The organism is Paraburkholderia domus (assembly GCF_905220705.1).
In the GTDB taxonomy this organism is placed as follows: Bacteria; Pseudomonadota; Gammaproteobacteria; order Burkholderiales; family Burkholderiaceae; genus Paraburkholderia; species Paraburkholderia domus.
On record NZ_CAJNAT010000007.1, the window covers coordinates 57,672 to 113,539 of the forward strand.

53 protein-coding genes, 1 tRNA gene and 2 pseudogenes (1 of these 56 only partly in view) are annotated in these 55,868 nt (G+C 63.2%); 25 read left to right on the forward strand and 31 right to left on the reverse strand.

All coding sequences use genetic code 11. The annotated features are described in order from the left end of the window. Positions 1 to 111: 111 nt before the first annotated feature. A complete protein-coding gene (locus KHO31_RS15035) occupies positions 112 to 789 on the forward strand; it encodes a TetR family transcriptional regulator (RefSeq protein ID WP_201071028.1) in 678 nt (225 codons plus the stop codon). A gap of 4 nt (positions 790 to 793) precedes the next feature. Here the strand turns inward: KHO31_RS15035 and KHO31_RS15040 are convergent, their stop codons facing one another. Further along, positions 794 to 1,426 carry a cysteine hydrolase family protein gene (locus tag KHO31_RS15040; RefSeq protein ID WP_201071031.1) on the reverse strand — a complete coding sequence of 211 codons (633 nt, stop codon included), beginning with the start codon at positions 1,424 to 1,426 and terminating at the stop codon, positions 794 to 796. 181 nt (positions 1,427 to 1,607) lie between these two features. Between KHO31_RS15040 and KHO31_RS15045 the strand changes: the two genes are divergently transcribed. Beyond that, positions 1,608 to 2,603 carry a helix-turn-helix domain-containing protein gene (locus KHO31_RS15045; protein ID WP_201071033.1) on the forward strand — a complete coding sequence of 332 codons (996 nt, stop codon included), beginning with the start codon at positions 1,608 to 1,610 and terminating at the stop codon, positions 2,601 to 2,603. Between the two features lie 133 nt (positions 2,604 to 2,736). On the opposite strand, the gene KHO31_RS15050 is transcribed toward KHO31_RS15045, so the two are convergent. The 6 genes from KHO31_RS15050 to KHO31_RS15075 all read right to left on the reverse strand — a co-directional run bounded on the left by KHO31_RS15050 (position 2,737) and on the right by KHO31_RS15075 (position 8,451). Further along, complete coding sequence (locus tag KHO31_RS15050) at positions 2,737 to 3,486, reverse strand: CoxG family protein (protein WP_201071035.1); 750 nt, start codon at positions 3,484 to 3,486, stop codon at positions 2,737 to 2,739. Between the two features lie 32 nt (positions 3,487 to 3,518). Beyond that, positions 3,519 to 3,911: a DUF427 domain-containing protein gene (locus KHO31_RS15055; RefSeq protein ID WP_201071038.1), complete on the reverse strand. Its 393-nt coding sequence runs from the start codon at positions 3,909 to 3,911 to the stop codon at positions 3,519 to 3,521. A gap of 164 nt (positions 3,912 to 4,075) precedes the next feature. After that, positions 4,076 to 4,573 carry a carboxypeptidase-like regulatory domain-containing protein gene (locus KHO31_RS15060; RefSeq protein WP_201071041.1) on the reverse strand — a complete coding sequence of 166 codons (498 nt, stop codon included), beginning with the start codon at positions 4,571 to 4,573 and terminating at the stop codon, positions 4,076 to 4,078. Positions 4,574 to 4,807: 234 nt separating this feature from the next. Beyond that, positions 4,808 to 6,325: a DegQ family serine endoprotease gene (locus tag KHO31_RS15065; RefSeq protein WP_201071043.1), complete on the reverse strand. Its 1,518-nt coding sequence runs from the start codon at positions 6,323 to 6,325 to the stop codon at positions 4,808 to 4,810. Between the two features lie 157 nt (positions 6,326 to 6,482). Beyond that, positions 6,483 to 7,784 (reverse strand): ATP-binding protein, encoded by a 1,302-nt coding sequence (locus KHO31_RS15070; RefSeq protein ID WP_201071045.1) that lies wholly within the window; start codon positions 7,782 to 7,784, stop codon positions 6,483 to 6,485. A gap of 4 nt (positions 7,785 to 7,788) precedes the next feature. Next, on the reverse strand, positions 7,789 to 8,451 hold the full coding sequence (locus KHO31_RS15075; protein ID WP_201071047.1) for a response regulator: 663 nt from the start codon (positions 8,449 to 8,451) through the stop codon (positions 7,789 to 7,791). A 180-nt stretch (positions 8,452 to 8,631) separates the two neighbouring features. Between KHO31_RS15075 and dacB the strand changes: the two genes are divergently transcribed. From dacB to KHO31_RS15090, 3 genes are all read left to right on the forward strand, one after another. Further along, entirely contained in the window at positions 8,632 to 10,281 is a 1,650-nt protein-coding gene (gene dacB, locus KHO31_RS15080) for a D-alanyl-D-alanine carboxypeptidase/D-alanyl-D-alanine endopeptidase (protein ID WP_201071049.1), read from the forward strand. Positions 10,282 to 10,531: 250 nt separating this feature from the next. Then, positions 10,532 to 11,482, forward strand: a complete 951-nt coding sequence (locus tag KHO31_RS15085) for a sterol desaturase family protein (protein ID WP_201071051.1) — start codon at positions 10,532 to 10,534, stop codon at positions 11,480 to 11,482. A gap of 94 nt (positions 11,483 to 11,576) precedes the next feature. Further along, complete coding sequence (locus tag KHO31_RS15090) at positions 11,577 to 12,824, forward strand: SGNH/GDSL hydrolase family protein (RefSeq protein WP_201071054.1); 1,248 nt, start codon at positions 11,577 to 11,579, stop codon at positions 12,822 to 12,824. An 841-nt stretch (positions 12,825 to 13,665) separates the two neighbouring features. Here KHO31_RS15090 and KHO31_RS15095 read toward each other — a convergent pair. From KHO31_RS15095 to KHO31_RS15135, 9 genes are all read right to left on the reverse strand, one after another. Beyond that, a complete protein-coding gene (locus KHO31_RS15095) occupies positions 13,666 to 14,715 on the reverse strand; it encodes an L-threonylcarbamoyladenylate synthase (RefSeq protein ID WP_201076475.1) in 1,050 nt (349 codons plus the stop codon). A 10-nt stretch (positions 14,716 to 14,725) separates the two neighbouring features. Continuing rightward, positions 14,726 to 15,922 carry a 5-(carboxyamino)imidazole ribonucleotide synthase gene (locus KHO31_RS15100; RefSeq protein ID WP_201076476.1) on the reverse strand — a complete coding sequence of 399 codons (1,197 nt, stop codon included), beginning with the start codon at positions 15,920 to 15,922 and terminating at the stop codon, positions 14,726 to 14,728. Positions 15,923 to 16,026: 104 nt separating this feature from the next. Beyond that, positions 16,027 to 16,545, reverse strand: coding sequence for a 5-(carboxyamino)imidazole ribonucleotide mutase (purE, locus tag KHO31_RS15105; RefSeq protein WP_074282303.1), 519 nt, complete (start codon positions 16,543 to 16,545; stop codon positions 16,027 to 16,029). A 284-nt stretch (positions 16,546 to 16,829) separates the two neighbouring features. Next, a complete protein-coding gene (locus tag KHO31_RS15110; protein WP_074282302.1) occupies positions 16,830 to 17,720 on the reverse strand; it encodes a phosphoribosylaminoimidazolesuccinocarboxamide synthase in 891 nt (296 codons plus the stop codon). A 132-nt stretch (positions 17,721 to 17,852) separates the two neighbouring features. Continuing rightward, positions 17,853 to 18,917: a class II fructose-bisphosphate aldolase gene (gene fba, locus KHO31_RS15115; protein WP_201139212.1), complete on the reverse strand. Its 1,065-nt coding sequence runs from the start codon at positions 18,915 to 18,917 to the stop codon at positions 17,853 to 17,855. 207 nt (positions 18,918 to 19,124) lie between these two features. After that, complete coding sequence (pyk, locus tag KHO31_RS15120; RefSeq protein ID WP_074282300.1) at positions 19,125 to 20,561, reverse strand: pyruvate kinase; 1,437 nt, start codon at positions 20,559 to 20,561, stop codon at positions 19,125 to 19,127. Between the two features lie 439 nt (positions 20,562 to 21,000). After that, a complete protein-coding gene (locus tag KHO31_RS15125) occupies positions 21,001 to 22,194 on the reverse strand; it encodes a phosphoglycerate kinase (RefSeq protein ID WP_201076478.1) in 1,194 nt (397 codons plus the stop codon). Between the two features lie 274 nt (positions 22,195 to 22,468). Further along, positions 22,469 to 22,792, reverse strand: a complete 324-nt coding sequence (locus KHO31_RS15130) for an AzlD domain-containing protein (RefSeq protein WP_201076479.1) — start codon at positions 22,790 to 22,792, stop codon at positions 22,469 to 22,471. After that, positions 22,789 to 23,535: an AzlC family ABC transporter permease gene (locus KHO31_RS15135; RefSeq protein WP_201076480.1), complete on the reverse strand. Its 747-nt coding sequence runs from the start codon at positions 23,533 to 23,535 to the stop codon at positions 22,789 to 22,791. Before KHO31_RS15135 ends, KHO31_RS15130 begins: the two co-directional genes overlap by 4 nt. A 194-nt stretch (positions 23,536 to 23,729) precedes the next feature. Here KHO31_RS15135 and KHO31_RS15140 point away from each other — a divergent pair, with 194 nt between their 5' ends. The 6 genes from KHO31_RS15140 (at position 23,730) to KHO31_RS15165 (ending at position 28,556) form a co-directional block, all read left to right on the forward strand. Continuing rightward, complete coding sequence (locus KHO31_RS15140; protein WP_097390330.1) at positions 23,730 to 24,653, forward strand: branched-chain amino acid transaminase; 924 nt, start codon at positions 23,730 to 23,732, stop codon at positions 24,651 to 24,653. A 78-nt stretch (positions 24,654 to 24,731) separates the two neighbouring features. Next, positions 24,732 to 24,926: a zinc-finger domain-containing protein gene (locus tag KHO31_RS15145; protein WP_007180502.1), complete on the forward strand. Its 195-nt coding sequence runs from the start codon at positions 24,732 to 24,734 to the stop codon at positions 24,924 to 24,926. Between the two features lie 257 nt (positions 24,927 to 25,183). After that, complete coding sequence (gene waaF / locus KHO31_RS15150) at positions 25,184 to 26,209, forward strand: lipopolysaccharide heptosyltransferase II (RefSeq protein ID WP_211623657.1); 1,026 nt, start codon at positions 25,184 to 25,186, stop codon at positions 26,207 to 26,209. 192 nt (positions 26,210 to 26,401) lie between these two features. Beyond that, on the forward strand, positions 26,402 to 26,848 hold the full coding sequence (locus KHO31_RS15155; protein ID WP_012434243.1) for a nuclear transport factor 2 family protein: 447 nt from the start codon (positions 26,402 to 26,404) through the stop codon (positions 26,846 to 26,848). Positions 26,849 to 26,905: 57 nt separating this feature from the next. Next, positions 26,906 to 27,991, forward strand: a complete 1,086-nt coding sequence (locus KHO31_RS15160) for a YheT family hydrolase (protein WP_201076482.1) — start codon at positions 26,906 to 26,908, stop codon at positions 27,989 to 27,991. Further along, a complete protein-coding gene (locus KHO31_RS15165; protein ID WP_201076483.1) occupies positions 27,984 to 28,556 on the forward strand; it encodes a DUF2946 family protein in 573 nt (190 codons plus the stop codon). The genes KHO31_RS15160 and KHO31_RS15165 overlap by 8 nt, the downstream gene beginning before the upstream one ends. Positions 28,557 to 28,629: 73 nt before the next feature. Here KHO31_RS15165 and KHO31_RS15170 read toward each other — a convergent pair whose 3' ends face one another. Further along, the gene (locus tag KHO31_RS15170; protein WP_211623658.1) at positions 28,630 to 30,345 is read right to left on the reverse strand and encodes a M48 family metalloprotease; all 1,716 of its coding nucleotides are present in this window, start codon (positions 30,343 to 30,345) and stop codon (positions 28,630 to 28,632) included. Positions 30,346 to 30,479: 134 nt separating this feature from the next. On the opposite strand from KHO31_RS15170, the gene moaC reads away from it, so the two are divergent. Beyond that, positions 30,480 to 30,956, forward strand: coding sequence for a cyclic pyranopterin monophosphate synthase MoaC (gene moaC, locus KHO31_RS15175; protein ID WP_211623660.1), 477 nt, complete (start codon positions 30,480 to 30,482; stop codon positions 30,954 to 30,956). 63 nt (positions 30,957 to 31,019) lie between these two features. Here moaC and KHO31_RS15180 read toward each other — a convergent pair whose 3' ends face one another. The 8 genes from KHO31_RS15180 to recA all read right to left on the reverse strand — a co-directional run bounded on the left by KHO31_RS15180 (position 31,020) and on the right by recA (position 39,683). Next, positions 31,020 to 32,804, reverse strand: a complete 1,785-nt coding sequence (locus tag KHO31_RS15180; protein ID WP_201076489.1) for a PglL family O-oligosaccharyltransferase — start codon at positions 32,802 to 32,804, stop codon at positions 31,020 to 31,022. Positions 32,805 to 32,940: 136 nt separating this feature from the next. After that, complete coding sequence (locus KHO31_RS15185; RefSeq protein WP_201076491.1) at positions 32,941 to 33,564, reverse strand: pilin; 624 nt, start codon at positions 33,562 to 33,564, stop codon at positions 32,941 to 32,943. 192 nt (positions 33,565 to 33,756) lie between these two features. Further along, positions 33,757 to 34,461: a TerC family protein gene (locus KHO31_RS15190; protein ID WP_201076493.1), complete on the reverse strand. Its 705-nt coding sequence runs from the start codon at positions 34,459 to 34,461 to the stop codon at positions 33,757 to 33,759. Positions 34,462 to 34,605: 144 nt separating this feature from the next. Further along, positions 34,606 to 35,487 (reverse strand): succinate--CoA ligase subunit alpha, encoded by an 882-nt coding sequence (gene sucD, locus KHO31_RS15195; RefSeq protein ID WP_030101039.1) that lies wholly within the window; start codon positions 35,485 to 35,487, stop codon positions 34,606 to 34,608. A gap of 127 nt (positions 35,488 to 35,614) precedes the next feature. Then, positions 35,615 to 36,784, reverse strand: a complete 1,170-nt coding sequence (gene sucC, locus KHO31_RS15200; protein WP_120303042.1) for an ADP-forming succinate--CoA ligase subunit beta — start codon at positions 36,782 to 36,784, stop codon at positions 35,615 to 35,617. Then, a complete protein-coding gene (locus KHO31_RS15205; RefSeq protein WP_201076495.1) occupies positions 36,781 to 37,521 on the reverse strand; it encodes a DUF2889 domain-containing protein in 741 nt (246 codons plus the stop codon). The genes sucC and KHO31_RS15205 overlap by 4 nt, the downstream gene beginning before the upstream one ends. A gap of 139 nt (positions 37,522 to 37,660) precedes the next feature. Next, the gene (recX, locus tag KHO31_RS15210; RefSeq protein WP_236071263.1) at positions 37,661 to 38,596 is read right to left on the reverse strand and encodes a recombination regulator RecX; all 936 of its coding nucleotides are present in this window, start codon (positions 38,594 to 38,596) and stop codon (positions 37,661 to 37,663) included. Positions 38,597 to 38,603: 7 nt separating this feature from the next. Beyond that, entirely contained in the window at positions 38,604 to 39,683 is a 1,080-nt protein-coding gene (gene recA, locus KHO31_RS15215) for a recombinase RecA (protein ID WP_211623662.1), read from the reverse strand. 244 nt (positions 39,684 to 39,927) lie between these two features. Between recA and KHO31_RS15220 the strand changes: the two genes are divergently transcribed. The 5 genes from KHO31_RS15220 (at position 39,928) to KHO31_RS15240 (ending at position 44,746) form a co-directional block, all read left to right on the forward strand. Beyond that, complete coding sequence (locus tag KHO31_RS15220; RefSeq protein ID WP_201076499.1) at positions 39,928 to 40,710, forward strand: response regulator transcription factor; 783 nt, start codon at positions 39,928 to 39,930, stop codon at positions 40,708 to 40,710. 9 nt (positions 40,711 to 40,719) lie between these two features. After that, a complete protein-coding gene (locus KHO31_RS15225) occupies positions 40,720 to 42,258 on the forward strand; it encodes a sensor histidine kinase (RefSeq protein WP_201076501.1) in 1,539 nt (512 codons plus the stop codon). A 230-nt stretch (positions 42,259 to 42,488) separates the two neighbouring features. Beyond that, entirely contained in the window at positions 42,489 to 44,147 is a 1,659-nt protein-coding gene (locus KHO31_RS15230) for an MFS transporter (protein ID WP_201076503.1), read from the forward strand. An 86-nt stretch (positions 44,148 to 44,233) separates the two neighbouring features. Then, positions 44,234 to 44,310 (forward strand) — tRNA-Met (locus KHO31_RS15235). 85 nt (positions 44,311 to 44,395) lie between these two features. After that, on the forward strand, positions 44,396 to 44,746 hold the full coding sequence (locus tag KHO31_RS15240) for a hypothetical protein (RefSeq protein WP_201076913.1): 351 nt from the start codon (positions 44,396 to 44,398) through the stop codon (positions 44,744 to 44,746). Positions 44,747 to 44,932: 186 nt separating this feature from the next. Here KHO31_RS15240 and KHO31_RS39295 read toward each other — a convergent pair. The 3 genes and pseudogenes from KHO31_RS39295 to KHO31_RS15250 all read right to left on the reverse strand — a co-directional run. Further along, positions 44,933 to 45,040: pseudogene (locus KHO31_RS39295) on the reverse strand (phospholipase domain-containing protein); the annotation flags it as partial. 56 nt (positions 45,041 to 45,096) lie between these two features. After that, positions 45,097 to 45,348 (reverse strand): annotated as a pseudogene (locus KHO31_RS15245) (LysR substrate-binding domain-containing protein); the annotation flags it as partial. Then, entirely contained in the window at positions 45,345 to 45,788 is a 444-nt protein-coding gene (locus KHO31_RS15250) for a MarR family winged helix-turn-helix transcriptional regulator (RefSeq protein ID WP_201076505.1), read from the reverse strand. The gene KHO31_RS15250 and the pseudogene KHO31_RS15245, both read right to left, overlap by 4 nt. Positions 45,789 to 45,925: 137 nt before the next feature. Here KHO31_RS15250 and KHO31_RS15255 point away from each other — a divergent pair, with 137 nt between their 5' ends. Together KHO31_RS15255 and KHO31_RS15260 are read left to right on the forward strand one after the other, a co-directional pair. Continuing rightward, entirely contained in the window at positions 45,926 to 47,464 is a 1,539-nt protein-coding gene (locus tag KHO31_RS15255; protein ID WP_201076507.1) for a DHA2 family efflux MFS transporter permease subunit, read from the forward strand. Positions 47,465 to 47,563: 99 nt separating this feature from the next. Beyond that, complete coding sequence (locus KHO31_RS15260; protein ID WP_201084748.1) at positions 47,564 to 48,814, forward strand: NADH:flavin oxidoreductase; 1,251 nt, start codon at positions 47,564 to 47,566, stop codon at positions 48,812 to 48,814. 28 nt (positions 48,815 to 48,842) lie between these two features. Here KHO31_RS15260 and KHO31_RS15265 read toward each other — a convergent pair whose 3' ends face one another. After that, positions 48,843 to 49,550 (reverse strand): FadR/GntR family transcriptional regulator, encoded by a 708-nt coding sequence (locus KHO31_RS15265; RefSeq protein ID WP_201076914.1) that lies wholly within the window; start codon positions 49,548 to 49,550, stop codon positions 48,843 to 48,845. A gap of 219 nt (positions 49,551 to 49,769) precedes the next feature. On the opposite strand from KHO31_RS15265, the gene dgoD reads away from it, so the two are divergent. From dgoD to KHO31_RS15280, 3 genes are all read left to right on the forward strand, one after another. Next, positions 49,770 to 50,918 carry a galactonate dehydratase gene (gene dgoD, locus KHO31_RS15270; protein WP_201084749.1) on the forward strand — a complete coding sequence of 383 codons (1,149 nt, stop codon included), beginning with the start codon at positions 49,770 to 49,772 and terminating at the stop codon, positions 50,916 to 50,918. A 365-nt stretch (positions 50,919 to 51,283) separates the two neighbouring features. Then, the gene (locus KHO31_RS15275) at positions 51,284 to 51,586 is read left to right on the forward strand and encodes a hypothetical protein (protein ID WP_201076513.1); all 303 of its coding nucleotides are present in this window, start codon (positions 51,284 to 51,286) and stop codon (positions 51,584 to 51,586) included. A gap of 26 nt (positions 51,587 to 51,612) precedes the next feature. Further along, positions 51,613 to 51,840, forward strand: a complete 228-nt coding sequence (locus KHO31_RS15280; protein ID WP_201076515.1) for a YodC family protein — start codon at positions 51,613 to 51,615, stop codon at positions 51,838 to 51,840. 85 nt (positions 51,841 to 51,925) lie between these two features. On the opposite strand, the gene KHO31_RS15285 is transcribed toward KHO31_RS15280, so the two are convergent. Continuing rightward, the gene (locus tag KHO31_RS15285) at positions 51,926 to 52,855 is read right to left on the reverse strand and encodes a CopD family protein (RefSeq protein ID WP_211623664.1); all 930 of its coding nucleotides are present in this window, start codon (positions 52,853 to 52,855) and stop codon (positions 51,926 to 51,928) included. Then, the gene (copC, locus tag KHO31_RS15290; RefSeq protein WP_211623666.1) at positions 52,852 to 53,229 is read right to left on the reverse strand and encodes a copper homeostasis periplasmic binding protein CopC; all 378 of its coding nucleotides are present in this window, start codon (positions 53,227 to 53,229) and stop codon (positions 52,852 to 52,854) included. Before copC ends, KHO31_RS15285 begins: the two co-directional genes overlap by 4 nt. Before the next feature lie 370 nt (positions 53,230 to 53,599). Between copC and KHO31_RS15295 the strand changes: the two genes are divergently transcribed. The 3 genes from KHO31_RS15295 to trhA all read left to right on the forward strand — a co-directional run. After that, on the forward strand, positions 53,600 to 54,331 hold the full coding sequence (locus KHO31_RS15295) for a c-type cytochrome (protein WP_201076518.1): 732 nt from the start codon (positions 53,600 to 53,602) through the stop codon (positions 54,329 to 54,331). Positions 54,332 to 54,352: 21 nt separating this feature from the next. Beyond that, positions 54,353 to 55,651, forward strand: a complete 1,299-nt coding sequence (locus KHO31_RS15300; protein WP_201076519.1) for a c-type cytochrome — start codon at positions 54,353 to 54,355, stop codon at positions 55,649 to 55,651. Between the two features lie 122 nt (positions 55,652 to 55,773). After that, positions 55,774 to 55,868 carry the 5' portion of a PAQR family membrane homeostasis protein TrhA gene (gene trhA, locus KHO31_RS15305; RefSeq protein WP_074282261.1) on the forward strand. It continues 526 nt past the right edge of the window, so 95 of the gene's 621 nt are visible here — the first part of the coding sequence; the start codon lies at positions 55,774 to 55,776; its stop codon lies off the right edge, out of view.

Here is a 55,868-nt window from a genome sequence, read left to right on the forward strand (position 1 = left end):
GGCAGGGGCCCGCAAGATCGGTTCAAAATTCGCTTAATCGTAGTCAGATTGTCATCGGGCGTCCTTAAAAACGCTCGGGAAAACCCCACAATCAGCGCAGGTCACACCAATATGGTCAGAAGAACCAAAGAAGAGGCGCAGGAGACGCGCAACAGTATTCTCGACGCGGCCGAGCGGGTTTTCTTCGAGAAGGGTGTATCGCGCACGTCGCTCGCCGACATCGCGCAGGCCGCCGGCGTCACGCGTGGCGCAATCTATTGGCATTTCGCGCACAAGAGCGATCTGTTTACCGAAATGTTCGACCGCGTGCTGCTGCCGCTGGACGAACTCAAGGCCGCCTCGCAAGACCCCAATGAACCCGATCCGCTCGGGCGTCTGGTAGAGATCTGTACGGTCTGCCTACGCGACACCGCCAACGACCCGCGTCGCCGGCGGGTGTTCGACATCCTCTTTCTGAAGTGCGAGTTGGTTGAAGAGATGGGCCCGGTGATGGTCCGCTATCAGACCAATATGCGCGAAGGGCTCAAGAAGATCGAAGGCGGTCTGCGCAATGCGATCTCCAAAGGGCAACTGCCGACCGACCTCGACACGCGGATCGCGGCAGCAATGGTGCACGCATTCGTCAGCGGCTCGCTGCGCGACATGCTGTTTCTGCCGGAGGCGACCGATTTCGGCAAGCATGCGGAGCAGATGGTCGCGGGGATGTTCGATGCGCTGCTGCTGAGCCCGGCGTTGCGCACGGGGGATCGGGCGGCGCCGGCCGCCCGATCCCCCGGTCAGACGGGCTAGATACTTACGCGGCAACCCGGCGCGCCCGCGCGTTCTGATTCGACGAGTAGATGTTGCCGAGCTCGAGCGTCGCGCCACCCTGCACCGCCGCGATCCACTGCTCTGTACTCGCCACCGCCGCGAAGTTCGACTGCAGGACCACGCTGAAAACCCGGTGAATCTCCTGCGCGCTTGCAAAGCCCGCGCTGTTCTCATAGGGCAGCGAACCGGTTGCGTCGTGCAGGAATTCGACGGCAAGCCCTGCATGCCACGCGTGGTTGATCGTCGAGGCGTCGCAGTTGTGTGTCATGTAGCCGACGACCGTCAGCGTGTCGACCTGCTGCGCGGCCAGCCAGTCGGCGAGATCAGTGCCGGCAAAGGCGCTCGCCAGCGACTTCTCTATATAGTGATCGTGCGCCCGCGCGCCCACCACCGGATGCAGCTCGGCGCCTTCGCTACCGCGCGCAAACACCGGCGAGCCGGCCGACGAGAAATGTTGCACCACCACCACCGGCACGCCGGCAGCGCGCGCGGCGTCCATCGCGCGGCCGATGTTCGCCAGCGAGGTATGCACATCCGGGTATTCGATCGGCAGATCGCCCGTCACGTATTCGTTCTGCACGTCGATAACGATCAGCGCACGGCGCGGTGTAGTCATGGCGAGACTCCTGTCAGATAAGGATCGCGCTGCTTGGCCCGGGGCGGGCGCTGCATAGGCAGCGGCGATGACTGCATTGTTGGCTCGCTGCCGTTTTCCCGACAGCGACCCGAATGACAATCTTCGCTAGAATCGGGCCATCGTTAGATCATCGTTGAATCTCATAGGGCGACCGCGGCTGATGGCTACACCCACCTCCTCCACGGCGGAGCGCGACGACGCGCCCCGCCACGTCGTCGCGGTAGTCGCGTTCGACCGCATCAACCCGTTCCATCTTTCGGTACCGTGCGTGGTGTTTGGCGAGGACCGCAGCGACGCCGGCTTGCCCGATTTCGATTTTCGCGTCTGCGCTGCCGAGAGCGGTGCCCTGACCACCACTGCCGGCTTCTCGATTGCCGTCACGCACGGACTCGAAGCACTCGCCGACGCGAACACGATCATCGTGCCGAGCTGGCGCGATCCGAACGAGACGCCACCCGCCGACCTGCTCGACGCACTGTGCGCCGCCCATGCACGCGGCGCCCAGCTGGTCGGACTATGCCTGGGCGCGTTCGTGCTGGCGGCCACCGGCATTCTCGACAACCGGCCTGCGTCGACCCACTGGGCGTGGGCGGACGACTTCGCGCGCCGCTATCCGCGCGTGCGGCTCGATCCCGACGTGCTCTATGTCGACGACGGCAACGTGCTGACCTCGGCCGGCACCGCCGCCGGCCTCGACTGCTGCCTGCATGTCCTGCGCAAGATGTGCGGCGCGCAGGCGGCGAACTATGTCGCACGCCGACTGGTGGTCCCGCCGCATCGGCAGGGGAACCAGGCGCAATACATTCAGCAACCGGTGGCGCCGAACGTACGCGGCGACCGTCTGTCGTGCCTGCTCGAATGGGTGAGCGGGAATCTGGATGAAGCGCATACGCTCGACACGCTCGCCGAGCGTGCGTTGATGAGCCGCCGCACCTTTACACGGCGCTTCCGGCTCGCCACCGGCACAACCGTCGGCGCATGGCTGCTGACGCAGCGGCTCACTCGCGCGCAGCAACTGCTGGAAAGCACGGATGAGTCCGTGGAAGTGATCGCGGGGATTGCGGGTTTCGGCTCGACCGCCTCGCTACGGCAACATTTCGCGGAGGCGTTCCGCACCTCGCCGTCCGCGTGGCGGCGGGAATTTCGCGGCGTGTGAGCGCGGGTGAGACCGGCAAAAGAGGGCAAAGCGTCTGGGAGGTGCAAACGCCGCGTGGCCAACGGCGTTTCGTAGTAACCCACCAGGATTTCGTAGTCGCGCGCGCACGACAGCGGCGCGCAAAGCCAGACCGTTAGTTTTCACTAATCCAGCGCGCCACATACAACAGCAGCGCCACCAGAAAAATCATCGCCGCCCACGCCCAGTTCGGGACCACGTGCGGACCGGACTCGTGATGCGACACCCCGTGCGATGTCCCATGCGACGCGCTCGCCGCCCGGCCGGTCAGCGCATTGCCATGATCCGTGCGGGTACGCCGAGCCATACCGCCGAGTGTGATCGGACGGAGGAACACATACTGCCGCCGCGTCGCCGAGCCGCGTGCACGGTTCGGCCCCTGCCCATGTTTGGCGCGAACGACCGCACCAAACTCCGCAAAAAAATCGTCGGCCAGTTGATGCAGCGCGTTTTCGAGCTGGCGCGTGGGCAATTCGGCGAGCGGCCCGGACGAGGTCGCCCAGATCGTGTAGTCGATTCGCGTGCCCCGCTCCCTGCCGATGCCGTGCGAGCCATCGTCTGCGCGCAATCTCACCTCGATCTGCCCGCGCAACGCGCCGATGCCCTCGGCTCGTGCCTTGAAGTTGATGGTGCGGCGCTGCGCGTCCGCCGGTCCGGAATCCTGCCCAGCCACGTGGGCGCGCGCTTCGTAACGCGCGCGCAACGGCCCGAGCGGCACCGTCATGGCGAGCGCATATTCGCCGTGGCTAAGCCGCGTGAACGACTCACAGTTGTCGAGGCTGGCACGCAACAAGGCGAGATCCTGCAACGCGTCCCAAACATCGGACGGCGCAAGCGGAATCCGTAACGCGTCGTTCACTTCCATGGCAGCCTCCCCGGTGAACGCGCGACAGCCGGTCAGGACGTCTGATCGATGCGGTCGACGCGCGATGCGTAAAACGCGAGATACCCTTTTATCCTTATCGCCGGCTCGAGCGGCGTCTCATAGCTCCATACGGCGTTTTCGATCAGGCCGTCTTCGGTACGCAGATGGAAGTAGGAAGCCTCGCCCTTGAACGGGCAGTGCGAAGTATGCGTGGAGCGTTCGAGGCGCGCCATGTTGACGTCGCCACGCGGGAAATAGAACACGTCCGCCAGACCGGTTTCCTTGAGTGTGAGTCCCGACTGGGTGTCGGCCATGGTCACGCCGCCATGAATCACCCGCACCCGGTGGTTGTTGCCGCTGATCGCGATGGTGTGCCCGCCCGTGCTCGCGCCGGGGTTTTCGTGGGGTGTCAAGGCATCGTTCATGTCTCGGCTCCGGGGTGTTGTGTAGCTCAGTGTGCAATCGTGCAAACAGTAAAGCCACGGGGGTGCCCGTGGCTTCATTATCGGCCAAACTTCTGCCGAATGCGCGCCCTTCCTGAATGCCGCCGGGAGCGTCTCGCCCGGCGCCGCTCATGAAGGCGAAAGGCTTATTGCGTGTTCCAATAGAACGCCGCCTTGGCCGTGCCCTTGGCCGGGACCGTCACCGACCTGCTCTGGTCGTGATCCTCGTATTGCGCGTGCACCGTGTAGCGGCCCGGGCGCAGATTGACCAGCATATACGGACCGCGCGAGGTGGCGGTCAGCACATCGCCATCGTGCGCGTCGACGATCCGCACGCGGACGTCGGCCAGAAAATCGGAGCCGGGGCCGGTGAAGCGCAGCGACAACGGCCACTGGCTTTGCGCGTGCTGCAGCGCCGTGGATTCGTCGAGCCCGACGCCGCCGGACACGAACGAAACGTCGCCCTTATGCTGGATTTGGGGTAGGCCACCGCCATTGGCATTGCCTGCGCTACCGTTGTCCGTGGTCGTGCCGCCTGTCACCTGGCCCGCCTGCTGCGCATACGCGCCGCCCGCCAGACCGAGCGTGAGCGCTGCGCATATCGCGGCGGCTACGATCCTTTGATGATTGCGTTGGGTTTTCATCGGTTCGCTCCTTCTTAAGGTGCTTTTCGCTCGGCGTCCCTCGCTGGGTCCCCGGATCAAAACCGACGCAACCTGCGTGCCAAGCCTCAGTTTGCGTCTGGAAACCGCTGCTGCGCCACGCCACGCGGCGCAGAGCGCCCTGTTTCACGGATTTGGAACGGGTGAAAAAATGCCGGTCCGTCGGCACTAAGTGCAAGGACCGGCAAACGTTACTTCATTTCGTTCAATTTCCCGTTAGCCGAGATCGACCGGCACAAAGATCTGCGCGTTATCGCGCTGGATCAGCAACGCGATGCTGTTGCCCGCTCCGGAGATCATCTGCTTCAACTGATCGACGCTCGTGACCGGCCGGCCGTTGACCGCCAGAATCACGTCGCCCGGCTGGATACCGGCGTTTTCGGCCGCGCCGCCCGATTGCTGCACCAGCAGACCGTGCGACACCGACGCGCTGCTCTTCTCCTCCGGCGTCAGCGGCCGCACCGCCACACCGAGACGGCCTTGCAACTGGGTCGGCTGATCGGCCTTGTCCGAGGCCACCTTCGCATCCGACAGCGAACCGATCGTCACTGTCAGGTCCTTGGTGGCCTTGTCGCGCCACACCTGCACGGTGGCCTTGCTGCCCGGCGCCAGACCCGCGACCTGCGACGGCAGATCCGACGAGTCGCTGACCGGCTCACCATTCACCGACAGAATCACGTCGCCCGGTTGCAAACCGCCCTTGGCGGCCGGGCCGCCCGGATCGACCGAGCTGACGAGCGCGCCTTGCGGCTTCTGCATGCCGAACGAATCGGCCAGCGTCTGGTTCATGCCCTGCACCGCGACGCCGAGACGTCCGCGGCTCACATGGCCGGTCTTGACGAGATCGTCCTTGACCTTGATCGCCTCATTGATCGGGATCGCGAACGAAAGGCCCTGGAAGCCGCCCGTCTGCGAATAGATCATCGAATTGATGCCGATCACTTCGCCTTGCAGATTGAACAGCGGACCGCCCGAGTTACCCGGGTTCACCGGCACGTCGGTCTGGATGAACGGCGTGTAGTTTTCGTTCGGCAGCGAGCGCGACTTCGCGCTGATGATGCCCGAGGTCACCGTGTTGTCGAAACCGTAAGGCGAGCCGATCGCGACCACCCACTGGCCGACCTTGCTCTGACGCGGATCGCCGATCTTCACGGTCGGCAGACTGCTTGCGTCGATCTTCAGCACGGCGACGTCGGACTGCTTGTCGGCGCCGACCACTTTCGCCTTGAATTCGCGCTTGTCGGTGAGCTTCACGGTGACGACGTTCGCGCCGTCCACCACATGGGCGTTGGTCAGGATATAGCCGTCACTGCTGACGATGAATCCCGAGCCGAGGCTCGCGCTCGGCTGATCGGGCGCATCGCCGCCGTCGCCGCCTTGCATGCCCGGCATGCCGCCGAAGAAGTGCTTGTAGAACTGATAGAAGGGATCGCTCGGATCGATCGGCAGTTGATTGCCGCCGTTGCCGCCATTACCACCGTTGCCGCGCAACGCAGTCTGTTTGACGACGTGCTTCGCGCTGATGTTGACGACAGCCGGGCCGTAGGTTTCGACCAGACCCGAGAAATCAGGGATACCGGTTTTCGCAGCGGCTTCAGCAGGCATCATCGCGGCCTGCGCCGGCGTGATCACCTGCGGCGCGGGCACGTCGCGATGCCCCGCCACATAGCCGGCGGAAAGCGCCACGGCGACAGCCACTGCAACAGCGCTGCGGGACAAGGTTTTCGCGTTCATCGTGTACTCCTGACTGGGAGAAAGAGGCTTTGGAATGAGATGAAGCGTACGTGGCATCGCTTAAAAGAGTCTTAAGCAGCGCCAGATCGCCTGAAGCCCGTTTTTGAAGCTTTTTTAAGTCTCGTTTAAGCCACTTTACGAACAGAAAGCCTCACACTCAGAAGCGCACTTCGACCTGCAAACCACCCGCCGGAGATTCGTCGAGCTTCACCGCCGCATGGTGTTGCGTGGCGATGCGGCGCACGATCGCGAGGCCGAGACCGCTGCCCGCCACGTCGGTGCGCGCGCGGCTCGCGCCGGCGCCGGCCCGGTAGAAGCGGTCGAACACGCGGTCACGTTCAGCCGGCTCGATGCCCGGTCCGCTGTCGGCAATCCGCACCACGGGATGCCCTTCTTCGACATGCAGACCGACATCGACGCGGCCGCCTCGCGGCGTGTATTTGGTTGCGTTATCAACGAGATTGTTGAACATGACACGCAGCGCGTCGGCGTCGCCAGTCACCGTGGCGGGTTCGCTCGCCTCGATACCGAGATCGACGCCGCGATTCTGCGCAAGCGGCGCGTAAGCCACCACGCAGTCCTGCAGCAACGCGCGCAAATCGATCGCGTTCGTCGCGGCGAGACCATCCGGTTCCGAACGGGCGAGCGCCAGCAATTGCTCCGCGAGACGCGTGGCGCGCGTGACACCCGCCTGCAGATCGGCCAGCGCTTCGCTGCGCGTGGCGTCGTCCTTCGCGCGGGCCACCAGTTGCGATTGGATCTGCACAGCGGCAAGCGGCGTACGCAATTCGTGCGCGGCATCGGCGACGAATGCTTTCTGAATATCGAGCGCGGTGGCAAGCCGTTCGAGCAGGCCGTTCAATGCGCGCACGAGCGGCTGTACTTCGAGCGGCAAACGCTGATCGGGCAAGGGGTCGAGCGCCTCGGGGTGACGCGCGTCGAGCGCGCTGGTCACGCGCCGCAACGGCCGCAGTCCGCGCCCGACGACGACCCACACCGCCAGACCCAATAGCGGCAGCAGAACGATCAACGGCCACAGGGTCCGCAACGCGACATTCGCCGCGAGGCGGTTGCGCACCGAAACCGGCTGCGCCAGCTGCACGACGTTATCGCCGACGATCGCGCCGTACACACGCCAGTCGCCGCGATCCGTATGCTCAGTCGAAAAGCCCAGTTCGGCGCGCGGCGCGAGCGGCGCACGTGGTCGCGAGTAGTACATCAGCACGCCGTTGCGATTCCAGATTTGCAGCACGATGCCTTCGTCGCCGGTGTCGCGCGAACCGAGCACCTGCGAGAACGGTTCCGACGGCAGCGCCGCGGCGATCTGCTCCAACTGGTAATCGAACAGTTCGTTGGCTTCGGCAAGCGCTTGCCGGTAGATCAGCCAACCCGCAATGCCGACGCCGAGCAACACCAGCGCCAGCAGCCAGAACAGCAATTGACGGCGAATCGAACGCATCGGCTCAGGCGTCCTTGGCGATCATGTAGCCAAGACCGCGAACGTTGCGGATCATGTCCGCGCCGAGCTTCTTGCGCAGGGCGTGAATGTAGACCTCGACGGTGTTACTGCCGATCTCCTCGCCCCAGCCGTACATTTTTTCTTCGAGCTGGCTCTTCGAGAGCACCGCGCCGGGCCGTGCGATCAACGCTTCGAGCAAGGCGAATTCGCGCGCCGACAACGCGACCGGTGCGCCGTCGAGCGTGACCTGATGCGACGCGGGATCGAGCGTCAGGTTGCCATGGCGAATCGTCGAATCGCTGCGGCCCGATTGGCGGCGGATCAACGCGCGCATGCGGGCGCCGAGTTCGTCGAGATCGAAAGGTTTGACGAGATAGTCGTCGGCGCCGGCGTCGAGGCCCTTGACGCGATCGGCGACCGCATCGCGCGCGGTGAGGATCAGCACCGGCGTGGCGTGGCCTTTCGCGCGCAACGTGCGCAGCACGTCGAGCCCATCGCGTTTAGGCAGGCCGAGATCGAGCAGCACCAGATCGTAAGGTTGGCTGGTCGCCGCGCTGAGCGCCGCTTCGCCGTCTTCCACCCAGTCGACCGCGAAGCCTTCACCGCGTAGCGCCTTGCGCACGCCTTCGGCGATCATCCGGTCGTCTTCGACTAGCAATATGCGCATGGTTGGGTCGGTCCTGAAACATTTGATGATGCCGCATTCTAGCGCCCGGCCCCGGCGTGCGCGCCATACGACGCTTTTTCACCGCAGCCTCGCGCCATGTCTCTACAATGAGCGCTTTGCGTCGCGCAGCCTGGCTTGCCGCGTGCCCCACGCCTCGAAATTTTGCTTTTTCACCCGTCCATGACGCACGTTTTCCTGTCTTCTCTCGCACGCCGTGTGGCGCTGCGTCCGCTGTCTTCTTCTGTTGCAGACTCCCAGCCTCGCCGGTTCGCGCCGCGCACGGCGGCCTTGCTGTTTGCCTGCGCCGCGCTCGGCTGCGGCGCAGCGCTGCCGCTCGTCGCAGAGGCGCGCGTCAAGGCCACGCATCCGAGCGTCAACGTCACCACGGTGTTGCCGCAGCCGGTCATGATCGGCCTGCAGCGCGCGCACGTGCCCTTGTCGTCGATCAGTGTGGTGGTCGAAAAAGTCGGCGACCGCACGCCGATCGTCGCACTGAATGCCGGCAAGCCGATGATGCCCGCCTCGACGATGAAACTCGTCACCACCTACTCGGGCCTGTCGATCCTCGGCCCGGACTATCGCTGGCGCACGAGTGCCTACGCGGACGGCACGCTCGACGCCAACGGCGTACTGCACGGCAATCTGTACATTCAGGGCACGGGCGATCCGAAACTCGTGCCCGAAGAACTGATCGACCTCGTGCAGAAGATCCACAAATCCGGCATCAATGGCATCGACGGCGCGCTGGTGCTCGACAAGCGCTACTTCGACACCTCCACGCGCGATCTGCCGCCGTTCGACGACGACGCCACCGCGCCTTACAACGTCGGCCCCGATCCGCTGCTGTACGCCTTCAAATCGCTGTCGTTCACGCTGACACCGTCCCCGGATGGCAGCGTCGCAATCGACGTGCTGCCCGCGCTCTCGCAGTTGCAGATCGACAATCAGATGCACGCCGTCAATGGTCCGTGCCGCGGCGACGCCGCCTCCGTCTCGCCCACCGTCACCCCGCAGCCCAATGGCACGGTGGTGGCATCGTTCGACGGCGACTACTCGGTACGCTGCGGCCCGCGCACGATCAACGTCGCGGTGCTCGATCACACCGCGTTCTTCGCGGGCGGCTTCCTCGCGCTGTGGCAGCAAACCGGCGGCACCTTCAGCGGCGCAACCCGCGAAGGCCCGGTGCCGGTCGGCGCGCGCCTCGTCGCTACGCACCAGGGGCCGGTGCTGTCCGACATCGTTCGCGACATCAACAAGTTCAGCAACAACACGATGGCGCGCAACCTGTTCCTGACGATCGGCGCGACGGAAGAAAAGCCGCCCGCCACGCCCGCTAAGTCGGCACGCGCCATCGAGGCGTTTCTGCGCCGCGACAGCGTCGACATGCAATACCTGACGCTCGACAACGGCTCGGGTCTGTCGCGCGACGAGCACATCACTGCGCTCTCGCTCGCCGATCTGCTGCAGCGGGCCAACACGAGCCCGGTCGCCCAGGTGTTCGTGGAGTCGCTACCGATTGCCGGCGTCGACGGCACGATGCGCAACCGCTTGACCAACCAGGGCGCGGGCGGCAATGCGCACATCAAGACCGGTACATTGCGCGATGTGCGTGCGATCGCTGGGTACGTGGCCTCGGCAGATGGCAATAGCTACGTGGTGGTGAGCCTGATCAACGACCCGCATTCGGAAGCCGCGCGCGCCGCACACGACGCGCTGCTCGAATGGGTATATCAGGGACCGTCCCAAGGATTCACGAAGGTCTCCGAACGCGTCGGCGAACCGCGCAGTAGCAAGCCCAGGAAAAACCCGCACAAGCGCGGCGCCCATTGAGGAATCCTTCTAGCAAAGCCGCGCGCCGCAACGCGCCCAAGCGTGTACGCTGTCGGGCAGTGTTTGAGGCGCGCGTAAAACGCAACACGTAGCGCACGAGCCACGCACCCGTTGCGGTCCGCCAATCCCCAGAGGGGATTTCCTTCGGGACGGGGGGGCCTCCTAGGGAGCGTCGCGTGGCCCGATCAAACGATAACGACAACGTCCGTTGCGGCAAACGCAGCGACCAGGGACCACGGAGGAAGACACCATGCAATTCGATGCTGAATTGCTGCTGCTCGCCATGGCGCCAGTCTTTCTCGCATGCATTGGCTGGGAGGCGTGGCACCTGCGGCGCACGCGCCCCGGCGCGCAGCTCTATAGCTGGCGCGACACGTTCTGCAACGCCGCGCTCGCGCTGATGCAGCAAGCCGCCGACAAGCTCGCGTGGCTCGCGATCATCCCCGTTTATGCGTTCTTCTACGATCACTATCGCGTCACCACGTGGCCGGCGACCTGGGTGTCGTTCGTCGTGTTGTTCGTCGCGCAAGATCTGCTCTATTACGTGTTTCACCGCTGCAGCCACCGCGTGCGCTGGCTGTGGGCCGCGCATGTCGTGCATCACTCGTCGGAGCGGATGAATTTTTCGACCGCGTTCCGCCAGAGCCTGATGTATCCGATTGCCGGCATGTGGCTGTTCTGGATTCCGCTCGCCGTGCTCGGCTTTCCGCCGAAGCAGATTGTGGCGATCGTGCTAATCAACCTGGGCTTCCAGTTTTTCGTGCACACCCAGGCTGTCGGCAAGCTCGGCTGGCTCGAATACGTGTTCAACACGCCGTCGATTCATCGCGTGCATCACGCGCGCAACGAGCACTATATCGACCGTAACTATGCCGGCGTGCTGGTGATCTGGGATCGCCTGTTCGGCAGCTATGTCGAAGAAGATCCGCACAACGCGCCGCTGTACGGCATCGTCGAGCCACTTCACACCTATAACCCGCTGAAGGCGACGTTTCACGAATGGGCGTCGATGGCGGCCGATTTCGTGAGCGTGCGAGGCTGGCGCAACAAGTTGCGCGCGCTGTTCGCACCGCCCGCGTGGGCCGCGGATTATCATGCGCGCCGCGCCGCCAGTGCGAGTGCCGGTGTCGCGGCATCCGGCGGCGATACGGGCATTGAAGAAAACCATACGGCCGCGTTTCAAACACCGCGCAGGCCGTAGAAGATTCTGTAAGCTGTCGTCACGCCGCCGACGCGGTGGGCGCTGCCTGCAATACATGGCATCAGGGCCACCCATACGAGGAGATGTAGTCAACATGAATCAAACAACATCGAAGAAGCGCAATTTCGTACGCGTCACGCAGATCGCCGTCGCCAGTGCCGCGTTTGCACTGCTCGCGGCTTGCGGCGGCGGCAGCGATAACAACAACTCGAGCAGCAGCACGCCTGCGGGGGGCGTGAATTTGCAGGTCGTGTCGTTCGGCGACAGCCTGTCGGACGTCGGCACGTATGCGCCGGTGATTCAGGCGAATTTCGGCGGCGGCCGCTTCACGACCAACCCGGGTGAAGTGTGGACGCAGAAGGTCGCGGAGTATTACGGCGGCACGTTGACCGCCGCGTATGTGGGCGGCTTCGGTCAACCGCTGGTTGCGACGGGCGGGTTTGGCTACGCGCAAGGCGGCTCGGACGTCGTCAACGCCCAAGGCGAAGGTTGGGCACCGAACAGCATGGCGGCTACGACGGTGCCGGTGGTGACCCAGGTGGCAAACTACCTGAGCGCGCATACCAGCTTCAACGGGAACCAACTCGTGCTGATCAACGGTGGCGCGAACGACATCTTCCAGTTCTCGACCGCCGCCAATCTGACGGCGCTCGGCACCGCGCTACAGACGCAATACCCGCTGCTGGTGCAGGCCGGCAAATTGCCGAACTCGCAAGCAGGCCAGGTCGAGTTCATCGCCGGCTACCTGCAGGGGCTGCCCAATCCCCAGATCGCGCAGGCCGCCGCCCAGCTTGCAGCGCAAGTCCAGATCATGGTCAACTCGGGTGCGACCCACGTGGTGATCTCGACGGTGCCGGACATCGGCAGTACACCGCAAGGCGTTCAAGCTAACGCAGCCGCACCTGGCACGGCTGCACTGCTGTCGGGGATTACCGCGGCGTATAACGGCATGCTGGTTCAGAGCTTGACGGCCCTCGGCCTGCTGGGTACGGGCAAGGTCATCGTGGCCGATGCGTTCACGTGGATTGATCAGCAGTTGCCGAACTACCAGGCGCTTGGCTTCACGGTGCCCAACACCGGCACGGCGTGTAACCTGACGTCGATGGTTGCCAACGCAACCGCGTACGCCACTGCCAATCCGAGCGCAACGAACGGGCTGACCCCGGCCCAGTACGGCTCCCAGTTCGGCTCGTCGCTGTTCTGCTCACCGCAGACCTACACGGTGGCCGGCGCTGACCAGACCTACATGTTCGCGGACTTGGTCCATCCGAGCACGCACTTGCACGCGTTGTTCGCGCAGTTCGTCCAGCAGCAGATCGCGGCGACAGGTTTAGGGAAATGAGGTTGGCCGCGTAGCGGTAATAGAGTGGGGTTCGAACGCTCGGTTTGCTGGTCAAGCCGGGCGTTTTTTGTTGCCTGTGCGGCGCGTGTTGGCTGTTTGCCTACGGTGTTGGCCTTTCCTTGCTTTGTTAGTGGTCTATTTGCGTCGCCCCTGTGCGGGGCGGCACCTACTTTTCTTTGCCTGCCGCAAAGAAAAGTAGGCAAAAGAAAGCGGCTCAAACCGCTAATTCTTAAGCGGGTCCCCCGCACAGTTGCAGTAGTGGTGCATCTGGAATCTGCGCCCTCGCACATTCGGCGTCAGTGACAAGGCGCTCATACTTCCCGCCTCGCACTACGCGCTCACCGGAAAGGGTCATCAGAAAACATGGGCTTCGTTTGGACTCGGTGGGGCCATCGGCTTCGCCTCGCCGAGTCGGTTCTGCGCTCATAGGCAAACCCGCGCTCCGCGCGATATGCCGCGGTGCTTTGATGTCGTCGCAGTGCCCGTGCAATGGCGGTCCCTAGCCCCAGGCTGTACACGAAAGCAAAAAACAGCGGACGGTTTTATGAAGCACTCTTCGGCGCGCGTAGCGCCGCCGGAAGAATGACTGCCTTGTCACCAGGGCCGAATGTGCGACAGCACAGATTCCAGATGCACCACTGCTCCCTCCAAGCCAGGGGACCCGCTTAAGAATTAGCGGTGTGAGCCGCTTTCTTTTGCCTACTTTTCTTTTCGGCAGGCAAAGAAAAGTAGGTGCCCGCCCCGCACAGGGGCGACGCTAATAAACCACTAACAATTCAAGGAAAGGCCAACACCGTAAGCAAACAGACACAAGCGCCGCACAGACAAAAACCCCAACCGTTCAACCCTGCGCTTCAAAGGCCGCCGCAGCACGCCCTAACCGGTCATTAACAGCAATCCACTCAATCGTATCCGGCAGCTTCTCGATCAGAATCCGCGACACGTTCGCACGATCCAGCGCCCTCAGCAACCCATACAACTCACGCGCATACACATGCGGATCTTCAGGTGCCGCGATGAAATGCACACCTTCCACGTCCGCCCAATGCCCGGCACGCGAAGCCCGCGCGACCAAGGCCACACGCTCATCCGCCTGGCGCGCGGCAAGCAAAGATTCGAGTGCGCCAAATGGCAATAACGCCAACGGCGTGCGCGGCGCATAGTGCGCCTTCAACGTTCCCGAAGCACGTGGTGCCGTCGCATCCGATCCGTCTGGCAACTTCGGTGCTTCACCGAGCACATCGGCGATATCTTGCGGCGTGACGCGTCCCGGCCTCAGCAGCGCCGGAAACCCGCGCGACAAATCGAGAATCGTCGATTCGATCCCAACGTCCGAAGCGCCCCCGTCCAGCACATGAATCGCGCTGCCGAACTCGTCGCGCACATGCTGCGCCGTTGTCGGGCTCACATGACCAAAACGATTCGCCGACGGCGCAGCCACGCCACCATGTCCGCTACGCAACGCGCTGAACGCTTCCAGCAAAGCCTGGGCAACAGGATGCGACGGACAGCGCAAACCCACCGAATCCTGTCCACCACTGACCGCTGCATCAATTCGCGCCGCGCGCTTCAGGATTAACGTGAGCGGCCCCGGCCAGAACGCATCGATCAGGCGCTGCGCCTCCGCGGGCAAATGCTCGACCCAGTAGTTCGGATCGCCCTGCGGCGCCAGATGCACGATCACCGGATGGTTCGCCGGCCTGCCCTTCGCCGCATAAATGCGCGCGACGGCGTCCGGACTCTCGGCGTCGCCGCCGAGTCCGTAGACAGTCTCCGTGGGAAACGCGACCAGACCGCCCGCATCGAGCAGCGCGGCCGCATGCTCGATCTGCGCAGCGCTCACAGACAAGGCGCTCGCGGCGCCCTCGGCGGGTTTCTGTTGATCCGGCATGGCGCTCGCGTCAGCTCGTGATGATGTGCAGGAGCCGCGCGCAATCGCGCGCCGCCGTGCGTGCTTCTTCGAGCGTCGCAGCCGTGAAGTTCACGTGACCCATCTTGCGGCCACAACGTGCCTCTTCCTTGCCGTACAGGTGCAAACGCGCCGCCGGCATCGCGGCAACTTCATGCCAGGGCGGCGTGACCGCCGCACCCTTCGGGCCGCCCGGGAACCAGACGTCGCCGAGGATGTTCAGCATCACCGCCGGCGAATGCTGGCGGGTGTCGCCGAGCGGCATACTGGTCATCGCGCGGACCTGCTGTTCGAACTGGCTGGTCGCGCAGGCGTCGACGGTGTAATGGCCGGAGTTGTGCGGACGCGGCGCCATTTCGTTGGCGACCAGGGATCCATCTTCGAGAATGAAGAACTCGACGCACAGCACACCGACATAACCGAGCTTGTCCGCGATTTGCAGCGCAGCCTGTTGCGCTTGCGCGACCAGCGTCGGGCTTGCATCCGGTGCGGGGACAATGGTGTGCGACAGCACGCCGTCGCGATGCGTGTTCTGCGCCAGCGGATACACCACCGACGCGCCGCTCGCCGCGCGCGCAATCAGCGCCGACACTTCGAACTTCAGCGGCAAGCGCTTTTCCAGCACGCACGGAACGCCCGCCAGCGACGCATGCGCCTCGCGCACTTCCTCGGCGTTGCGCACGCGGATCTGGCCTTTGCCGTCATAGCCCATGCGTGCAGTCTTGAGAATGCCGGGCAGCACAGCATCGAGCTTCGCATCGTCGAGCGCAGCCAGAGCGTCCGATGATTCGATCACCACGTGCGGCGCCACCGTCACGCCTGACGACGCGATAAAGCGCTTCTCGGCGATCCGGTCCTGCGCCACGGCGACACAACGGCCGGCCGGACTCACAAACGTGGTTTTCGCGAGGAAATCGAGACTCGCCGCCGGCACGTTCTCGAACTCAGTCGACACCGCCGCGCACAGCCGCGCGAGTTCGGTGAGCGACGCTTCGTCGTCGTAAGTCGCACGGATATGGCGGTCGGCAACCGCGCCCGCGGGACTATTTTCGTCGGGGTCGAGCACGGCGACGCGATAGCCCATCGCCTGAGCGGCAAAGCAGAACATGCGGCCGAGCTGGCCGCCACCGACCATGCCAAGCCATGCGCCGGGCAGAATCGGTGAAACCGGTGTGTTGTCTGGGTTCATCTTAGTGGTCGGTCACGGCCGGATGCGCATGCAAAACGTGCAATAGCGGCATCTGACCGGGGGTCAGACATGAGGGGACGTCTAAAAACAATCAGCCACAGCGCTTACAGCGCCGGCAGCACCATTGCGTGGGCTGCTTCGTTCTGGCGCACGCGGAACGCAGCCAGCTTTTCCGCATACTCGGGGCTCGTGCCGCTCAGAATCGACACCGCGAACAGCGCCGCATTCGCCGCGCCGGCTTCGCCGATTGCAAACGTGGCGACCGGTACGCCCTTGGGCATCTGCACGATCGAATGCAACGAATCGACGCCCTTCAGATACTTGCTCGCCACCGGCACGCCAAGCACCGGCACCGTGGTCTTGGCAGCCAGCATGCCCGGCAGATGCGCCGCGCCGCCCGCACCCGCGATAATCGCGCGAATGCCACGTTCACGCGCGCTCTCGGCATACGCGAACATCTCGTCGGGCATGCGGTGCGCCGACACGACCTTGGCTTCATACGGCACGCCGAACTCTTGCAGAATCGCAACGGCGTTCTTCATCACTTCCCAGTCGGAACTGGACCCCATCAGCACGCCGACAACCGGCGCGGCGTGCGTATGGGCAGTCTGGACTTCACTCATCTTACGGCTTCCTTGTTTCTTGAGAGCGCCCCCGGACCTGTCGCTTCGCGCCAGGCCCCTGAGGGGGTGAGAAAACTTGGGGGTGGCCCGGCGTTTTGTTCAAAGCGCCCCCTACTTGTCACTTCGCGCCAGCCCCGAGGGGGTGAGAAAACTTGGGGGCGGCCCGGCGTTTTGTTCAAAGCGCCACCTACCTGTCGCTTCGCGCCAGCCCCCCAAGGGGGTGAGAAAACTTGGGGCGGCCCGGCGTTTTCTCACGCAGCGCGGATCTAACCAGGTGCGTGCAATTAGGCGAGCTTATGTCCGGTCAGGCGTTCGAGCGCTTCCTGGTACTTCTCGCCCGTCTTCGTGACCACGTCGTCCGGCAGCTTCGGCGCGGGCGGCTCTTTCTTCCACGGCTGGGTTTCGAGCCAGTCGCGCACGAACTGCTTGTCGAACGACGGCGGATTGGTGCCGACCTGATACTGGTCCGCCGGCCAGAAGCGCGACGAATCGGCGGTCAGCGCCTCGTCCATCAGATACAGCTGGCCGTGGTTGTCCAGGCCGAATTCGAACTTCGTATCCGCGATGATGATGCCGCGCGTAGCGGCATAGTCAGCGGCTTCCTTGTACAGCTTGATCGAGATATCGCGGATCGTGGCCGACAGTTCGGTGCCGATGCGGCGTTCCATCTCGTTGTACGTGATGTTTTCGTCGTGGTGGCCCATTTCGGCCTTGGCTGCCGGCGTGAAAATCGGCTCAGGCAGCTTCTGCGCGTTTTGCAGACCAGGCGGCAGTTCAACGCCGCACACCGACCCGGTTGCCTGGTAGTCTTTCCAGCCACTGCCGGCCAGATAGCCACGCACCACCGCTTCGACGAGGATCGGCTCGAGACGCTTTACCACCACGGCACGGCCCTTCACCTGTTCCACTTCGTCCGCCGCCACCACGGATTCGGGCGCCACGCCCGTCAGGTGATTCGGCACCACATGCTTGAGTTTCTCGAACCAGAAGTTCGCCATTTCGTTGAGCACGCGGCCCTTATTCGGAATCGGCTCGCCCATGATGACGTCGAACGCCGACAGACGGTCGGTCGTGACGATCAGCAACTGGTCGTTGCCCACCGCATAGTTGTCGCGGACTTTACCGCGGCCGAGCAGCGGCAGCGAGCGGAGCGTGGATTCGTAAAGGGTAGACATCGTCGTGGTTCGCTAAAAGTGGGGCAAAAAGTGTGACCGGAACAAAAGGGAAACGCCGTTCCCCGGATGATGCGGGAACGGCGATCGAACGACAACCTGGCCTTTCGGCCAGGTGTTGAGCGTGCTTATAGCTTAGCGGACGACTTGTGCGAGCTCGCCCGACTTGTACTTCTCCGCGATTTTATCAAGCGAAACCGGCTTGATCTTGCCAGCCTGGCCTTCGCAGCCAAATTGCGTGAAGCGCTCGAGACAGATCTTCATCGCGGCTTCGCGCGCCGGCTTCAGGTAGTCGCGCGGATCGAACTTGCCCGGATTGGTCGCCATGTAGCGGCGGATCGCGCCGGTGATCGCCAAACGCAGGTCGGTGTCGATGTTGACCTTACGCACGCCGTGCTTGATGCCTTCCTGAATTTCCTCGACCGGCACACCGTAGGTTTCCTTCATGTCGCCGCCGAATTCGCGGATTTCCGCGAGCAGCTCCTGCGGCACCGACGACGAACCGTGCATCACCAGGTGCGTATTCGGAATGCGCTGGTGAATTTCCTTGATGCGCTGGATCGACAGGATGTCGCCCGTGGGCTTCTTGCTGAATTTGTACGCGCCGTGCGACGTACCGATCGCGATTGCGAGCGCGTCGCATTGCGTCAGCTTGACGAAGTCGGCAGCCTGCTCCGGGTCGGTCAGCAGTTGCTCGCGGGTCATCGTGCCTTCCGCGCCGTGGCCGTCTTCCTTGTCACCCTTCATGGTTTCCAGCGAACCGAGCACGCCCAGTTCCGCTTCCACCGTGATGCCGATCGAATGCGCCGCTTCAACGACCTTGCGCGAGACTTCGACATTGTATTCGTACGATGCGACCGTCTTGCCGTCGGCTTCGAGCGAACCGTCCATCATCACGCTGGTGAAACCGCTGCGGATCGCCGCCATACAGACCGCCGGCGACTGGCCGTGGTCCTGGTGCATCACGACCGGAATATGCGGGTACGACTCCACCGCCGCTTCGATCAGGTGGCGCAGGAACGGCTCGCCCGCGTACTTACGCGCGCCGGCCGACGCCTGCATGATGACCGGGGCGTTGACCTTGTCCGCTGCGAACATGATCGCCTGCACCTGCTCCAGGTTGTTCACGTTGAATGCCGGAATGCCATAACCGTTTTCGGCGGCATGGTCCAGCAGTTGACGCATTGATACGAGAGGCATGCTGTAACTCCTTAGATTGAAACGAATTCTGTGCCGTCGGCATCTTTTTTGGCGATTTTATCGCGAAGCAAGCTGCATACCCTTTCACACGTTCCCTAAAGCGCGTTTCCCCCACGCGCGATTGGAGTCTGTGCGCCGCCTCTCGCGGGGCATGGCAGCCTGCTTCGCTTGGGTCAAGCCTGTGTCGATCGAGCAGTCCCAGCCAAATCAATACGGCTCGCCGACGCGCACGATTTTCAGCGTGTTCGTGCCGCCTGCCTGGCCCATCGGCTCGCCGACGGTCAGCACCACCATGTCGCCGTGCGACGCGTAGCCCTTGCTGACAACGGTTTCCAGCGCCTGCTGCAACGCGGTGTCGCGGTCGCTGCTGGTGTCCAGATGCAAGGACGTGACGTTGCGGTAGATCGCCATCGCCCGTTCGCTGCCAACGCGCGGCGTGAGCGCGAAAATCGGCACGTGCGTCCAGTGACGCGACATCCACAGCGCGGTCGAACCCGATTCGGTCAACGCAACGATCGCCTTCGCGCCCAGGTGGAACGCCGTGAACAGCGCGCCCATGGCGATGGACTGGTCGATGCGCGTGAAGGTGCGGTCGAGGAAATCCTTGTCCAGCTCCGACTGCTCCGACTTCTCGGCTTCCACACAGATCGCCGCCATCGTTTCGATGGTCTGCACCGGGTACTTGCCCGCTGCGGACTCAGCCGACAGCATCACCGCATCCGTTCCGTCCAGCACCGCGTTGGCGACGTCCGACACTTCGGCGCGGGTCGGCACCGGAGCGTAGATCATCGATTCCATCATCTGGGTCGCGGTGATCACGAACTTGTTCGATTCACGCGCCATACGAATCATGCGCTTTTGCAGCGCCGGCACTGCGGCATTCCCCACTTCCACGGCCAGATCGCCACGCGCGACCATGATGCCGTCCGATGCGTCGAGGATGCCTTGCAGCGCCGGAATCGCTTCCGCACGCTCGATCTTCGCGATCATCTTCGGCTTGATGCCGTAGGGCGCACCCGCGATATTCGCGAGCTGGCGGGCCATTTCCATGTCGGTGGCGTTCTTGGGGAACGATACCGCGACGAAATCCACGCCGAGCGACATCGCCGTGCGGATGTCTTCCATGTCTTTCGCGGTCAAGGCCGGCGCCGACAGGCCGCCGCCCTGGCGGTTGATACCCTTGTTGTTCGACAGCTCGCCACCGATCTTCACGGTGGTATGGATCTCGCTGCCGATCACCCGTGTGACGTCCAGCACGATCAGGCCGTCGTTGAGCAACAGCACGTCGCCCGGTTTCAGGTCACGCGGCAGGTCTTTGTAGTCGAGACCGGCGCGTTGTTCGTTGCCGAGTTCGCACTCAGCGTCGAGCACGAACGACTCGCCGGCGACCAGCATGATCTTGCCGTTTTCGAATTTACCGACCCGGATCTTCGGGCCTTGCAGGTCGGCCATGATGGCGACTTCACGGCCAGCCTGGCGGGCCGCCTCGCGCACGAATTCGGCGCGCTGGCGGTGGTCGTCGGCAGTGCCGTGCGAGAAATTGAGCCGCACCACGTCCAACCCTGCTCGAATCATTTGCAGCAGAATTTCCGGCGTACTGGAAGCCGGTCCGATGGTAGCGACAATCTTGGTAGCGCGATGCATGAGTCTCCTCGTCTGGATGGGATCGCTGGAATGAGCGCTGCGAGTCGGATGCGGAGGCTGCGCACCGAAGGGTGCTACGGGGGGCTGCGCGCCGGTTGAAACCAGCGTCGCTTTATGGGGTGAAGCGGTGTTCGACACCGGCACGGGGGATGCCGGTGGGGGTGCGAGTGCGACCTCTTCGTCCGGGAGTTCTGCCGGCGAAAGAGCGGCTTGTCCAGTGGACAATTCCGCTGCCTCGCTGACAGTGGTCAACTCCGCGAGCGCCAGGGGCGACCCGGATTCTTCCTGCTGAGCAATAACCGATTCAACAGATTCGGCCGCGGCCGTCGTGGCGGCGGAGCGCGCTTCGCGCTCCCCTGCCGTTGCTGCTGCGGTGTTGCGCGGCGACTTGTTGCCGCGTGCTTTTGCAGACTTCGCTGAGGGGGAGCGCGTCACCACGTTAAGCCCGCGATTCCAGAACTTCAACAGCGGGCAGTTTCTTGCCCTCGAGGAACTCGAGGAAGGCGCCGCCGCCCGTCGAGATGTAGCTGACCTTGTCGTGGATGCCGTACTTGGCAATTGCCGCGAGCGTGTCGCCGCCACCTGCAATCGAGAACGCCGACGATTTGGCGATCGCGTCAGCCAACGTCTTCGTACCATTGCCGAACTGATCGAATTCGAACACGCCGACCGGGCCGTTCCACACGATCGTGCCGGCTTTTTCCAGTTGTGCTGCGAGCACCTTGGCGGTTTCCGGTCCGATGTCGAGGATCAGGTCGTCGTCTTGAACATCGGCGACGGCCTTCACTTCGGCCTTGGCAGTCGGCGAGAATTCTTTCGCCGTGACCACGTCGGTCGGGATCGGCACCGAGGCGCCGCGGGCTTTCGCTGCGTCGATGATGGCTTTGGCTTCGTTGACCAGATCGGCTTCGGCGAGCGACTTGCCGATCTTCAGGCCGGCCGCCAGCATAAACGTATTGGCGATACCGCCGCCCACGATCAGCTGATCGACCTTGTCAGCCAGCGACTTCAGAATAGTCAGCTTGGTAGACACCTTCGAACCGGCGACGATCGCCACCAGCGGGCGCCTCGGCGCGCCCAGCGCCTTGCCGAGCGCTTCGAGTTCAGCGGCGAGCAGCGGGCCGGCGCAGGCGATCGGCGCGTACTTCGCGATGCCGTGCGTGGTGGCTTCGGCGCGGTGCGCGGTGCCGAATGCATCGTTCACGTAGATATCGCAGAGCTTCGCCATTTTCTGCGCGAGCTCGTCGGAATCCTTCTTTTCGCCCTTGTTGACGCGGCAGTTTTCCAGCAGCACGACTTGGCCCGGCGCCACGTTCACGCCGTTTTCGACCCAGTTCGCAACCAGCGGCACGTCACGGCCGAGCAGCTCAGCGAGACGCTTCGCAACCGGCGCAAGCGAGTCTTCCGGCTTGAATTCACCTTCGGTCGGGCGGCCCAGGTGCGACGTGACCATCACGGCGGCGCCTGCATCCAGCGCGGCCTTGATCGCCGGCACGGAGGCGCGGACGCGGGTGTCTTCGGTGATGTTGCCTTGATCGTCCTGCGGCACGTTCAGATCGGCACGGATGAACACGCGTTTGCCGGATAGCTTGCCTTCGGCGATCAGATCGGAGAGACGCAATACCTTGTTCATGGGCTTTTGTGCATGCGAGTTGATGGGAAGGCGGTGGCGGACGACGCGCTGGCATCCAAGCGCGGCAAATTCCAGCGCTTCGGCACGGCAGCGGCTCCACTGAATCGGGCGCCGGCGGCATGGCCGCGGCTGTCGCGCCATGCAGCGGCGCGCTTATCCCGGAAACCGCCATTTTAACCGATCCACACTGCCTTCTGACCCGCAACCAGGCGAATGTCCCGTATTTGAAGAATGCGCCGCGCATGCCGCAGCGCAGCATTTTCAACCGGATCAATCACATGAAGAGCCGCAGAAGCGTGAACACAAGCATTCCCACTACAATCGTGCCAAGCATGGTGCGCCGCCACAAAAACCACCCAAGACCGCACAGCGTCGCATAAAACTCGTGGTTCGACGGCGCGAACGAGAGCCCGTCCGGCGTCGCCAGCACATCGGGCAGCACGACGGCGGCCAGTGCCGCGGCCGGCGCGTAGCGCAACATCCGCTGCACGCGCGCGGGCAAAACCGTGCGCTCGCCGCCGATTAGAAACATGGCACGTGTCACTGCGGTGACGAAGGTCATGCCAATAATGGATAGCCAGATTTGCGTGGATGTCATCGTGAATCTCCGGCGCTGTTACGGATGCGGCGCAAATCGGCGCGCTCGACCATCAGGTCGGCGGCGCTGCCCGCGACAATCGCCGCGATCACCGCGAGCGGCAGCGCGAGCCGGTACGGCAGGTCGAAAGCAAGCAACGACACCAAGCCGGCGATGCTGACCGCTACCAGCGTGGAGCGCGTGGCAATCGCCGACACCATGATGGGCAGCAGCGCCAGCGTGCCCGCCAGCGCGAGGCCCCAGTTGTCCGGAATCAGGCTCGCCAGCAGGATGCCGGCGATCGACGACACCTGCCACGACAGCCAGCTGCACACCGCCATGCCCCAGAAGTACGCCTCCTTGCCCGGCACGTAGCCAGTCTGAAAGCTTTTCTTCTGAAACAGCAGATAGATCACGTCGCCGTTGAAGTAGCCCAGCACAATGCGCCGCCACATCGGCAGATAGGAAAAATGCGGCGCGAGGCCGGCGCTGAAGATCACGAAACGCGTATTGACCATCGCGGCCGTGAGCAGCACGGTCCAGATCGGCAGCTTCGCGGCGAGCAGCGGCAGCACGGCCAGTTGCGACGAACCGGCGTAGCACAGCAGCGACATGGTGAGCGCCTGAGGCAGCGTGAGCACAGACTTGCTCATCGCGATGCCAGTGACGAGCCCCCAGGAGAAAATCGCCATCAACGTGGGCGAATAGTCGCGCGCGCCCTCACGAAAGGCACGGCGATCGGTATCTGACAGGCGAGCGAGCATGAGGCGAAACGTGGGCGCCAAGCGGCGGCGCAACGAAGGGAGGTCGGCGCCAGGTCGTCAAGCACCCGCTGGCGCATCCGGATTTGAATTATGCGTGCGCCGAATTATAGCGTCCGACATGCGGCCAAATGCCCGTTCCTTGTGCAAAAAGACGCTAAAATAACGTTCTTTCACCGCACCCGCTGGAGAATCGTATGTCAATGGCCGACCGCGACGGCAAGATCTGGATGGATGGCAAGCTCATCGACTGGCGCGACGCCAAGATCCACGTGCTCACCCACACGCTGCATTACGGCATGGGCGTTTTCGAAGGCGTACGTGCCTACAAGACGGCGGACGGCGGCACGGCGATTTTCCGCCTCCAGGAGCACACCAAGCGCCTCTTGAACTCGGCCAAGATCTTCCAGATGGACGTGCCGTTCGACCACGAAACGCTGGCTGCTGCCCAGTGCGAAGTGGTCCGCGAAAACAAGCTGGAATCCTGCTACCTGCGCCCGATCATCTGGGTCGGCTCGGAAAAGCTCGGCGTATCGGCCAAGGGCAACACGATCCACGTGGCGATCGCCGCCTGGCCGTGGGGTGCTTACCTCGGTGAAGACGGTATCGCCAAAGGCATCCGCGTGAAGACCTCGTCGTTCACGCGCCATCACGTGAACGTATCGATGGTCCGCGCCAAGGCGTCGGGCTGGTACGTGAACTCGATCCTCGCCAACCAGGAAGCGATTGCCGACGGTTACGACGAAGCGCTGCTGCTGGATGTGGACGGCTACGTGTCGGAAGGCTCGGGCGAAAACTTCTTCCTCGTGAACAACGGCAAGCTGTACACACCTGATCTGGCGTCGTGCCTCGACGGCATCACGCGCGACACGGTCATCACACTGGCGCGCGACGCGGGCATCCAGGTGATCGAAAAGCGCATCACGCGCGACGAGGTCTATACCTGCGACGAAGCGTTCTTCACCGGCACCGCCGCAGAAGTCACGCCGATCCGTGAACTCGACAACCGCACGATCGGCTCGGGCGCACGCGGCCCGATCACCGAGAAGCTGCAATCGGGCTTCTTCGATATCGTGAACGGCAAGAGCGACAAGTACGCGCACTGGCTCACCAAGATCTAACGCGCGCTGCGCAGGCCCTGGGCCCTCGGGCTTTGGGCGGCGCAACGCACGCACCCTGCATACAACGAGAAAGTCCCCATGAGCGAAATCAAGGAAATGCCGCTGGTCGAACTGTCGGCAAAGGATCTGCCGGCGTACTGTCCGAATCCGGCAATGCCGCGCTGGAGCGCGCATCCGCGCGTCTTTATCGACGTCACGCACGGCGAAGCGAAATGCCCGTACTGCAGCACGCGCTACAAGCTGCGCGACGGCGAAGTGGTCAAGGGTCACTAATCTTGAGCACTGAGCACTGAGCGCTTGCGGCGCTCGTTGCCAGAGCGCCTGCCGCCTGGTTCGTCATGTGACGGGCTGGCAGTGCTTTTGCAGCAGGTAGCGGCAACGCAAGCGCTTCGCAGCAACGCCGCAGCCGCGGCGGGACCGGCCATGCCGGATCCGCGCCGCAAGGCTCGCGACTTTTCCCCTTTTTCACAATCGAACGCCACGCGCATGGCGCGCGCGGCGCTTCGTTTCGATACCGGACACTCACTCTGATGCGTCGCGCGTTGGTTATCGCACCGAACTGGATCGGTGACGCATTGATGGCGCAGCCGTTGTTTGCGCGCCTCGTGAAATTGCATCCGCGCATCGTGATCGATGCGGTCGCGCCCTCGTGGGTCGCGCCCGTGCTCGAACGCATGCCTGAGATTCGCGACGTCTACGCAACCGACCTCGCGCACGGCAAGCTGCAGATGCTGCGCCGCTGGCAACTGGCGAGCGACTTGCGCGATGTCGGTTACGACGCGGCCTATGTCCTGCCGAATTCGCTCAAGTCGGCGCTGATTCCGTGGATGGCGGGCATTCCGCTGCGCATCGGCTACACCGGCGAAAGCCGCTACGGCTTGCTGAACGTGCGTCACGCGAATCCGCGCAAAGACGAGCGCCCGCCGATGGTCGGCCAATACGCCGCGCTCGCCTACGCACCAGGCGCCAAGGTCCCCGACGACCTGCCGATGCCGCGGCTCGACGCGGACCTGAACGAAGCCTCGCGCGTATCCGCGCGCTTCAATCTGGACACGCGCGTGCCGTTGCTGGTGTTCTGCCCGGGCGCCGAGTACGGCCCGGCCAAGCGCTGGCCACCTGAGCATTTCGCATCGCTCGCGCAGATGGTCGGCCAATCGTTCCCGTACACACAGATCGTCGCCCTCGGCTCGCCGAAAGACGCGCCGCTTGCCCAGGCCATCGCCGAGAAGGCGCCGAACGTGCGTAACCTGTGCGGCCAGACCGCGCTGGGCGAGGCTTGCGCGCTGATCTCGCGGGCCAATGCGGTCGTCACCAACGATTCCGGTCTGATGCACGTGGCCGCCGCGCTGCGCCGGCCGCTGGTGGCCGTGTACGGTTCGACCGATCCGCGCCACACGCCGCCCTTGTCCGAGCTTGCGAAGGTACAATGGCTTCATCTCGAATGCAGCCCCTGTTTCCAGCGCGAGTGTCCGCTCGGGCATCTGAACTGCCTGAAGCAGTTGAGCGCCGAGCAGGTGTTTGGCGATTTGCGCGGCATGTTGCTTGCGCAACGTTAAACCCGATTGATTCGACTGATACTTGCACGCAACACCGCACGCTCCTGAGCGCGTCGCGTCATGTTCGCGCCTTGCGGCGCGGGCATTCTCGCGCTTAGGTGCGATTGTCCGGTGCTCCGGACTGTCCCGCTGACCGCTGACCGCTGCCCCGCAACCGCGCGCCGCGCGCCGCGCACAAGAGACTGACGAGCCATGCCACGTTTTGCCCATATCTTCGAAGCCGCCGCCGATACGCTGAACGCCTACTACCAGGCCGTCGCCGAGGTGAATATCGACAGCTTGATGGGCCTGTGGATCGATGAGGAGTTCGTTAGCTGCATCTGCGCCGACGGCTCCCACCTGCACGGCCTCGACAGCATTCGCGCCGGCTTGCAAATCCAGCTCGAAACCGCGCGCGTTTCGATCGAACCGCTCGATATTCGCGTCTACGACAGCCTCGGTACAGTCGTCTACGCCATTGCCGAAGCACACCGCCCGGCTGATCCGAAGGCGACGCCCGCGATGGTGTTCACCACGTACGTCATGGTCCACGAGCGCGGCGAATGGCGGATTGCGCATATTCACGCGAGTCCGATGCCGAATGAGGCCGCCAGCCAGTTCGCCACGAAAATGCGGCATGGTCAGGGGTCGCTGCACTGACGCCTGACCGGTGTTTCCCCTGCTTCACCGGTTTTACCTTTTTGCTTCAACGCTGGCATGAGCACGACGCACGACAAATCCGCTTCTACCGGCGCAACACGCGCCGCGGCCGCTGTTGAGGCCACCGTCGAGCTGCTCTACCGCGCGCCGCTCTGGCTGCCTAACCGGCATGTTCAAACCATTGTCCCGGCGCTGTTTGCGCGCCGCCCGGCAATCGCGTTCCGGCGCGAGCGCTGGGATACGCCTGATGGCGATTTCATCGATCTCGATTGGGTAGTGCATGACGGCAAGCCTGCCTCTGCGCCCGCATCTGCCACGCCCTCCGGAATTCCCGCGGACGACGCTCCGCTGTTCGTGCTGTTTCACGGCCTCGAAGGCGGTTCGACGTCGCACTACGCCGCCACCTTGATGGCGGCCGCGCGCGAGTACGGCTGGCACGGCGTGGTGCCGCACTTTCGCAGCTGCAGCGGGCCGCTGAATCGCTTGCCGCGTTTCTATCATCTCGCCGACAGCAACGAGGTGGACTGGATCCTGCGGCGCTTGCGCGCCACGCATCGCGGGCCGATCGTGGCAGCGGGCGTGTCGCTCGGCGGCAATGTGCTGCTGCGCTGGCTCGGCGAGCGGCGCGAAGATGCGTCGCCGGTGATCTCGGCCGCCGCGGCGATTTCGACGCCGATCGACGTGCATGCCGGCGGCCGCGCGTTGTCGCAGGGCTTCGGCATGGTCTACACGCGCAGTTTCCTGAAGACGCTGAAACAGAAGGCCGAGCAGAAGCTTGGGCAATTTCCGGGGCTGTTCGACCGCGACGCGATGCTGGCGAGCCGCACGATGTACGATTTCGACAACGTGGTGACAGCGCCCCTGCATGGCTTTCGCGATACAGACGATTACTGGAGCAGCGCGACCACGCGACCTTTGCTGCCTGGGATTGCCGTGCCGACACTGGTGCTGAACGCCCGCAACGACCCGTTCTTGCCGGCCGAGGTGTTACCGGCGCAGCACGAAGTTTCGGCATTGGTCGAACTCGATCAGCCCAGGCACGGTGGCCACGCCGGCTTTATGACTGGGCCGTTTCCCGGCCGCATCGACTGGTTGTCGCGGCGCGTGCTCGGTTATCTGGAGCGGTACGTCGATCATGGATGACATCGTCAAGCAGGCATTGGCCAAATGGCCGAATGTGCCGAGTTGCACCGGATGGTTGATGCTGGACCGCCGTGGCAACTGGCGCATGCGGGATGAAGCCGCTCAGGCTAGCGGCACGCCCGGTACGCCGATTCGGCACGAGGCGTTGCTTGGGTTTATCAATCGGAATTACGACGCCGATGAACGCGGGCAGTGGTTTTTCCAGAACGGCCCGCAGCGGGTGTATATCGAGTTGGGCTATACGCCGTGGGTCGTGAGGTTGTCAGCCAATGCCGCTGGGGTGCTGTCTTTGACTGACCAGGCCGGCGGGTCTTTCGAGCCTTCGGCTGTGTTTGTCGATGATGAAGGTGGGATTCTGTTTGTCGATGGCTCGGCAACACCGAGAGTCGCCGTTTTGCATGATCATGACCTTGAGGTTTTTTCCGATCACGCAACGTTGGGCGATGACTCGATGAGCGGGGAGTTTCGCTGGAACAATGGCGTTGTCTTGCCCTTGCAGGGCGTGCAGCGAAATGAAGTTGCCGCGCGGTTTGGGTTTGTCGATAGTCCGGCTGCGTGCGCTTAGGTCTCTTGTCTAATTGCGGCCTGGGCTCTTTTCATCCGTGAGGTTCCGGTCAGATAGCAAAGACCTGAGAGCGCTAACTCTTCTCGTCAAGCCGTTCCTCTTTATAGCGGCTCTCCATCTCATGTAACCGGGCATCGACGGTAGCGAGATCGTAGTAGCCGATCGACTTCAGATCGCGAGCTTCCTTCAGTTGCCGGATGGCCGACGGCCACGCCCCCTCTAGTGCGAATTTTTCGGCCAGCGCCCGATGCTGCGTCAACGCATCGCCACTGCCTGCACTCGCCTGCGCGAGATACAACCACCAGGCAGGCTGATCGGGTTGCGCACGCGTCTCTTTCAACGCCAAAGCCTGCGCATCGGCAAATCGCTTCAAGGTCAGCAAGGTCTGGATATGCATGTCGATCGCGGCGTTCGACTGCGGCCAGCGTTTCTGCGCAAAGTCGGCCAGACGAGCCGCCTCGTCAGCACGTCCAGCGCGTCGCGCGATGTCGGCCGCCAGCACGTCGAGGCTCGGCGAACTGCGCATCGGCGCCCCTTCACCGCGCTCGCTGTCAGCAAACGCAGCACGGGTTGAAACCAGCGACGCCGCGGCATCGTCGTAACGCTCGAGCAGCATCTGCCCGTACGCTATTCCGTACCAATTCGCGGCGATGTTCACGGCCGTACGGTCCTCGATTTCCGAGCGCAGTCGCGAAATTTCATCCGCGTACTCGCTGCGCGAGCGGTCCTGCAGCAAGCGCGCCCTCGCCCGCACAAATCCGTACTCGGGCGCCTGATGCGGTTGCCGGTACGGCGCGCGGCGCGCACGGTCCTCCATGTCGGCAATCCGTTCGCCAGTCAGCGGATGCGTGCGTGCGTAGGCCGGTATGCCGGTGTCGTTCATCGCCGCGCGATCGAGGCGGCCGAAAAACGTCGTCATTGCGTAGGGGTCGTAGCCGGCGCCGGCCAGCAGCAGAAAGCCGACGCGATCCGCTTCATGCTCGGCGGAACGCGAGAAACGCAACTGGTTGTCGACCGCATAGGCCTGGCCGCCAATCGCAATCGCGCTGCCGAGGTCGCCGCTGTGCGCGAGCACGCCCGCCAGAATGCCGAACAACAGGCCGGCGAGCGCAGCATAGCCGCTACGCTCGCCGGTGGTGATCATCCGCGAAATGTGCCGCTGCAACACGTGTCCCATCTCGTGGCCGAGCACGGAGGCGAGTTCGGACTCGGTTTGCGTCGTCACGATCAATCCGGTGTTCACGCCGATAAAACCGCCCGGCAGCGAGAAGGCGTTGATCTGCGTGTCGCGGATCGCAAACAGGTCGAAGTCCGGACGATAGCCGCCGATGTATAGCGCGCTCGCCGCCGCGGCGAGTTTCGCCGCGACCGAGTTCAGGTAGTCGCGCACCAGCCAGTCGTCGAGATAGTCAGGATCGCGGCGCAACTCGCGCATCACGCGCTCGCCGAGCTTGCGTTCCGCTTGCGGTGTTAGCGAGCCAGAGCCGCCGTTGCCGAGATCGGGCAGTTGCTGCGTGACGATCGGGGCGCGCCAACCCGCCGTTCCTCCACTGGTGCCGGACAAGCGGCTCTGCGCGCCGCCATAGACGCCGAATACGCCTTTGGCAATGTCGGGCGGCAAGATGGGGTCGGCGAAAGTGTCGACCGGCCCGCTTTCCAACGGTGGTTCGGCAGACTGCATGTTGAGCGCGAGGCTCGTACTTGGAGCGGCCCGCGATTGCGCGAACGCGCCCGGCGGCGCCGCGAGCGCGACAGACAACAACACAGCGAGAATCCGTTTCGAACGCATCGCGAGGTCGGTATGACGAAGTCGAAAAGCGACGCCCGCCGCTCGGACTAAGATAGCGGGCATAGGGCAATTGTAATCATCTCGACCCGCCCAATCACGCTGCTATGATAGGCGCCCTCTGAAGGAGCCCAACCATGCCTGAACTCACTCATTTCGACGCCGCCGGCCAGGCGCATATGGTGGACGTCGGCAGCAAGCAGGAGACCAAGCGCATCGCCGTCGCGCGCGGCTCGATTCGCATGCTGCCGGAGACGTTCGCGCTGATCCGCGACGGCAACGCCAAGAAGGGCGACGTGATCGGCATCGCACGCATCGCCGCGATTCAAGGCTCAAAACGCACCGCCGATCTGATCCCGCTCTGTCATCCGCTCGCGCTGACGCGCGTGAAAGTGGACTTCGAACTCGATGACACGTTGCCCGGTGTGCATTGCACGGTGCAAGTTGAAACGCTGGGACGCACGGGCGTGGAGATGGAAGCACTAACCGCCGTGCAAGTCGGGCTGCTGACGGTGTACGACATGTGCAAGGCGGTGGATCGTGGGATGACGATCACCGATGTGAAAGTGCTGGAGAAGCACGGCGGGAAGTCGGGGGATTGGGTGGCGGGTTGATGGCGGCCCGCGTCATCGCCCCGCTCCACCTCTACAGCTGAGGCTACAAAACGACAGCGCGACTCAATCCTCGTCGCTGTCGTCGTCCTTATTGACGTCGCCTGACGGCAGCCCGTAGCGCTTGACCAGCTCCGCCTTGAAACCGGTCAGCGTCTTCTGCTCGTCGCACAGCTCATACAGATAGGCCAACTGCGACGGCCAGTCGCTCAACTCCTGAGCAAAAATCTTCAGGCGCTCGACGGTGTCGAACGCCCCTGCCGTGTCGCCGCTCAGTGCTTGCAGCACCGCATACCGGCGCAGCACGGTTTCACCGGGTAGCAGCGCAATCGCCTGCTTGTGCATCGCGAGCTTGTGTTGCAGGTTCATCGAGTTCATCGGCAGCAGCGTCGCGAGGCCGTACTCGCCCCACGCACCGAACAGGAACGACGGGGCCGCTTGATACTGCTCGGCGGGACGCGAGCCGTAATACAGCACCTCGGCGCGCGTGTAGTCGCGATACACCGGATACAGTGCGGCAAGACCTCCGAACACGACCACAGCAAACGCACCGAACGACAGGCGCCCAGGCACGAGGCGCAGCGGCCGTGTCTCGAGCAAGCCGAACACGAACATCGCCGGCAGCAGGAAGAACATGTACTGCTGCGGATACTCGACCAGCGCATGCATAACCAGCACGCCGATCAGCGCGATGCCGAACACGCGTGCGGCGCTTTGCGGCGCGCGCACCACGCGCACCAGCCACGTGATCAGGCCGAACAGCACGATCGCGAGGCCAATCAAGCCCGTCTTCGCGAGCAGGTCGATGAAGATGTCGTGCGAGTTGTTGGCGATCTCGACGCCGCCCAGCGACTTTACATACTCGAACTGGTAGCTCGGAAACTCGCCCCAGCCGACACCCAGCAGCGGATGCGCCTTGAACATCGTCCAGCCGTACTTCCACAGCGCGAGGCGCGGTGCGATCTTGCTGGCGTCCCTGAAACGGTCAGCCGCGGACTCCCCGAGTTCCAGGTGGTAGTGCACATTGGCCCAGCGGATCAACACGTTGACCACGAAGAACAGCACCGCCAATGCGATCGGAATCAGCCATTCGCGATTGCTGCGGCGGAGAAGCGGCTGACTGCGCGTCTGCGCGAAGGCCATCCAGAAACCCGCCACCACGATCACGCCCATCTGCAGCCAGGGGCCGCGCGACACGGTCAGCGCGAGTCCAATCGCGAAGATCGTCGACGCGAGCAGCCAGATGCTGACGGCAATGCGGCGCGTCTGCACGAGGAAGAGCGCGCCCGCCATCGCGAACGCGATATAAGTGGCAAGGTGGTTCGCCTGCGCCATATTGCCGAAAGGCCGGCGCCCGACGGTCACGTTATAGGCGACGACCAGCGGCGACACTCGCGCCTCGAGGTGAAACAGCTGGATCACCTGGCAGAACACCGCAAACAGGCCACCGACGATCAACGCCCCGGCCGCCCAGCGCAGCGCTGTTTCATTCAGCTTGGCGCGGGCAAAACCGTAGCCGGCGTGCGTCGCCATGAATGCGGCAAGCAGGTAACCGCCGCCGAGCCAATTCATCGACGGCTGCGAGACCGGCAGCAGCACCGATTGCGCGACCAGCACGAGCCCGAACAACAAGGGCACCAGCGCGACAACCGGCGACGCAAACGTCACGCGCGGCCTGGCCGTCCCAACCAGCAGCACGACACCCGCACCCGTCAGCAAATACAGCGCGAGCGCCGTGAATTCAGCGTAGAAGGTCGGTATCGGATACGTGTGGCCGACGACTGCATAAGGCAGCACCAACGCGAGAGCCAACAGAATGAGAGACAGGTAGCGCGCAAATGGGGTGGGCATCGAATAACCGGAGGGCGTCAGCAACCGGCGCACTATACAAAAAAATTCTCCTGCTGTGCGCCGGCTGGGCTGAAATATCCCGAAAATCAGCCTTTTACGTTCAAGCGGCTACTCATCCGGCCGCTCATACCACCATTCAGGCGCGGCACTCCGGTGGTGCAAGATTGGACGGCAAGGACGGCGCATCGGCAGGTGCGGGCCCGGCGCCTGGCGCAGGCAGCGAGGAGGCCGTTTTGCCGCCGACGAAACATTCCCAGGTCACCGCGCCCGCCTGCACGGCACCCTTGCTCAAGGCGACCCGCGCAGTTGGCGCATCGGCATTGTCCGGCACCGAGGGCACGAGCGTCAGGGTGTTCGAACCGGCAGGTGCGACGCGCGTCGTGAAAGCAACGGTAATCTGGCCGGTATCGTCGTCGACGTGAACGGATTCGACGTTGCGGGTGGCAGGCGGCGACGCATAACCGCCGCCAAGCGCATTGCCGCTAGCAGCGTTTTCGGACACCGCGAGCCGCGCGGATGCGGCCAGCGAGAGCCCCTCCCCCACGCGACTGCGGGCCAGATAGTCCTGATACGCCGGAATCGCGTAGGCCGCGATGACACCGACAATGGCCAGCACGATCATCAACTCGATCAGCGTAAAGCCGAAACCGAAGCGGCGGCAGGCACGTGCAAGAGGTGCGGTCCAGCGCGCTCGTTCGAACGGGTTCCGTGGGGAAGGCGTGGACTGTGAGAAAGGAGAGTACGGCAAAGTAACGATCATCGGCAGGCTCCTGAAACGAAAAACGCCTGCCCCTCGAATCGGGGACAGGCGTTTCAATCGTAGCCAGCGGCAATCGTTCCACACAGTCAGCCGAATGGCTAACGTTGCGTTGGTGCGGCGGGTGCGGTTCTATGTTCGGGCCAACGCACCGTTGCCGTGGCACGTCCCGCCACTGTTCAGGCTGAGTTCAGCTTAAGCCGCCGCGCGGTGGGCGTTGCGGCGCTTGAGCAGATAACCGAGGATCACGACGAACAGCGCGCCGGCAATGCTCGTGCCGTACTCGGCCACGGGCGAATCCAGGATCGGCCAACGATCGCCTGCCGGGTCATTGATGATCAGGCCGCCGGCGATCCAGCCAAGCAGCGCGGCACCGAGCGTAATGACAATCGGAAAGCGGTCGAGCAGTTTCAGCACCAACTGGCTGCCCCACACGATCAGCGGAATGCTCACCACCAGGCCGAAAATCACCAGCGCGAGGCGGTGCGCCGGATCAGCTGCCTCGGCAGCGCCAGCAATCGCGATCACATTGTCGAGGCTCATCACCGCATCCGCGATGATGATGGTCTTGATCGCCGACATCAGCTTGTCGGCCGGTTTGATGTTCTCGTGGACGTCATGCGCGGGCGCCATCAGACGCACACCGATCCACAGCAGCAGCAGGCCACCGGCGAATTTCAGCAGCGGCACGTCGAGCAGCGCCACAGCGAACGCAATCAGCGCGACGCGCAACACGATGGCGCCGGCCGTGCCCCACAGCACGCCTTTCGTACGCTGCTCAGCCGGCAGGTTGCGGCAGGCAAGCGCGATCACGACGGCATTGTCGCCACCCAGCAGGATGTCGATGACGATGATCTGAATGACGGCGCCCCAATGGAGCGTGGCGAAGAACTCGAGCATGAGCAAAAGAATAAGAAGGAATCGGACGCGCGAGCAATAAAAAAGCGGAGGAGTCTACACTCCCCCGCTTTTTAAGACTGCTCGCTCACGAAAGGGTTTCGTAAGCGTATCAAAAACGCGCCGTGACTGCGCGCGAATTTCGATTTACAGCATCGCCTTCAGAAGACGCGCCATTTCCGACGGGTTCTTCGTAACCTTGATGCCGCATGCGTCCATGATTTCCAGCTTGGCTTCAGCCGTGTCCGCACCGCCCGAGATCAGCGCGCCGGCGTGGCCCATGCGCTTGCCCGGAGGCGCCGTAACACCGGCGATAAAGCCAACCACCGGCTTCTTCATGTTGTCCTTGATCCACTCAGCGGCATTCGCTTCGTCCGGACCACCGATCTCGCCGATCATGATGACGGCGTCCGTTTCCGGATCGTCGTTGAACATCTTCATCACGTCGATGTGCTTCAGACCGTTGATCGGGTCGCCGCCAATACCCACTGCCGACGACTGGCCGAGGCCGATCGCCGTCAACTGGCCGACTGCTTCGTACGTCAGCGTGCCCGAACGCGACACGACGCCGATGCGGCCCTTGCGGTGAATGTGACCCGGCATGATGCCGATCTTCAGTTCGTCCGGCGTGATCGTGCCCGGGCAGTTCGGTCCGAGCAGCAACGTCTTGCTGTTCTTTGCGCGCATGCGTGCCTTGAGCTCGATCATGTCACGCACAGGAATGCCTTCCGTGATACAGATTGCGAGATCCAGGTCGGCTTCAACAGCTTCCCAGATGGCAGCAGCAGCGCCTGCCGGCGGAACGTAAATCACCGACACGGTCGCGCCCGTTTCGGCCTTGGCTTCAGCGACGCTAGCGTAGATAGGAATGCCTTCGAAATCTTCGCCGGCCTTCTTCGGGTTCACGCCTGCAACGTACGCTTCGCGGCCGTTTGCATATTCACGGCAAGCACGCGTGTGGAACTGACCGGTCTTGCCGGTAATGCCCTGCGTGATGACCTTGGTGTCTTTGTTAATCAGAATCGACATGTATTGACCTCTGTTCGTTTGGCGTCGCGGTGGTGCGTGGCGCGGCGGGATGTTCTTCGCCCGCGCCGCTCATGCATCACACGCGCGCCGCCATTCGTAATCCTGGTAACCGCGCTTGGGGTTTGGCTTACGCCTTGCCCGCAGCGGCCGCGACGACCTTCTGAGCCGCTTCTTCCATGCTGTCAGCCGCGATGATCGGCAGACCGGATTCAGCGAGCATCTTCTTGCCGAGGTCTTCGTTCGTGCCCTTCATGCGGACGACGAGCGGCACCTTCAGCGACACGGCCTTCGACGCCGCGATCACGCCTTCCGCGATCACGTCGCAGCGCATGATGCCGCCGAAAATGTTGACCAGAATCGCGGTCAGGTTCGGGTTCTTCAGCATGATCTTGAACGCTTCCGTGACCTTCTCGGTCGTGGCGCCACCGCCCACGTCCAGGAAGTTCGCCGGTTCGCCGCCGAACAGCTTGATGGTGTCCATCGTTGCCATTGCGAGGCCAGCGCCGTTCACGAGGCAGCCGATGTTGCCGTCGAGCGAGATGTAGGCGAGGTCGAACTTCGACGCTTCGACTTCAGCCGGATCTTCTTCGTCCAGATCGCGATACGCGACGATTTCCGGATGACGGAACAGTGCGTTCGAATCGAAGTTGAATTTCGCGTCCAACGCGATGACCTTGCCGTCGCCGGTCAGGATCAGCGGGTTGATTTCGGCCAGCGATGCATCGGTTTCCCAGAATGCCTTGTACAGGCCTTGCAGGATCGCGCGCGCTTGCGGCAGCGAAGCGGCAGGCACGCCGATCTTCGTTGCGAGCTCATCGGCTTCAGCGTCTTTCAGACCGGTCGACGGGTCGACGGCGATCTTGTGGATCAGCTCAGGCGTCTTTTCCGCGACTTCTTCGACGTCCATGCCGCCTTCGCTCGATGCCATCACGACGATCTTCTGCGAAACGCGATCGATCACGAGGCCGACATACAGTTCCTTCTTGATGTCAGCGCCTTCTTCGATCAGCAGACGATTCACCTTCTGGCCTTCCGGACCGGTCTGGTGCGTGACGAGCTGCATGCCGAGGATCTGGTTCGAGAATTCACGAACCTGTTCCAGCGACTTGGCGACCTTCACGCCGCCGCCCTTGCCACGGCCACCCGCGTGGATCTGAGCCTTCACGACCCATACCGGGCCGCCGAGCTCTTCCGCGGCCTTGACCGCATCATCCACCGAGAAGACCGGCTTGCCGCGCGGTACCGCGACGCCGAATTTCCGCAGGATTTCCTTACCCTGGTACTCGTGAATCTTCATGCGTGATTCCCTTCAGTCTGAGAGTTGGATTGAACTTCGTTTCCGCTGCCGTCGTTCATGCCGGACGCGTTGCCGCCCTCACCTGTCTGGCGGGCTGCCCCGTCGCCTGACGATGCCGCGCGATCCGCTGTATACGGAGCGCGGCCATACCAGCGCGGATAAAACTGTTGCACCGCCTCGCCGTCGAAACGCAGCGCGTGGCAGCGTCCCAGCTGGAATGGCGGTTTGTCGTTGGAATGCTCGCCTGTGCTGCCCGACGCACCGTTCCCTGAACTCGCCGTTGCGCCCGGCGCGCTGTCACCGGTGTTCCACACATCGCCGGCGAACGCCTGGATTGCGGCGGTCGGCAAAAGCGCGCACAACTCGGTGAGATGCGTGCAACCAGCCGTGCCGGCCAGCAAACGGGCAGCATCGCGACGGAAGTTGTTGAACAGATTGAGCCCAATGAGGGCACGATAGGCGGGATTGCTGGCTTGGCACAACCCTGGATAGGGCACCCAGTCGGACGACGCTTCGGCGTCGACGACGTTGAGCTTGCGATCGATAGTGATGCGAAGCCAGAGTTCATGGATCGGCTGACCATTGGGCCGGACGCCCGACGCAAGCACCACATCGCGCGGTTTTTCGTCGGTCAAGCACGCTTCCACATCCCACAGGCCATCGGCTCGCTCATAGGCTTCCGCTCTGATCGCGCGACGGTGGCGCAACTGACGGGACACTGGCGGGGAGAGCGGCATGCGGGAAGGAAAGGCCGGATTGGAAAACCCCCGAATTTTAGCATACTGGGTATTTGAGACAGGTCGGAATGCGCAGTGCCGCCCAGCGGGCCGGGGAGCGCGGCAGACGCTATCTCAAAGCCGGGGGCTACTCGCCGCTTCACTCCTCGTCGAACCCTTTGAGGATTTTGCCGATTGTCGCGCCGGAGAAACCGCGCGAGGCCAGAAAACGCGCCTGTTTAGCCCGATCAGCAGCCGTTTCGGGAAGTTGGCCGAATTTCTTCCGCCACACAGCTTGGGCTCGCGCGAGTTCGGTTTCGCGCAGTTGCGCGCTGGCTTCTTCCACCAGCGTTTGGTCGACCGCGTGCTGCTTCAGTTCGCCGACGATCCGGCTCGCGCCCAGCCGCGATGAGCGCCTATGAATCAGACTTTCCGCAAAGCGCGAATCCGAGAGCCAGTTTTCGGCTTCAAGTGCATCGAGCACGGTGTCGAGCGAATCGGTTTCCTCGACGAACGGCTTCAGCTTGCGCGCCAGTTCGGCACGGCTGTATTCACGCCGGGATAGATAGCCAAGTGCCCGGCCTTTTAGCGAACGGGCCGGACGTTGGGATTTTTTTGCCTCGTCCTGCCCTGGCTTCGCCTCGCCAGGTGTGCGGCGCGAGCGGGTATAGGTGGTTTCGGACGGGTCGGGTTCAGCTTGCGCGGAAGATTCAGCCTGAGATTGACGACCTGAAGCGCGATCGTGAGCATCGAACGACTCGAACGGATCGGCCTCGCCAGCTGCGGCAAAGGGATCGGAATCTGATGCGGATGAGCGCCGAGCGGCTGAGTTGCCGGCCGGATAGCGTGGCGAACGCGAGGTGGAACGCCCGAAAGAACTTCCAGACGATTTGCCGAACGAACTACCGGACGGACTGCCGGAGGAATTTCCCGACGGTCGTCCAAACGACCGGTTGGATCGAGAGGTCGGCGACGAGGAAGGCGACGACGAAGAGGGTGACGACGATTCGAACGAATCGTCGTCACCGTCACGCGGGCCGTCCGCGTTGCGTCCAGCGTTGGCAGCATTGGATTGCGGCCGGCCCTTGCGTATCACGTGCGGGTTACTCTTCTTCGTCCGCGACTTCAGCGCCTGCGCCAGCGGTTACCGCTTCCGCCATGGCATTCACGCCGAGCGATTCACGGATACGGTTTTCGATCTCACGAGCGATGTCCGGATTTTCGCGCAGGAATTCGCGCGCGTTGTCCTTACCCTGACCGATCCGTTCGCCGTTATAGCTGTACCAGGCGCCGGCCTTGTCGACGATCTTCGCCTGCACGCCGAGGTCGATGACTTCGCCCTGACGGGAAATACCTTCCCCGTACAGAATGTCGAAAATCGCTTCACGGAACGGCGGCGCAACCTTGTTCTTCACCACCTTCACGCGCGTTTCGTTACCGATCACTTCGTCATTCTTCTTGATCGAACCGATCCGGCGAATGTCCAGACGCACCGACGCGTAAAACTTCAGCGCGTTACCACCCGTGGTGGTTTCCGGGTTGCCGAACATCACACCAATCTTCATACGGATCTGGTTGATGAAGATCACGAGGCAGTTCGTGCGCTTGATCGTACCGGTGAGCTTGCGCAGCGCTTGCGACATCAGACGCGCTTGCAGACCCGGCAGCGAGTCGCCCATTTCGCCTTCGATTTCAGCCTTCGGCACGAGTGCCGCGACCGAGTCGATCACGATCATGTCGATCGAGCCCGAGCGCACCAGTGCGTCGGCAATTTCGAGCGCCTGTTCGCCAGTGTCGGGCTGCGAAACCAGCAGGTCGTTGACGTTCACGCCGAGCTTGCGCGCATACTGGATGTCCAGCGCGTGTTCCGCGTCGATAAACGCTGCCGTGCCGCCGAGCTTCTGCATTTCGGCGACGACTTGCAACGTCAGCGTGGTTTTACCGGACGATTCCGGACCATAAATTTCGACCACACGGCCACGCGGCAAACCGCCGACGCCCAGCGCGATGTCGAGACCGAGCGATCCGGTTGAGACCACCTGGATGTCTTCGACCGCCTCACCTGCGCCGAGCCGCATGACCGACCCTTTGCCGAACTGCTTTTCGATCTGCGCGAGCGCGGCAGCGAGTGCCTTGCCCTTTTCAGCAGTCAGTCCAGCCGAGCCTTTCTTGCTTTCTTCCATGAATCGTCCTTTGCTATGATGAACGGCGTCTGAGGCAGATGTGCGGCCCCCGTTTTCAAGATTCTTGAAGGACAGCACACGAAACTCAGACACTGTATAAAAAAACAGTAGTTTTGGCAAGCGCGATTCTCATGCGAACGCGCATTTTTACCGTCGCGCTGCCCAACTACCCACAATAATTTTCGGAGACCGCTGTGCGCCGGGAGAACACCCCACGGTGCCGGCAAGGCCAGGTTGGCACACCATGCGAATTCTGATTGCCGAAGACGACAGCATACTCGCGGACGGTCTGGTTCGATCACTCCGCCAATCGGCCTATGCTGTCGATCACGTGAAGAGCGGCGTCGAGGCCGACACCGCGCTTTCGATGCAAACTTTCGACCTGCTGATCCTCGATCTGGGCCTGCCGCGCATGTCGGGGCTCGAGGTGCTGCGCCGCCTGCGCGCCCGCAACTCGACTGTGCCGGTGCTGATTCTCACGGCTGCGGACAGCGTCGACGAACGCGTCAAAGGCCTTGATCTCGGCGCCGACGATTACATGGCCAAACCCTTCGCGCTGAACGAACTCGAGGCGCGCGTGCGCGCCTTGACCCGGCGCGGCGCGGGCGGCGGCCCGACGGTGGTGCGGCACGGTTCGCTTTCGTTCGATCAGGTCGGCCGGATTGCCTATGTCAACGAGCAGGTGATCGACCTGTCGGCGCGCGAACTCGGTCTACTCGAAGTATTGCTGCAAAGGATCGGCCGGCTGGTGTCGAAAGAACAGCTCGTCGACCATCTGTGCGAATGGGGCGAGGAAGTCAGCAACAATGCGATCGAAGTCTATGTGCACCGGCTACGCAAGAAGATCGAGCCGAGCGGTGTGCGCATCATCACCGTGCGAGGCCTCGGGTATTGCCTCGAAAAAGCCGCCCTGCCCTCGAACGTGAACCCGAGCGCCGACACGGTCGCGCCGCACGCCTCCGCCGAATCCGAGCCGCCCTCTTCGCCCCCGTCGGCCGCGATGCCGGCGAGCCATCACTATAAATAGAGGACACCCATGTCCGCACGCGCAGACCGCGCCACGGCGCACGCGGCGGACCTCGACGAGGCGCGCGACGAGCGCTACGCCAATCCGTTCGCCCCGCCCGACGAAACCGAAGCCGCCGCCGATGCGCGCCCGCGCTCGCTATTCGGAGAAATTCTGGACTGGATGCTGGCGCCGCTGCTGCTGCTCTGGCCGATGAGCCTCGCGGTCACCTACCTGGTCGCCAAGTCGATCGCCAACGGCCCGTTCGACCGCGCGCTCGAAACCGACGCCTACGTGCTCGCCCGCCAGATCCATCCGATCAACGGCGTGGCGGAGCTGTCGCTGCCCGATTCCACCCGCGACTTTCTGCGCACCGACAACGTCGACAGCGTGTTCTATCAGGTGCTCGGCACCCGCGGCGAGCTGGTGGGCGGCGAGCGCGACATGCCGCTACCGCACGAGGAAGACAGGCCGCCGCCTGGCCTCGTCGAATTCCGTGACGACGTGCTGCGCGGCAACGATATCCGTGTCGCCTACACGACCGTCGAGTTTCCGCAGACGCCCGGCGCGCAGCCGGTGCTGGTGCAGGTCGCCGAGACGCTCGACAAACGCAGCCAGCTTGCCAACGACATCATCAAAGGCGTGATCCTGCCGCAGTTCGTGATCCTGCCGCTGGCGATCCTGCTGGTGTGGTTCGGCCTGTCGCGCGGACTCGCCCCGCTGCATGCCCTGCAGGCGCATATTCGCGCGCGCCGTCCGGACGACCTGTCGCCGCTCGAAGCCCGCCGGGCGCCGCCGGAAATCGAGCCGCTGGTGACGTCGTTCAACGATCTGCTGACGCGCCTCGAACAGAACATGGAGTTACAGAAGCGCTTTATCGCCGACGCCGCGCATCAGATGAAGACGCCGCTTGCCGGTCTGCGCACCCAGGCTGAGCTTGCGTTGCGCCAGGACGCCTCCGCGGAAGTCCACCGCTCGCTCGAACAGATCGCCACCAGTTCGGAGCAAGCGGCGCGCCTCGTCACCCAGTTGCTGGCGCTGGCGCGTGCGGAAAACCGCATGTCAGGCCAGATTTTCACGCCCGTCGAGGTAACCGAAGTGGCGCGCAGCGCCGTGCGCGACTGGGTGCAAGCCGCGCTCGCCAAGCAGATGGACCTCGGCTACGAAGCGCCCGAAGAGCCGGTCGAAGTCGATGGCAATCCGGTCATGCTGCGCGAAATGTTGTCGAATCTGATCGACAACGCGATCCGCTACACGCCGGCGGGCGGGCGGATTACCGTGCGGGTGCGGCACGACGTGACGGCGCGGCTCGTGCATCTGGAAGTAGAGGACACCGGACTCGGCATTCCGGTGGCCGAGCGCTCCCGGGTGGTCGAGCGCTTTTACCGGATTCTCGGCCGCGAAGGCGACGGCAGCGGCCTCGGGCTCGCGATCGTCCGCGAGATCACGACGATGCACGGCGGGGAGTTGACGATCGACGATAACGTCTATCAAACCTCCCCGCGGCTTGCCGGAACGCTTGTGCGTGTCAGCTTGCACGTCCTCGAACGGGCACGGGACTTACCCTAGGGGCACAATGATCCACGCATTGATTGTCGCCATATTGAGATGCGATAATCGCACGTTAGGAGAATTTATCCGCCTGTTTGCGTATTTTGATGAAAAACCCTGCAACACGCCTGAGATAGCCACTTCACCCCTCCACGTCAGTACGCCGTAAGTTTCCACTCCAATAATCGGTTTCACGGGAACGCCTTTGCCGGCGAACCGCGTGCACATATCAATATTGGAGACGACATATGGCTACTGTTGGCGGGCAAATCTCGCACGTGCCGATGACGCACGATGAGAAGCGGGTGATCTTCGCATCGTCGCTAGGTACGGTTTTCGAGTGGTACGACTTCTATCTGGCCGGCTCACTTGCGATCTTCATCAGCAAGAGCTTCTTCTCAGGCGTCAATCCGACTGCCGCTTTCATCTTCACGCTCCTCAGCTTCGCCGCAGGCTTCGCGGTGCGGCCGTTCGGCGCGATCGTGTTCGGACGCCTCGGCGATATGGTCGGGCGCAAATACACCTTCCTCATCACGATCGTGATCATGGGCTTGTCGACCTTCCTGGTCGGCTTTCTGCCCGGCTATGCATCGATCGGCATTGCATCGCCGGTGATCTTTATCGCGATGCGCTTGCTGCAGGGTCTTGCACTCGGCGGCGAATACGGCGGTGCCGCAACCTACGTCGCGGAACATGCGCCGGCAGGACGCCGCGGTTTCTACACCGCGTGGATCCAGACGACCGCCACGCTCGGCCTGTTTCTGTCGCTGCTGGTGATTCTCGGCGCGCGCACGGCCATGGGCGAAGACGCGTTCGGCGTCTGGGGCTGGCGCATTCCGTTCCTCGCGTCGATCATCCTGCTCGGCGTGTCGGTGTGGATTCGCCTGCAGCTGAATGAATCGCCGGTGTTTGCGCGCATCAAGGCTGAAGGCAAAACCTCGAAGGCGCCGCTGACCGAAGCATTTGGCCAGTGGAAGAACCTGAAGATCGTGATCCTCGCGCTGATCGGCCTGACCGCCGGCCAGGCCGTGGTCTGGTACACGGGTCAGTTCTACACGCTGTTCTTCCTGACGCAGACGCTGAAGGTCGATGGCGCGACGGCCAACATCCTGATCGCGATTGCGCTCCTGATCGGCACGCCGTTCTTCCTGTTCTTCGGCTCGCTATCGGACCGCATCGGCCGCAAGCCGATCATCATGGCCGGCCTGCTGATTGCTGCCTGCACGTACTTCCCGCTGTTCAAGGCGCTGACTCACTACACGAACCCGGCGCTGGAAGCGGCTACAGCAAAGGCACCGATTGTCGTGATCGCGAACCCGGACGAGTGCTCGTTCCAGTTCAATCCGGTCGGCACGGCGAAGTTCACGAGCTCCTGCGACATCGCCAAGAGCGCGCTCTCGAAAGCCGGCTTGAACTACGAGAACGTCGCGGCGCCGGCGGGCACGCTGGCGGAGATCAAGGTCGGCGATACGGTGATCAACACGTATGACGGCAAGGCCGCCGACGCCAAGGACCAGGGCAAAGCGTTCGACAAGACCCTGGCTACCACGCTGAAGACCGCCGGCTATCCGCCGAAGGCCGATCCGTCGCAGATCAACTGGCCGATGAGCGTGGTGATCCTGACGATCATGATGATCTACGTGACGATGGTCTACGGGCCGATTGCGGCAATGCTGGTGGAGATGTTCCCGACGCGGATCCGCTATACCTCGATGTCGCTGCCGTATCACATCGGCAATGGCTGGTTCGGCGGCTTCCTGCCGGCGACCGCCTTCGCCATCGTGGCGGCCAAAGGCAACATCTACTCGGGGCTGTGGTATCCGATTGTGGTCGCGCTCATCACGCTGGTCATCGGCATGCTGTTCGTCAAGGAAACCAAGAACTCGGATATTTACGCGCAGGATTGAAACACGCGATGGAGAGGGCAATTTAAAAAAGTTGCTTGCCGGGGGTTGACAGCCCCCGGCCCTATCCTCATAATCTCGCTTCTTTCGGCGAATTAGCTCAGTTGGTTAGAGCGACGGAATCATAATCCGCAGGTCCGGGGTTCGAGTCCCTGATTCGCCACCAGTTGCAAGAAAAAGCCGCTGACTCACAAGGTCAGCGGCTTTTTTGTTTTTGGCTTTCCAAACTGCAACTTCAAGGAGGTTTCTTGATGACGTTCCGCACCACCGCGCTTGCTGTTGCCACCGCATCCATTGCGCTTCTCGCCGCCGCATCGCCGCTCGCCGCCAACGCCCAAACACCATCCGACAGTCAGTGGCGCGCCAGTTCGCTCACGCTCTCGACCTTGCTGCAAGACGGCTACAAAATCGTCGCCGTGGTAAACGGCGCGCACGGCAATGCCGGCCCCGCCGATACGATTTTCGTTCAGCGCGATCAGAGCGCGTTCAAATGCATCGACCCGCAGCAGCCGGACGCGAAATCAAAAACGCCGGCCGCGCCACCTGCCTGCTTCGAACTGGTTCAGCCCTCCGGTGCGTCCGCGGCCTCCGAGGCCAAGTAGTCGCGCGCTTGAGGCAACCGGCGCCGCGCTCACTCGCTGGCGCAGCCGGCCTCATGCATAGCAACCGTCAACAGACTCAGCCACGATCCGGCAATACGATCGCCCTGGCAAGCAGCCATAAAAAAGGAGTCAGCCGAAGCTGACTCCATCAAGTGCCACTCCCCGCGCATTCTGCGCGACACTGCTGTAGTTGCCCTTATCGTCAGCGAGCGCGGCCCACGAATCCGATAGCTCCTTGCCTGCTTCGACGGTATAGCGGCGTGGCACCCGGTCGAGATGCAACTGGTCGTACAAAAGGCGGTGATGAGGCGCGAGGCGGCCCGCGCTTCGAGGTGATACAGATACGCCTGGAGGATGGGCGCGTCGGCGTCCAAAGGCAGTTGTCGCAGATCGGGGGGCGACGGTGCCTCGCCGAGCGGCATCAGCGTGCAGCCCATGTTGCGGCTAATCGCTTCGGAGATCGCCTCACGGCTGCCGATTTCGATCAGCATGGCCGGCGCAACGCCAATCCGCTTGAGCGCGGTCTCGGTGGCCTCACGGGTACGCGAGCCGGGCTCGCGCAGCAGCAGCGTATGGATGCGACGCCACCCTCGTGGCGTCAGCGATCCACGAGGCGGCTGAGATTACCGCGCACCCGTTGCAGCAGCGCGATGAGCTGCTTCGCTTCTTCGTCGGTAAAGCCGTTCAGCGCTTCGAGCGCGATTTCATCGCCCACTTTGCGGGCCTTGCTGAGTGTGCGCTCGGCCTTCGGCGTCATGCGCACCTGGCGCTCGCGGCGGTCCTGCGGATTGGCCGTGCGCTCGATCCAGCCGCCCTCTTCCATGCGGTCCAGCAGGCGTCCCGCCGAGATCGGCGCGACCTCGAGCAGGTCCGCGAGCCGCGCCTGATTGATGTCGCCGTAATGGGCGAGGTTAGCCAGCACGCGGCACTGCGCACGCGTCAGATCGACCGATGACTTCGCGAGATCGTCGAAACGCTTGCCTGTCAGGCGGCCGACGTCGGAAATCAGAAAGCCGAAGCGTTCTTCGAGTTGGGTGGTCATGCGCGGATTATACGAAAGGCTTCCTTTTGTCATCGTCGAAATGGCCGCAATTCAGGCTCCGCATAATTCCTGGTGGGCGCACTCGCTTGCAGCCGATATACTAAGCATGCTTACTATGTCGAAGATCTCACTCCCCCATGTCCTCCGACTCCCCGCCGACGAGCACCGCCGCCCCGCTCAACCGGCCGATGATCACGGTCGCGATCATGCTCGCGACGCTGATCCAGACGCTCGACAGCACGATCGCCAACGTCGCGCTGCCGCACATGCAGGGCACGCTGTCCGCGTCGCAGGATGAGATCACGTGGGTGCTGACCTCGTATATCGTCGCGGCCGCGATCGCCACGCCGCTGACCGGCTGGCTGTCCGACCGGCTGAGCGTCAAGCGGCTGCTGATCTTCGCGATCGGCGGGTTTACCGTGGCTTCGGCGCTGTGCGGATTATCGGAAACGCTGGCGCAGATCGTCGCGTCACGGTTGCTTCAGGGGATTTTCGGGGCCTCGCTGGTGCCGCTGTCGCAGTCGATCCTGCTCGACATCAATCCGCGCGAAAAGCAGGGCCAGGCGATGGCGGTGTGGGGCATGGGCGTGATGGTCGGGCCGATTCTCGGGCCGACGCTGGGCGGCTGGCTCACCGATAGCTACAACTGGCGCTGGGTGTTTTTCATCAACGTGCCGATCGGTGCGTTCGCGTTGTTCGGCGTCGCGACCTTCCTGCCCGCGCGTGAACCGAAGCACGACGCGAAGTTCGACGCGTTCGGCTTTGCCACACTAGGGCTTGCCATCGGCGCACTGCAGGCGATGCTCGACCGTGGCGAGCAACTCGACTGGTTCGGCTCGCATGAGATCGTCATCGAGGCGTTGATCGCGGCGATCAGCTTCGCGTTCTTCCTCGTGCATACGGCGACGGTCGGCAAAAAATCGTTCTTCAAATACGAGTTGCTGAAGGACCCGAATTTCGCCACCGGCACGTTCTTCATCTTCGTGATCGGCGCGGTGATGTATGCGACGCGCGCGTTGCTGCCGCCGATGCTGCAGAACCTGATGAACTATCCGGTCGCGACCACCGGACTCGTCACGGCGCCGAGCGGCGCAGGGACGATGGTCGCGATGCTGTTCGCCGGGCGGCTATTGAAGCGAGTCGATGCGCGGCTTCTACTGCTTGCCGGCTTCCTGATCTCTGCGTTCGCACTGTGGCAGATGATGCAGTACACGATCGTTCTGTCGGCGTCGGACATCGTCTGGCCCGGCGTGATCCAGGGTTTCGGGCTGGGCCTCGTGTTCGTGCCGCTGAGTGCGCTCACCTTCTCCACGCTCACGCCCGAACTGCGCGCGGACGGTACTGCGACGTACAGCCTGATGCGCAACATCGGCAGCAGTATCGGCATTTCGATCGTGCAGACGCTGATGACACGCAACACCCAGGTGTCGCACGCGGACCTCGCCGCGAATATCACGCCGTTCAATCCGGCGATCCAGCCGATGCTGAACAGCGGCTCGAACTACGACATGGCGGCGCTGAACGCGTCGATCACGCAGCAGGCGTCGATGATCGCCTATCTGAACGACTTCAAACTGATGTTCGTGGCCACGCTGCTGGTCATTCCACTGCTGCTCTTGATCCGCCCAGCGCGCCAGGCGCCGGATGCGTCGGTGGCACATGCGGCGATGGATTGAGCACGGCGGCAAAGTAATCAGCTTTAGTCTGTACGGACGATGTGCACACCAGCGGCAACTTCAGAATGAAGCCGTCTCCGCGCCTTGAGCCACATCTCCATGATCGCCACCCCGAATCCGCTCAGCCCTGTCAGCCCGCCCAGTCCTTTCAGCCCCCTGCGCGTCGGGCCGCTCGCGCTGCGCAACCGCCTGATCAAATCGGCGACCAACGAAGGCATGACGCCGGGCGGCATGCCTTCGCAAATGCTCGTGAAGCTGCACGAAAGCATAGCGGCGGGTGGCGCGGCGATGACGACGGTGGCCTACTGCGCGGTCAGCGCCGATGGCCGCACCTTCGTCGATCAGGCCCAGCTCGGCGCCGCCACGCTCGCACCGTTTCGCGCCTTGACCGATGCGGTCCACAAGCAAGGCGCCGCCGCCTGTGCACAGATCACGCACGGCGGCTGCTTCACTTTTCTGCCCGAGCTATCGACTCGACGCCCGCTCAGCGCATCGGGCGGCTTGAACAAAGTCGGCCTGATGAGCGGCCGCTTTTTCAAGCAGGCAATGACCGAGCCGGAGATGGATGCGACCGTGCGCCAATTCGCACAAGCCGCGCGCGCCGCATGCGAAGCCGGCTTCGATGCCGTTGAAATCCACATGGGCCACGGCTACCTGCTCAGCCAGTTCCTGTCGCCGCTCTACAATCATCGTCGTGACGTGTACGGCGGTTCGCCCGAAAAACGCGCCCGCTTTCCAGCCCGGGTGCTGCGCGCCGTGCTCGACGAAGTGGGCCGGGATATGGCGGTACTCTGCAAGATCGGCGTGACCGAAGGCGTCAAAGGCGGTGGCACTGCTGAAGATGCAGCCAGGATTGCTCGCGTTCTCGAAGCGGAAGGCGCGCACATGCTTGTGCTGAGCGGCGGGATGAACGTCGAATCGGTGTGGCAGTTGTTCGGCAGTCCGATGCCGGCCGAGGCGCGCGCCAACGTGTCGAATCCAATCGTGCGATGCGCGATGTCCTTGCAGAAACTCACCGAACCGAAATTCGACGGCTTCAAGGAAATGTACTTCCTCGAGCATTCCCGCAAGGTGCGCGAAGCGGTTCGCATGCCACTCGCTTATCTCGGCGGGGTGCGTTCGCTCGCGAACATCGAACTGGCCATGCAGGAAGGATTCGAGGCGGTAGCCATGGCGCGCGCGCTGGTCTTCGATCCTGGCTTCGTCGAGAGACTGCGCTCGGCGCCGGCGAAACCGTCGGCCTGCACGTCGTGCAACCGCTGTGTGGTGATGATGTACACGCCGGGTGGTACGTCGTGTGTGCTGCATCAGCCGAACGATGCCGCGCTGAATCTGCTTCCCGCGGGCTGACTCACTAACGGAGCCGGCGCGGCGAATCTCACGCTTCGATACGCCCGCGCGTCACCCCCAGCAACCCCGCCATCGCCTCTCGCGCCGCCGCCGCGTCACGATCCCGGATCGCCTCGAACACTGCGGTGTGTTCGGCCAGCGATGCGTTGAACACGTCCGCGCGTTTCGCATTCAGGCGCAACTGCGCTTCCAACGTGCGCTCGATCAGCGTGCCGAGCGGAATCAGCAATTCGTTGCTGCATGCCGTCAGCACGCTCAGATGAAACTGCAGATCGGCGCGCACCCATTCATCGACGTTGCGCGCCCCGACCATCGACGCATGCGCTGCCGCCAGCGCATTGAAGGCGTCGTGCGTGTGCGAGGCCGCCGCCAGACCCGCCGCGTACGGCTCGATCATCTCGCGCATTTCCTGCAACTTGAGCGCAAATGCCATCGGCTCGGCGACACGCGAGTACCAGTCGAGCACGTCGACATCGAGCAGATTCCACGCGTGTTTCGGCCGCACTCGCGTGCCCACGCGCGGACGCGATTCGATCAGCCCTTTCGACGTCAGCGTACGCAGCGCCTCGCGCAACACCGTGCGGCTCACGCCGAAGGTGTCCATCAACTCCGCCTCGCGCGGCAGGATCGAGTCGGGCGCGTAGTCGCCGCGCAAAATCGCGGTCGCCAGCAGATGGGCGACACGCCCATGCAGATCGTGCTGAATAGCTTTCTCCCAGCAGCCTCTCGGCGCTATTGATATCGGACCTGAGCCCGGATGGACCGCGATTATCCGGCATCTCAACCTGCCCACCCACTGCTTCGACGCCGTCTCCCACCCGGTGCCCGGCTGGTACTTCGCCACTATTTGGCCAATAGTACTATTAATAGTACTTAATCGCGCTTTTGTTGTAGCATGTGAATCCTCGAAATTGCCTGCACACGCAGACACCCAGGCCGCAAGGAGACGCACGCCATGAAAATCACCAAACTCGAAACCTTCATCGTCCCGCCGCGCTGGTGCTTCCTGAAGATCGAGACCGACGAAGGCATCGTCGGCTGGGGCGAGCCGGTGGTGGAAGGCCGTGCGCATACGGTGGCGGCCGCCGTCGAGGAACTGTCCGACTATCTGATCGGCAAAGACCCGCTGCTGATCGAAGACCACTGGCAGGTGATGTATCGCTCAGGCTTCTACCGCGGCGGCCCGATCACGATGAGCGCGATCGCCGGCGTCGACCAGGCGCTGTGGGACATCAAGGGCAAGCATCATGGCGTGCCGATTCACGCGCTGCTCGGCGGCCAGGTACGCGACAAGATCAAGGTGTATTCGTGGATCGGCGGCGACCGTCCGAGCGACGTTGCGAATAACGCGCGCGCCGTAGTCGAGCGCGGCTTCAAGGCCGTGAAGATGAACGGCTCCGAAGAACTGCAGATCATCGACACCTTCGACAAGGTGCAAGGCGTCATCAACAACGTCGCCGCCGTGCGCGAAGCGGTTGGACCGAACATCGGCATCGGCGTGGACTTCCACGGCCGCGTGCATAAGCCGATGGCGAAGGTGCTGGCGAAAGAACTCGACCCGTACAAACTGCTCTTCATCGAAGAGCCGGTACTGTCGGAAAACGCGGAAGCCTTGCGTGACATCGTCAACCAGACCAATACACCGATCGCTTTGGGCGAGCGTCTGTATTCGCGCTGGGACTTCAAACACATCCTGTCGGGCGGCTACGTCGACATCATCCAGCCAGACGCGTCACACGCGGGCGGGATCACCGAGTGCCGGAAGATCGCGTCGATGGCCGAGGCGTACGACGTCGCGCTCGCGCTGCACTGCCCGCTCGGTCCGATCGCTTTGGCCACCTGCCTGCAGATCGACGCAGTGAGCTACAACGCGTTCATCCAGGAACAAAGCCTGGGCATTCACTACAACCAGGGCAACGACCTGCTCGACTACATCAGGAACCCCGAAGTCTTCAAATACGAAGACGGCTTCGTGTCGATTCCGCAGGGCCCGGGCCTCGGTATCGAAGTGAACGAGGATAAGGTGCGCGAAATGGCGAAGGTCGGCCACCGCTGGCGCAATCCGGTGTGGCGCCACGAAGATGGCAGCGTCGCGGAATGGTAAGCGTGACTGCATGACGGAGCGCCGCCTGCGGGCGGCGTTTTGTTTTGAACAGCCCGTAACCGCCGCCACAAAAAACCAATCTGACGGTCGACGTCCTGAGTGCAGGCGCCGTCGATAACGAAGAAGGCGTAGTTCGGCCTCGCCGGCGCACACGTTACGGCAGACGTAGCATGCGCCGTCTCAGTTACGTAACACCGCGGACCGAAGCGGTCGAAACACACGCGTCGAGGCAACTCCCCGGCTTGGCCGCATCGCCCGAAAAGCCTTATCCACAAAGGTTTTCCGGCCGTTTGTTCGGCACCGGACATACACATGGCCCGCTCCTTGCTCAAATGCATTCAAACGACAATGCATCGGGGAACATCATGGGCGAATTCCTTCCAGACTATCTGATCCGCGAACAGGCCGCCGTCGGCGCGCTGGTGGTGTTCGGCGTGCTTCGCATCATCGGCGCGATGCTCGCCTATGAACGCGGCTGGCGCATCTCCGTGGTCGAAAAATGCTTTATCGCGGCCGCAGTGCTGTACTGCCTGCCGCAGCTCTTCGATCTGCTGACGCACATGGTCGGCTCACATGCCGCAGGCGCGGAACTGGAAGGCAAGGCAGCGGGCTGCGCGATCGCGCTCTTCTGTGCGCCAATTCTCGGACACCGGCTCGGCCTCGAATAATCGGTTTCATCGAACGGACGCTCACCATGCGACTGGGAAAGAGACCTGCCAATGCAAAGCCCGCCTACCACCCCGGCGACGTCCTGACACTCAAGTCCGGCGGACGTCCGATGACGGCCACCTGGACCGGACCGGTGCTGTTCGCGCCGGGCAACTGGTTGATCTGCCAGTGGTTCGGCAACGACGGCGAACTGCAGCAAGAGATGTTTCCCGAAGAGACGCTGGAACGGGCGCACAACGCGCTCGCTGCCTAGAGGGCAGTAACGGATCAGCCGGCCACCGCCGGGCGACCGTGTGTATTGCGCCGCACGCTCTTGCTGTGCGGCGCTTTTTTTAGTCTCAGCCCAACGCGGCAAATGCCGGCACGCTGTGCGACAACACGGCCGCTGCGACGAACACGCCGATCATCACCAGTGCTTCCAGATACAGTACGTTGACAAACGTATGCGCGTCCATCGTCGAGGCCGTGCGGCGCAAGCGCGGCAGCGCCGAGAGCCGGTTGAGTCCACCGAGCACCAGCGCGAGCGCGATCAGCGAAAGCTTCAGTGTCAGCACATGACCCCACGTGCTTGACTCGATCGCTTCGAACGAGCCGCCCGAACCGCGCACGGCATTGAAGATGCCGGTGAGCAGCACCAGTCCGACGGCCACCACCGATACGTTCGACACCTGCGTCGCCGTGCGGATCAGCATCCCGCGTGCGGTCGACGTGCTGAGCGCGGGCAATACCGAGAGCCCCGCCGCCATCGCCAGCCCGCCCCAGACGCCCGTGACCAGCACATGCAGCGTCTGCATCGCGATCGCAGCCGAGGCCGGACCGGCATCGGCCGCGTGCCCAAGCGACGCCTTGCCCGCCGCAATCGCGATCACCGCGAGCCACAGCAGCGCATTGCGCAGCGTGCCCGTATGGCTGGCCATGGCCGTGCCCAGCAACACCAGCGCGCCGGCGAACGCCACGCTCCAAGCGTAGCCGACATGGGTTTGCGTCAATACGGTAGGCACCACGCCGATGGCCGACGGCAACGCAACGCCACTCATCGACGCCGCCTGATACAACAGCCAGCCGAGATCCGCGAACACCAGCACGACAGTCGCCGCCAGCATTGACCGTTGCGCGCGCAACCAGGCGGGCCGCGCAGGGTTGATCTTGGTCTGCGCGTCTTTGGCGAGCCACGCGCCGAGCAACGCCGAACCGACGGCAAACGCAAACGCGACATTCATGAGCGCGGCCATGGCGACCTGCCCGATCCACAATCCGTCCATGCTCATTTGACGATGAACGCGAAGTTGCCTTGAGTAAGGTGGCCGTCCGTGGCAACCGCCGTCCAGTGCACCCCGTAGCGGCCCGCCGTCAACTGCGGCAGCGCCAGATGCAGCACTTTTGCATCAGCTGTGTCGACTTGCGACTCAGCCGCTGCGGCCGGCTTGCCGCTCGCGTCGCTCAGTTCGACCCTGCTGAAGGCCGGTTCGAGCGGTTCAGTGAAATGAATCGTCACTTCAGTGGGGGCGGTCACTTCGGCGTTCGCCGCCGGCTCGCTCGACACCAGATGCGCATGCGCAAAAGCCGTGGACGTCATCACCAGCGCCGCGGCGCCGAGCGTCAACGCACGCAGCGCCGGACGGGGAAAATTGAATAGCTTCATGTAAGGCCGATAGCTTGTGGAAAGTAAACCGATGGACGTTGAACCGGGGGCGTGGGCGTCGGACAGACGCCGGCGCGCCCGGAAGTGTACGCTTCGATAGTCGGCGCGCGCGTCGGTTCAACCTGCTTTGTTATGCGAGCCGCTGGAAAACCAGACTTGTATCTTTGGCCCCACAGACAAAATCGGGATGGCCGACCCGCCTGCCAGGCGGCGGATGCGCGTCAAACTGTCGCATAGCTGTGACAGCCGGAACCTTCTCTAATGTGGCAAATAGTCACCATCACCCTTCGATGATAGAATGCTGCGTCGCCGCAGCGCCGGCTGCCCTTCACACCGAGCCGCTCGAAGTTCGGTCAGGTCCCCGATTTTGATGGAGTTACGCGTGTCTTCAAGACGCATTTTCCGCCCGTTGCTTGCCCTTCTGCTGATCGGCTCCGCGGGTGTCTATAGCGCTGCGAAAGCGCAGACTCAACCGAAGGCCCCCGATACGATGGAAGCGCGCGTGCAAGGTTGCACGGCCTGCCACGGCTCGCATGGCCAAGGTACCGACAACGACTACTTCCCGCGTCTGGCGGGCAAGCCGGCCGACTATCTGTACAACCAGCTGCAGAACTTCCGCGAAGGGCGCCGCAAGTACCCGCCGATGAACTACCTCGTCACGTATCTTTCTGACGACTACCTCCATCAGATCGCCACGTACTTCTCGCAACAACGTCCGCCGTACCCCACGCCGGCCAAGCCGACCGTGTCGGCGACCATCGTTGCGCGCGGCCAGCAGATCGTCCTGAACGGCGACGCATCCAAACAGATTCCGGCCTGCGCGGCTTGCCACGGCAAGGCGCTGACCGGCATGGAACCCGCTATCCCGGGTCTGGTCGGCCTGCACGCTGACTACATCAGCGCGCAATTGGGCGCATGGCGTTCGGGCTCGCGTCATGCCATCGCACCTGATTGCATGCACACCATTGCCACCCGTCTGACTGACGAAGACGTGAACGCCGTCGCTGCCTGGCTTTCCACGCAAAAGGCCCCACAAAACCCCGTGCCGGCTCCGGCCCGCTCGATGAAGACTCCGCTTGCCTGCGGCAGCGAACCGCAATAAGGCACCGGGAGAGACACTCAAATGAAACGCAAGTCTTTGTTCGCCCTCTCGGCAGTCGTCGTCGTTGCGGCTGCCGCACTCGTTCCCGTCCTGTGGTCGGGCGGCGACAACCTGCATAACGGCACGGCAATGGCGGCAACGCCCGCCGACCAGGCCGCGCTGATCAAGAAGGGCGAGTATCTCGCCCGCGCCGGCGACTGTATCGCCTGCCACACGGTGCGCGGCGGCAAGCAGTTCGCCGGCGGCCTGCCGATGGCTACGCCGTTCGGCACGATGTTCACGCCGAACATCACGCCTGACGACCAGTACGGTATCGGCAAGTGGACCCAGGACGACTTCTACCGCGCGATGCACACGGGCCGTTCGAAAGACGGCAGCCTGCTGTACCCGGGCTTCCCGTTCACGAGCTACACGAAGGTCACGCGCGCCGACTCGGACGCGATCTACGCGTACCTGCGCTCGGTCACGCCGGTCAATGTACCGAGCCGTCCGCACGAACTGAAATTCCCGTTCAACCAGCGCAACATGCTGATTGGGTGGCGCACGCTGTTCTTCCGCGAAGGCGAGTACAAGGCTGATCCGACCAAGTCGGTCGAATGGAACCGGGGCGCATACCTGATCGAAGGCCTCGGCCACTGCGGCATGTGCCACACGTCGATCAACGCCATGGGTGGCCCGGTCAGCTCGGCGGCTTTCGCCGGCGGCTTGATCCCGCTGCAGAACTGGTACGCACCGTCGTTGACGTCGAACAAGGAAGCCGGTCTCGGCGACTGGGAAACCAAAGACATCGCCGATCTGCTGAAGACCGGTGTGTCGAACCGCGGCGCGGTGTTCGGTCCGATGGCTGAAGTGGTTCACAACAGCCTGCAGTACATGTCGGACGAAGACATCAACGCGATGGCCACGTACCTGAAGACGATTCCGCAGAAGAGTGAAGCACCGGAACCGCTGCAGCTCGAAACCTCGGAAAAGTTCGGCGGCGAACTGTTGAAGCAAGGTCAGAAAATCTACGCTGACAACTGCGCGAAGTGCCACGCGGAAAACGGCCTCGGCATGCCGCCGTCGTTCCCGCCGCTCGCGAACAACCAGTCGATCCAGATGCCGTCGGCGGTCAACCCGATCCGTATGGTGCTGAATGGCGGTTACCCGCCGAGCACGGAAGCCAACCCGCATCCGTACGGCATGCCGCCGTTCGCGCAGGCGTTGTCGAACACGGAAGTGGCGGCCGTTGTGACGTACATTCGTATGTCGTGGGGCAACCACGGTACGGCTGTGTCACCGCAGCAAGTGTCTGATCTGCGTTCGGCGCCGCTCGACTAAGCAGCGTTAGATGCACCTGGGGCGCGGCCTGCGAAATAACGCGGCCGCGCCCTTCGTTTTTTCAGGACCGGTATCATGCGGGTGGTATAAACCCTTATGAAACCGCGCAGGAGGTAAGAGCCGTGCATGTCGGTGAGCGTTTCAACAGCATTACCCATCTCGTCGGCGCCGTGCTGTCGGTGGCGGGGCTTGCTACGCTCGTGACAATGGGCGCGCT

Excerpts from the sequence above, each read along its gene's own strand:
- KHO31_RS15140 (WP_097390330.1), top strand. The coding sequence starts at position 23,730 with ATGTCAATGGCCGACCGCGACGGCAAGATCTGGATGGATGGCAAGCTC.
- pyk (WP_074282300.1), bottom strand. The coding sequence starts at position 20,561 with ATGCATCGCGCTACCAAGATTGTCGCTACCATCGGACCGGCTTCCAGT.
- KHO31_RS15035 (WP_201071028.1), top strand. The coding sequence starts at position 112 with ATGGTCAGAAGAACCAAAGAAGAGGCGCAGGAGACGCGCAACAGTATT.
- KHO31_RS15050 (WP_201071035.1), bottom strand. The coding sequence starts at position 3,486 with ATGGAAGTGAACGACGCGTTACGGATTCCGCTTGCGCCGTCCGATGTT.
- KHO31_RS15295 (WP_201076518.1), top strand. The coding sequence starts at position 53,600 with ATGGAGTTACGCGTGTCTTCAAGACGCATTTTCCGCCCGTTGCTTGCC.
- KHO31_RS15145 (WP_007180502.1), top strand. The coding sequence starts at position 24,732 with ATGAGCGAAATCAAGGAAATGCCGCTGGTCGAACTGTCGGCAAAGGAT.
- KHO31_RS15280 (WP_201076515.1), top strand. The coding sequence starts at position 51,613 with ATGCGACTGGGAAAGAGACCTGCCAATGCAAAGCCCGCCTACCACCCC.
- KHO31_RS15070 (WP_201071045.1), bottom strand. The coding sequence starts at position 7,784 with ATGCGTTCGATTCGCCGTCAATTGCTGTTCTGGCTGCTGGCGCTGGTG.
- KHO31_RS15040 (WP_201071031.1), bottom strand. The coding sequence starts at position 1,426 with ATGACTACACCGCGCCGTGCGCTGATCGTTATCGACGTGCAGAACGAA.
- KHO31_RS15085 (WP_201071051.1), top strand. The coding sequence starts at position 10,532 with ATGCAATTCGATGCTGAATTGCTGCTGCTCGCCATGGCGCCAGTCTTT.
- dgoD (WP_201084749.1), top strand. The coding sequence starts at position 49,770 with ATGAAAATCACCAAACTCGAAACCTTCATCGTCCCGCCGCGCTGGTGC.
- KHO31_RS15300 (WP_201076519.1), top strand. The coding sequence starts at position 54,353 with ATGAAACGCAAGTCTTTGTTCGCCCTCTCGGCAGTCGTCGTCGTTGCG.
- KHO31_RS15220 (WP_201076499.1), top strand. The coding sequence starts at position 39,928 with ATGCGAATTCTGATTGCCGAAGACGACAGCATACTCGCGGACGGTCTG.
- KHO31_RS15125 (WP_201076478.1), bottom strand. The coding sequence starts at position 22,194 with ATGAACAAGGTATTGCGTCTCTCCGATCTGATCGCCGAAGGCAAGCTA.
- KHO31_RS15180 (WP_201076489.1), bottom strand. The coding sequence starts at position 32,804 with ATGCCCACCCCATTTGCGCGCTACCTGTCTCTCATTCTGTTGGCTCTC.
- sucD (WP_030101039.1), bottom strand. The coding sequence starts at position 35,487 with ATGTCGATTCTGATTAACAAAGACACCAAGGTCATCACGCAGGGCATT.
- purE (WP_074282303.1), bottom strand. The coding sequence starts at position 16,545 with ATGAGTGAAGTCCAGACTGCCCATACGCACGCCGCGCCGGTTGTCGGC.
- copC (WP_211623666.1), bottom strand. The coding sequence starts at position 53,229 with ATGAAGCTATTCAATTTTCCCCGTCCGGCGCTGCGTGCGTTGACGCTC.
- KHO31_RS15100 (WP_201076476.1), bottom strand. The coding sequence starts at position 15,922 with ATGAACCCAGACAACACACCGGTTTCACCGATTCTGCCCGGCGCATGG.
- KHO31_RS15090 (WP_201071054.1), top strand. The coding sequence starts at position 11,577 with ATGAATCAAACAACATCGAAGAAGCGCAATTTCGTACGCGTCACGCAG.
- KHO31_RS15065 (WP_201071043.1), bottom strand. The coding sequence starts at position 6,325 with ATGAACGCGAAAACCTTGTCCCGCAGCGCTGTTGCAGTGGCTGTCGCC.
- KHO31_RS15190 (WP_201076493.1), bottom strand. The coding sequence starts at position 34,461 with ATGCTCGAGTTCTTCGCCACGCTCCATTGGGGCGCCGTCATTCAGATC.
- KHO31_RS15240 (WP_201076913.1), top strand. The coding sequence starts at position 44,396 with ATGACGTTCCGCACCACCGCGCTTGCTGTTGCCACCGCATCCATTGCG.
- KHO31_RS15205 (WP_201076495.1), bottom strand. The coding sequence starts at position 37,521 with ATGCCGCTCTCCCCGCCAGTGTCCCGTCAGTTGCGCCACCGTCGCGCG.
- fba (WP_201139212.1), bottom strand. The coding sequence starts at position 18,917 with ATGCCTCTCGTATCAATGCGTCAACTGCTGGACCATGCCGCCGAAAAC.
- KHO31_RS15260 (WP_201084748.1), top strand. The coding sequence starts at position 47,564 with ATGATCGCCACCCCGAATCCGCTCAGCCCTGTCAGCCCGCCCAGTCCT.
- KHO31_RS15060 (WP_201071041.1), bottom strand. The coding sequence starts at position 4,573 with ATGAAAACCCAACGCAATCATCAAAGGATCGTAGCCGCCGCGATATGC.
- recA (WP_211623662.1), bottom strand. The coding sequence starts at position 39,683 with ATGGAAGAAAGCAAGAAAGGCTCGGCTGGACTGACTGCTGAAAAGGGC.
- KHO31_RS15160 (WP_201076482.1), top strand. The coding sequence starts at position 26,906 with ATGAGCACGACGCACGACAAATCCGCTTCTACCGGCGCAACACGCGCC.
- waaF (WP_211623657.1), top strand. The coding sequence starts at position 25,184 with ATGCGTCGCGCGTTGGTTATCGCACCGAACTGGATCGGTGACGCATTG.
- dacB (WP_201071049.1), top strand. The coding sequence starts at position 8,632 with ATGACGCACGTTTTCCTGTCTTCTCTCGCACGCCGTGTGGCGCTGCGT.
- KHO31_RS15165 (WP_201076483.1), top strand. The coding sequence starts at position 27,984 with ATGGATGACATCGTCAAGCAGGCATTGGCCAAATGGCCGAATGTGCCG.
- KHO31_RS15185 (WP_201076491.1), bottom strand. The coding sequence starts at position 33,564 with ATGATCGTTACTTTGCCGTACTCTCCTTTCTCACAGTCCACGCCTTCC.
- KHO31_RS15045 (WP_201071033.1), top strand. The coding sequence starts at position 1,608 with ATGGCTACACCCACCTCCTCCACGGCGGAGCGCGACGACGCGCCCCGC.
- KHO31_RS15135 (WP_201076480.1), bottom strand. The coding sequence starts at position 23,535 with ATGCTCGCTCGCCTGTCAGATACCGATCGCCGTGCCTTTCGTGAGGGC.
- KHO31_RS15170 (WP_211623658.1), bottom strand. The coding sequence starts at position 30,345 with ATGCGTTCGAAACGGATTCTCGCTGTGTTGTTGTCTGTCGCGCTCGCG.
- KHO31_RS15285 (WP_211623664.1), bottom strand. The coding sequence starts at position 52,855 with ATGAGCATGGACGGATTGTGGATCGGGCAGGTCGCCATGGCCGCGCTC.
- KHO31_RS15225 (WP_201076501.1), top strand. The coding sequence starts at position 40,720 with ATGTCCGCACGCGCAGACCGCGCCACGGCGCACGCGGCGGACCTCGAC.
- moaC (WP_211623660.1), top strand. The coding sequence starts at position 30,480 with ATGCCTGAACTCACTCATTTCGACGCCGCCGGCCAGGCGCATATGGTG.
- KHO31_RS15230 (WP_201076503.1), top strand. The coding sequence starts at position 42,489 with ATGGCTACTGTTGGCGGGCAAATCTCGCACGTGCCGATGACGCACGAT.
- KHO31_RS15275 (WP_201076513.1), top strand. The coding sequence starts at position 51,284 with ATGGGCGAATTCCTTCCAGACTATCTGATCCGCGAACAGGCCGCCGTC.
- KHO31_RS15255 (WP_201076507.1), top strand. The coding sequence starts at position 45,926 with ATGTCCTCCGACTCCCCGCCGACGAGCACCGCCGCCCCGCTCAACCGG.
- sucC (WP_120303042.1), bottom strand. The coding sequence starts at position 36,784 with ATGAAGATTCACGAGTACCAGGGTAAGGAAATCCTGCGGAAATTCGGC.
- KHO31_RS15075 (WP_201071047.1), bottom strand. The coding sequence starts at position 8,451 with ATGCGCATATTGCTAGTCGAAGACGACCGGATGATCGCCGAAGGCGTG.
- KHO31_RS15055 (WP_201071038.1), bottom strand. The coding sequence starts at position 3,911 with ATGAACGATGCCTTGACACCCCACGAAAACCCCGGCGCGAGCACGGGC.
- KHO31_RS15110 (WP_074282302.1), bottom strand. The coding sequence starts at position 17,720 with ATGTCTACCCTTTACGAATCCACGCTCCGCTCGCTGCCGCTGCTCGGC.
- KHO31_RS15095 (WP_201076475.1), bottom strand. The coding sequence starts at position 14,715 with ATGCCGGATCAACAGAAACCCGCCGAGGGCGCCGCGAGCGCCTTGTCT.
- KHO31_RS15130 (WP_201076479.1), bottom strand. The coding sequence starts at position 22,792 with ATGACATCCACGCAAATCTGGCTATCCATTATTGGCATGACCTTCGTC.
- KHO31_RS15155 (WP_012434243.1), top strand. The coding sequence starts at position 26,402 with ATGCCACGTTTTGCCCATATCTTCGAAGCCGCCGCCGATACGCTGAAC.
- KHO31_RS15250 (WP_201076505.1), bottom strand. The coding sequence starts at position 45,788 with ATGACCACCCAACTCGAAGAACGCTTCGGCTTTCTGATTTCCGACGTC.